A 57,671-nucleotide genomic window follows, 5' to 3' on the forward strand; every position below is an offset into this window, starting at 1 on the left:
ACCGGCCGCCTCCTGCTGCGCACGGTCGGCCCGCAGGACGCGGAGGCCGTGTACGCCGCCTGCCAGAACCCCGCCATCCAGCGCTGGACCACGATCCCGTCGCCGTACCTGCGTGAACACGCGCGGCTCCTCACCGAGCGGCTGGCCCCCGACGGCTGGGCGAACGGCTCGGTGTTCACCTTCGGCGCGTTCCTGCCCCGCGGGGAACTGGCGGCCGTGCTCAGCGTGACCATGCACCCCCCGGGCGCGGGGGAGATCGGTTTCTGGGGGGTCCGGGAGCACCGCGGCCACGGTTACGTCACCGAGGGCGTCCGCGCCGTCTGCCACTGGGCGTTCACCCGTCTGGCGATCGACCGGGTGGAATGGCGCGCCGAGGCCGGCAACACCGCCTCCCGCGCGGTGGCGCGCCGGGCCGGTTTCACCCTGGAGGGCACCCTGCGCTCCGCGATCGACAACAAGGGCGTACGCCGGGACTGCTGGGTGGGCTCCCTGCTGCCCTGCGACCTCGGCCTGCCGTCGACGGTGCCCTACGTGCCCGTGCGTTCCCGGTGACCGCGGGCGGTGCCACCGCCCCCCTGCCGAACGCGCCCCCGCTGTCAGTCCCACCCTCTAATGTGCGAAGGCATGACGACCCCGCGCCCCACCGCAGAGCTCTCCGCAGACGAGGCCCGCCGCATCGCCCTGCGGGCCCAAGGCCTCCTCGGTGCCCCCGACCGACGCTCGGGCGTCCGCGGCGTCCTGCGCCGGCTGGGCGCGGTCCAGCTCGACACCATCTCGGTCCTCGCCCGCTCCCACGAGCTCGTCCCGTACGCCCGTCTGGGCGCGGTGGGCCGCGGGACCGTCGAGGACGCCTACTGGAAGGACACGCACGCCTTCGAGTACTGGTCGCACGCCGCGTGCGTCCTGCCCATCGAGGAGTGGCCGCACTTCGCCTTCCGCCGCCGCGCCTACCGGAACCGCCCGCACTGGAACCACGAGCTCCCGGAGGGCGCCTACGACCAGGTCGTCAAGCAGCTGCGCGCCGAAGGGCCGCTCACGGCGACCGAGTTGGGCGGCGCCAAGCGGACCAGCGAGTGGTGGGACTGGTCCGTCTCCAAGATCGCCGTCGAACGCGCCCTGATGTACGGCGAGGTGGTGTGCGTCGAACGCCGCGGCTGGAAGCGGGTGTACGACCTCGCCGAACGCGCGGTTCCGGAGCACTTGCTGCACGACGAGCTGGACGACGCCGAGTGCCTGCGCCGGCTGGTCCGGCTGGCCGGACAGGCCCTGGGCGTCGGCACCCGTGCCGACATCGCGGACTATCACCGGCTCAAGGGGGAGCAGGTCGACGCGGTGATCGCCGACTCGGGGCTGGTCCCGGTCACGGTGGAGGGCTGGGGCAGACCGGCCTGGGCCGACCCCGCGGCCCTGGCGTCTTCCCCGCGCGGCCGGCACCGCACGACGCTGCTGTCGCCGTTCGACTCCCTCGTGTGGGAGCGGGCGCGCACGGAACGCCTCTTCGGGTTCACCCACCGTCTGGAGGCCTACGTCCCCAAGCCCAAGCGGGTGTACGGCTACTTCGCGATGCCGGTCCTCGCCGGTGGCCGTCTCGTCGGCCGGGTGGACCCGGCCCGCGAGGGGCGCACCCTGGTGGCCAGGCAGGTGACGCTGGACGGCCCGAAGGCGGCCCGGGCGGTGGCGCAGGCCCTGGTCGAGGCGGCGGGCTGGGTGGGCTGCGCGAACGTCCGTGTGGAGCGGGTCGACGCTCCGGAGCTGCGTGATTCCCTGGTGCGGGAACTGGCCCGCCTCCTGGCCTGAGTCGCCCGGAGCACCCGGGCCACCCGGATCAGCGGATCTCGAGGATCTTCTCCCGCATCGCGTACACGACGGCCTCCATCCTGGAGTGCAGCTGCAGTTTCTCCAGGATGTTGCGCACGTGGTTCTTGACGGTGTTCTCGGAGATGAACAGCTCCTTGGCGATGTCCCGGTTGTTCTTCCCCGTGGCCACCAGCTTCAGGACCTCCAGCTCGCGGTCGGTCAGCCGCGGGGCGGGCACCAGCCGTCGCTCGTCGGTCCGCTGGATCATCGACTTGAACTCGGTGAGCAGCTTCGACGCCATCGAGGGGCTGATCTGCGACTGCCCGTCGGCCACCGCGCGAATGGCGGTGGCCACCTCGTCGGTGGAGATCTCCTTGAGGAGGTAGCCGGTCGCGCCCGCCTTGATCGCGTCGTAGAGGTCGGCCTCCTCGTCGCTGATCGTCAGCATGATGATCCTGGCGCTGGGGGCCACCTCCTTGATGGAGGTGCAGGCCTCGATCCCGCCCCGCTTCGGCATCCGCACGTCCATCAGCACGATGTCGGGCAGCAGGTCGGCGGCCTTCTCGACGGCCTCGGCTCCGTCGCCGGCCTCACCGACGACCTGGATGTCCTCCTCGGCCGCGAGCACGATCTCCAGGCCACGGCGGAACAGGGCGTGGTCGTCGACGACCAGGACCCTGATCGGCTCCTCGCGCGCAGAGCCCGCCTCCGGGCCCATGCCGACGACACCTTCGCCCGTGTCCTCGTCCCGCATCGGTCCGAAGCTGTCCGCCATGGTTCCTCCCCCTGAAGGCTGTGGCCTGTGGTCATGAGCCATCGCCAACGCAAGGCAACGACCCACCGGTTGAGCCGTTGCGGCCATGATTTCATGCCCGGACGGCACCGGGGTGACGCAGCAGTGTGCGACGGGGGCGCACGCGGGTGCCCCTGGGGGCGCACACGCTCTCCAGGGGCACCGGTCCTCGTGTCACCCGGCGCGGTCAGCCGCCGAGCACTCCGCCCGCCTCGGGAGAGGGCGCCTGGGTGACCATCGTGTCCGTCCTGAGGTGGATCACGCCGTAGTCGTACGCGTGCCGCCGGTAGACGACGCTGGGCTCCTTGGTCTCGGAGTCGACGAACAGATAGAAGTCGTGCCCGACCAGCTCCATCTCGTAGAGCGCCTGGTCGAGGGTCATCGGCGCGGCCACGTGGGTCTTCTCGCGGACGACGAGGGGGCCTTCGCCCTGGACCTCCAGCGAGCCGATCCTCTTGGTGGGCACGCCGCCCTGGTCCTCCTGCGGGACGACGGCGCCCGTTCCGTCGAGCGTCGCCGCGTCCGGGACGTGGTCGGCGACCTCGGCCGCCGGGATCCGGCGCGCGCCGCGCCGCGAGAAACGCTTGTCGTGCTGCTTGCGCAGCCGCGCGTCCAGCTTCTCCGCCGCCAGGTCGAGCGCCGCGTACGGATCGCTCGCCGCCGCCTCCGCCCGGATCACCGGACCGCGGGAGCGGAGGGTGATCTCCACCCGGTCGCAGCGGTCGGCCTGTCGGGGGTTGGGCTCCTTGGACACCTCGACGTCGAGGCTGATCACCTTGCCATCGAGCTTCTGGATCTTGTCCAGCTTCAGCTTGTCGGCCACGTGCTTCCGGAACCGCTCGGGCACCTCGGTCTTGCGGCCCTTGACGACGATGTCCACGCAGAACTCCGTTCCCGGATCACTCCGCTCCGACGGCGGAGCATCTCCCTTTTGCACCAGGTCCCGATGAGCCCCGGGACCTCGGACTCGATGACTTCCGCCTCCTCCCCCGTAGGCAAGATCTGCATTCCACCGGTGCGGGTGATAATGAGGAATTCCCACGGCCGGCATTCCGATATGAGGGGTGTGGCCTGCGGCTTTCCCTCTCACCGAACATATCTCGCCCGGACGGATGTCGTCACCCTCTTCTTCGCCGTACCTCCGTTCAGGTGAATTCAATCCGTCATTACCTGCAACGAAAACGCCGGTCGATCAGTTCCAGTTCATTTCGAAAGGGTTCGGTGACGACGCGACCACAGCCGCGCACGTGACACGGCGGACCGCCTCGCCGACCCCGTCCACGCCCGCCCTCTCCGGTGCGGCGGGCCACCGGTTCGTCCTTTCTTCCGGCGCCATGTCCCTCCGTTCCCCTCTGCCTTCCCCCATCGCTCGCGAATACACGGCCGCCGGCCCCGCCGGGTGCGGGTCCGGTCCCGCGGTCCGTTCCCACGGGGCCGCGTCCTGTCCCGCCGTCCCCTCCGGCCCGCCCGCCGACGCCCGCACGGCACGCGCCGCCTCCGCCAGGGAGGCCCCGGTCGTCATCAGGTCGTCCACGAGCACGACGGCACCGGCACCGCGCAGCAGCCGGCCGGCACCCGGCGCCACCACGAGGGCGCCCGCGAGGTTGTCCCGCCGCCGCCTGGAGTCGAGCCCCGACTGATCGGCCACGGCACGCCGCTGCCGCAGCGCCGTGAGCACCCGGGCGGGCGTCCCCGACCTCCGCAGCTCCCCCGCCGCGGCGAGGGCGATCCGCCGCGCCGGGTCGTGCCCTCGCGCCCGCACCGCCCGCCGGGCGGAGGGCACGGGAACGAGCAGCACGGCCCCCGCGCCGGCCCCCGCCTCCCGGCGTCCGGCGCTCCCGGCCCCGTACGCCCGTTCCCGCACCGTGTCCCCCGCCCCGTACGCCCGTTCCCGCGCCGTGTCCCGCAGCCCGGCGCGCACGGCCCCCGCCAGCGCCGCGCCGAGCGGCCCCGCGAGCGCCAGCACGCCCCGCTCCTTGTGGGCGAGCAACACCGCCCGCACCTCGTCCGCGTACCGGGCCGCCGCGTACACCGCCGGCAGCCCGGGCGGCTCCGGCACCGGCCGCACCCGGCGCGGCGCGGCCCCGCTCAGAGCGGCACGGCACCGCGGGCAGAGCACCGCGCGCGCCCTGCCGCAGCCTCCGCACTCGGCCGGCAGCACCAGATCGGCCAGGTCACGCCACCACCCCCGCATGCCCACCACTGTGCCGACACCGGCACCGCCCGGCCAGCCCTGTGGAAAACCGGCGGCCATCGCCCGTCACCACCTGTGGAAAACCGGACGCCTCGGCAGCCCCGGCGGTCCTGGACGCCCCGGACACCCCGGCAGCCGGGAAGCCCGGCCGGCGCCGGCCACGGCCCTCATCCCGGATAGACCGGCGCCGTCCCGTCCGTCACCTTCTGCCACTGCGTCCCGGACGGCAGCCGCACGATCCCGTCCTCCGAGTACGCCACCAGCGGCAACCGCTCGTCCTCGGACGCGGCGATCTCCTGCACGCCGGTGAGGGCCGCGGGCGCCTGCGCCTCCGGCGTGGACCCGTCGACCTGGACGTACCCGATCTGCTGCACGCCCCCGCGCTCGCGCCCCACCACCACGAGCCGGCTGTCCCCGGCCCAGGACATCGCCGTGACCTCCTCCAGCCCCGGCGTCGCGGAGCGCAGCTCGCGAACGGTGACCGCCGGCCGTCCCCCCGCCTTCCCGTCGCGTTCGATCCGCCCGATGAGCAGCGAGCGCTGCCCGTCCTCGTCGCGCACGACGAGCGCGATGCGCACCCCGTCGGCGGCCACCCGCACGTCCTGGACCCGGCCGTCCAGCCCCGGTGTCCGCACCGTCACCGGCTCGCCCCCGCCCCCCTCCAGCACCAGCAGCCGGGGGCGGGCCGGGTCGCGGTCGACGACCCACAGGTCCCCCTGCGCGTCCCAGCTGGGCGTCGACAGCCGCTCCTGCTCCGTCCGGCCCCGGCTGACCAGCACCGGCTCCCCGAGCGAACCGCCCGAGACCAGCGGGGCGACATACAGCGCGCTGCCGTCCGGACCGACCCCGGCCGCGCTGTGCTCGTCACGCGCCACGGCCGCCGACCTCAGCCCGGTCCCGCCGGCGCCCAGCGCCCCGGGCACGGGCTCGGCCCGGGTGGCGCTGCTGCCGGCGGGAAGCCGCACCAGACGTCCCTCGCCGTCGATGAAGTACAGGTAGTCGGGGTGCTGCGCCGAGCCGCGCGCCGCGACCATCGCGGCCCGGCCCTCGGTGAGCGAGCACATCCGCTCGCCGCCCGCCCGCAGATCGACCTCGTCCACCGCGGGGGTGAGGGTGCGCAGCGTGAACAGCAGTTGGGCCGCCATCTCCTCGCACGTGTCCGAACCGGCCCGGGCGGCCCTGTCGTTCAGCGGCACCGTCAGCCGGTTGCGGTCGTCGGGCGTCAGCGAGGAGACGCCCTTCGCCAGCGCCGTACCGCTGGGGAAGCTGGATCTGACCACGGGGCCCAGCAGCCGCGTCGGCCCGCTGAGCAGGGAGCGCACCGCCTGCGTCAAGGGGTCCACGCGCTTGCGCACGTAGACGGGGTCGGCGACGGCCATCGGCTGCCCGCCCGCCCCGCTCCCGGTGCCCGAGGTGTGGTTCGAGGCGAAGTAGTACTTGTTGACGGACATGTAGTTGCGCTGGAAGTCCGACTTGCCCATCACGACGCCCTGCGGCACCGTGTCGATCCGCCACTGGCCGCTCTTGCCGTCCCGCGTCAGATGCACCGGCGCCCGGTACTGTCCGTCGGCGGGCGTGTACGACTGCTGCGCGTCGACCGTGGCGACCTTGGTGCCGGTCAGGGTGAGCGAGTAGGCGTCGGCGTCCACCCGGTCGCCCGCGTGGCCCGGCTCGGTGCCCGGCCCGTCGGCGAGCACCGTCGTGGCCAGCTCGGGCCGCCACGTCTTGCGCGCCGCCTCCGTCAGGTATTCCCGCGCCGTCTCGTAGTGGGGGTCGTCGCTGGTGAGCGCCTCCAGGAAGCCCTGCACGATCTCCGAGGGCGGAGCGTCCTCGGCCGGCGGCATGGCGAACACCCGCACCTGTGTGTCCTGGCGGGGCGTGGACTCCACGCCCCGCAGATCCCCGCTGTCGGGCATGCTGGCGCACCCCGCCAGCAGGACGGCCCCGCCGACGGCGTACGCCACCGCGCGCGCCGGCGCCCGCCGGCGGCTCCCCTCGCGGTCAGCGGCCACGACATGCCTCCCCTTGGCTGTTCGGTTCCTCCTCCGGCCTGCCGGCCGGGTGTCCGTCGCGTCCGTCGCTGCCCGCGGTGACCGGTCCGTCGGCGGCCGGGCCGCCCTGGTGCGGGGTCACCGGCACCGGCCGCGGCACCACGCGCGCGCCGCTGCCGGGCAGCGCCGTCGGGTCCGCCGCGGGCGCCGCGGCCGGCCTCGGCGGGATCGTGTCCCGGGCCGGCCCGGCGGACGTCCGGCCGGCCGTCGGCTGCGCCGGAACGGTGACGGCCTGCGCCCCGCCGCACGTCACCGCGGTCTCGTCCGTCCCGCCGCGGCGCCGCGAGTCCGCGGGCTCCAGCGGTATCGGGGAGCCCCGCAGCGGCTCGTCCGCGGTCCTCGGCAGCGTCAGCCGGAACTGCGAGCCGCCGCCCGGCTCGCCCCACGCCTGCAGCCAGCCCCCGTGCAGCCGGGCGTCCTCCAGGGCGATCGACAGCCCCAGGCCCGTGCCGCCGGTGGTCCGCGCGCGTGCCGGGTCGGCCCGCCAGAAACGGCTGAAGACCCGGGTCGCCTCGCCGGGCTTGAGCCCGACGCCGTAGTCGCGCACCGCGACCGCGACCGCGCCGCCCGCCGCGGCCAGCCTGACCACGACGTCCTTGCCCTCGCCGTGCTCGACGGCGTTGACGACGAGGTTGCGCAGGATGCGCTCCACACGCCGGGCGTCGGCCTCGGCGACCACGGGCTGCCGGTCGCCGACGACGCGTATCCGCGTGCCCTTGCGCTCGGCGAGCGGCTCGGCGCCGCCGACGACGCGCCGGACGACCTCCCTGAGGTCGATCGGCTCCGCCTCCAGCGCCGCCGCGCCCGCGTCGAACCGGCTGATCTCCAGCAGGTCCGCCAGCAGCGACTCGAACCGGTCCAGCTGGTCGGCGAGCAGCTCCGCCGACCGGGCGGTGACCGGGTCGAAGTCCTCGCGCGCCTCGTGGATGACGTCGGCGGCCATCCGCACGGTCGTCAGCGGCGTCCGCAGCTCGTGGGAGACGTCGGAGACGAACCGCCGCTGCATCCGCGACAGGTCCTCCAGCTGACTGATCTTCAGCTGAAGGTTCTGCGCCATCTTGTTGAAGGCCTCGCCGAGCCGCGCGATGTCGTCCTCGCCGGTGACCTTCATCCGCTCCTGCAGCCGCCCGGCGGACAGCCGCTCGGCGACCCCCGCCGCCATCCGCACCGGCGTGACGACCTGCCGCACGACCAGCCACGCGATCGCCCCGAACAGGACGACGACGAAGAGCCCGGCCGTCGCCAGCGTCCCCTTGACCAGGCTGAGCGACTTCTCCTCCTGCGTCAGCGGGAAGAGGTAGTACAGCTGGTACGGATCGCCGTTGGGGTCGTTGACCCGCTTGCCGATGACCAGCGCCGGCTGGGACTCCTCGGAGGAGTTGTAGAAGATGCGGGTGTAGCTCTGGGCCGCGGTCGTACTGCTGTCGACCCGCTCCCGCAGGCTCTCGGGGATGCTGGCCGACGGGGCGACGTCACCGGAGGAGCGCGGGCCGCGTCCGCCGCCGCTGTCGCCGCCCACGGGGAGGGTGACCACGTCGAACGCGCCCTGGCCGCCGCTGGAGAGCGAGTAGACCAGGTCGCTCATCCACTGGATGACGTTCTGCGAGGGACGGTCGCCGACCGGCGTGCCGGGGTCGCCGGCCGCGGTCGCCGCCTCGTCGGCGCGCTGCTTGGCCGCCGCGAAACCACCCGTGGCCTGGCTCTGCGACGCCTTCACCTTGGCGTCCAGCAGGCCGTTGCGGACCTGCCCGATCACGACGAAGCCCAGCAGCAGCACCACGCCCAGCGACATCAGCAGCGTGGTGACGACGACCTTGAGCTGGAGGTTGCGCCGCCACAGCCGTATGACGGGCAGCAGCGGGCGGCGCACCCAGCGCGTGAACAGACGGAGCACCAGGCTGCCCCGCATCCCGCCGTGCAACAGGCTGCCCCCCAGGAGACGGCCCCGGCGGGAACCGGGCCCCTTCCGGCCGACAGGCCGCCCGGCGCGGGTCCCGGACCGGGCGGGCACCGGAGCGGCACTGTCCCCGGACACGTCAGCTCGGCCCGGCCTTGTAACCGACGCCACGGACGGTCACCACGATCTCCGGCTTCTCCGGGTCCTTCTCGACCTTGGAGCGCAGCCGCTGCACATGGACGTTGACCAGCCGCGTGTCGGCCGCGTGCCGGTAACCCCACACCTGCTCGAGCAGCACCTCGCGCGTGAACACCTGCCACGGCTTGCGCGCCAGCGCCACCAGCAGGTCGAACTCCAGCGGCGTCAGCGCGATCGACTGCCCGTCCCGCTTCACGGAGTGCCCGGCCACGTCGATGACCAGGTCGCCGATGGCGAGCTGCTCCGGCGCCGGCTCCTCCGACCTGCGCAGCCGCGCCCGGATGCGGGCCACCAGCTCCTTCGGCTTGAACGGCTTCACGATGTAGTCGTCGGCGCCCGACTCCAGGCCCACGACGACGTCGACGGTGTCGCTCTTGGCCGTCAGCATCACGATCGGCACCCCGGACTCCGCCCTGATCAGGCGGCACACCTCGATGCCGTCCCGGCCGGGCAGCATCAGGTCGAGCAGCACCAGATCCGGCTTGGCCTCACGAAAGGCGGCCAGCGCCTTGTCGCCGTCGGCTACGAAAGACGGCTCAAAACCCTCACCACGCAGCACAATGCCGAGCATCTCGGCCAGTGCGGTGTCGTCGTCGACGACAAGGACTCGTCCCTTCATAAACGACATCATCCCATTAGCTAAATCGTTACCTGGCGTGACCTGGCACACAGCGCGGCGAGCGCCTCGCCCGTCACGGGCGAGACGATCCCCTCCTCGGTGACGATCGCCGTCACCAGCTCCGGCGGTGTCACGTCGAACGCCGGGTTGTACGCCTGGGTCCCCAGGGGCGCCACCGGTATCCCGCCCCCCGCACCCGCCACCGGCACCTGCGGTGCCATGACCTCCGTCACCTCGTGCCCGGCGCGCTGCTCCACCTCGATGGAGGCCCCGTCGGGCGTGTCCGCGTCCACCGTCGTCACCGGCGCCACCACGATGAACGGCACGTGGTGGTACCGCGCGAGCACCGCCAGCGGGTAACTCCCCACCTTGTTCGCCACCGAACCGTCGGCCGCGATGCGGTCCGCCCCGATCAGCACCGCGTCCACCTCCCCGGCCGCGAACAGCGAACCCGCCGCGCTGTCGGTGAGCAGCGTGTACGCCATGCCGCTGCGGGCCGCCTCGTACGCCGTCAGACGAGCACCCTGCAGCAGCGGACGCGTTTCGTCCACCCACAGGCGCCTGAGCCGTCCCGCCCGGTGCGCCGCCAGCGCCACCGCGAACGCCGTCCCCTCGCCGCCGGACACCAGCGCACCGGTGTTGCAGTGGGTGAGGATCCGGTGCCCGCCGCCGGGCAGCAGCTCGTCCAGCAGGGCCAGCCCGTGCTCCGCCATACGGGCGCTGGCCTCGGCGTCCTCCCGGTGCAGCGTCCGCGCCGCGGCCAGCGCGGCCTCGGCGGCCCGCCGCCCGTCACCGCCCCCGGCGAGCGCGGCCCGGTACGCGGACCGGGCACGGCGCACACCGACGGCGAGGTTCACCGCGGTGGGCCGGGCCCCCGCCAGGGCCGTCGCGGCCTCGTCCACGTCGAAGCCCCGCGCGGCGGCGAGCGCGACGCCGTACGCTCCCGCGATGCCGAGCAGCGGCGCCCCGCGCACAGCGAGCGAGCGGATCGCCTCCACCAGTGCCGACGCGTCCGTACAGACCAGTTCCACCTCCTCGGCCGGCAGCCTGGTCTGGTCCAGCAGGACCAGCACCGGTCCTTCGGGGGGTTCCTCCCAGCGGATCGCCGGGGTCTCGGTCGGCCGCTTGTCCTCGCCGCTGTGCGCGTACTGATCAGCCATGCCGTCAGTCTGCCCGCTGTCCCGCGGACAATTGAAGGTGCACAGCCCCTGCCTCGGTCGATCCACACCGAACCACCCCATGGCACGATGGCTGCCAACCTGCCGCCGCGACCGCGGACGGGCATCGTGAAGGAGCGACGATGAACGACACTCCGGGCTGGGCCTCGCCCGGATCCACCCCGTCCGACGGACGGGACCCCGGCGCGTCCGCACCCGCCGACCGGCCCGGTTCCGGTCGGCCGGACGAGCAGCCGACGGGTCCGGGCGCCAAGTGGTCCGCGCAGCAGCCGCCACCGGGCCAGTGGTCCGCGCCCGCCGGCCCGGCCGCCCCGAACCAGTCCCCGCCGCCCGGCCCCGGCTGGGGCACCCCGCCCCCCGGCGGCCCCGCGGGCGGACACGGCGCTCCCGGAGGCGGCCACCCCGGCCCCGGCGGATACGGCCCGCCCGGCGGCGGATACGGCGCCCCCGGCCCGTACGGCGGCTGGGGCGGCCCCCCGCCCGCGGCCAAGCCCGGCGTGATCCCGCTCCGCCCGCTCGGCGTCGGCGAGATCCTCGACGGCGCCGTCTCCACCATGCGCACCTACTGGCGCACCGTCCTCGGCATCGCCCTGGCCGTCGCCGTCGTCACCGAGATCGCCGTCGTGCTCCTCCAGGGCCTGGTCCTGGAGGACACCCGCGCCCGGACCCTCGAGGACCCGAGCGCCACCTTCGACGAACTGGCGCGCGCCATGGCCGACATCATGCTCGGCACGGGCGTCGTGTACCTGATCAGCCTGATCGGCACGGTCGTGGCGACCGCCCTGCTCACGACCGTCACCAGCCGCGCCGTGCTCGGCAAGCCCGTGACCACCGGTGAGGCCTGGCGGGACGCCCGTCCCCGGATACCGAGACTGTTCGGCCTGATCCTGCTGCTGATGCTCATCACCGCCGGCATCGTCGCCGTCGGCGCCCTGCCCGGCATCCTCGTGAGCGTCACGGCGGGCAGCGCACCGGGCCTCGCCCTCTCCTTCCTGGGCATACTCGGCGCCGTCGTGCTCTGCGTGTGGCTGATGGTCCGCTTCTCCCTCGCCTCGCCTGCGCTGATGCTGGAGAAGCAGGGCGTCAAGAAGGCGCTGAGCCGCTCCGTCAAACTGGTGCGGGGATCCTGGTGGCGCGTCTTCGGCATCCAGCTGCTCGCGGTGGTCGTCACGAACATCGTCGCGTCGATCATCGTCGTGCCCTTCACCCTCCTCGCCGCCACCCTCGACGGCGAGGGGCTCTCCGGATTCGTCGACGGCACCGGCACCTACAGCTGGACGTTCCTCGTCATCACCGGCGTCGGCGCGGTGATCGGCTCCGTGATCACCATGCCGATCACGGCCGGCGTCACCGTGCTCCTCTACATCGACCAGCGCATCCGCCGCGAGGCACTCGACCTCGAACTGACCCGCGCCGCCGGTGTCCAGGGCCGCGGCTCCGGCACCCCCGGCGCCACCCCGGGAGGCTGATGCGGTGACCTGGACGGGGGGAGTTCTCACCGAGGCGCCGGCGCGCACCGCCGTACGGACGTCGCTGCGCGCCGGCGACACCGCCGTACGAGCGCTGCCGCGCTCCGGCGACGAGCCGCCGCTGACGATCCCGCGCGACCCCGCGCGGGAGGCGGCGCGACGCGAGCTGTCCAAGCGCATGTACCACGAGAACGACCCCGGCTGGTTCCAGCGGGCCCTCGACCTCTTCTGGGACTGGGTCGGCGACCTGTTCCGCGCCGCCTCCGGCGCGACCCCTGGGGGAGCACTCGGCCTGGTCGTCGTCGTCCTGGCCGTCGTGGCGGTGCTGGGCGCCCTGTGGTGGCGCCTGGGCACCCCCCGCCGCCGGCCCGCCACCTCCGCCGCCGTCTTCGGCGACCGTCCCCGCAGCGCCGCCGAACACCGCGCCGCCGCCGAGGCACACGCCGCCCAGGGCCACTGGAACCAGGCCGTCCAGGAACGCATGCGGGCCGTCGTCCGCGCCTTGGAGGAACGCGCCCTCCTCGACGTCCGCCCCGGTCGCACCGCCGACGAGGCGGCCACGGAAGCCGGCCGCGCCCTGCCCGCCCATACCGACGGGCTGCGCACCGCCGCCCGCGCCTTCGACGACGTGACGTACGGCGGCCGGACGGCGACGGAGCAGTCGTACCGGCACCTCGCCGCCCTCGACCGCGACCTGGAACGCACCAAACCCCAGCTCACCGGCGCCGGCCCCCGCGGCGCGGACCACCACACCCGCCAGGGAGCCGCCGGATGACCATCGAGGCCGCGCTCCCGTCCACCTCGGCCTCGCCCACCGCGCGCCAGGTGTGGACCAGCGTGCGAGGCGTCGTCCTCGCCCTCCTTCTGCTGCTCGCCGGGGCCGTCGCGATCGCTGTGGTCCGCTCCGACGCCCGGCACGGCGAGCTCGACCCGCGCTCCGCCGACCCCCGCGGCAGCCGCGCCGTCGCCGAACTCCTCGCCGACCGCGGTGTCACCACCCGTGTGGTCACCACGCTCGCCGAGGCCCGCACCGCGACCGGCCGCGACACCACCCTCCTGGTCGCCGTCCCCGATCTCCTGACCGAACGCCGGCAGAACGAGCTGCGCTCCGCGACCACCGGCTCCGGCGGCCGCACCGTCCTGGTCGCCCCCGGCAGCCCGTCCGTCGAACGGCTCGCCCCCGGTGTCACCGCCGACCCCGCGACCAGCCCCGACTCGACGCTCTCCCCGGACTGCGACCTGCCCGCCGCCCGCCGCGCCGGCCCCGCCGACACCGGCGGCATCCGCTACACCACCACCCACCTCGACGCCGACTCCTGCTACCCCAGCCAGCGCCTGGCCACCCTGCTGCGCCTCCCCGACGCCTCCGGAAGCGGCGACACCATCGTCCTCGGCGCGCCCGACATCCTCCTCAACGACCGCCTCGACGAGCAGGGCAACGCCTCGCTCGCCCTCCAGCTCCTCGGCTCCCGCCCCCATCTGGTCTGGTACCTCCCCTCCCCCTCCGACACGTCGGCCGTCACCCCCGACGACGAGCGCGGCTTCTTCGACCTGCTCCCCCCGGGCTGGCTCTGGGGCACCCTGCAACTCTTCGTCGCGGCAGCTCTGGCCGCCCTGTGGAGGGCACGCCGACTGGGTCCCCTGGTGCCCGAGAGGCTCCCCGTCGCGATCCGCGCCTCGGAAACCACCGAGGGCCGCGCCCGCCTCTACCGCGCCGCCGACGCCCGCGACCGCGCCGCCGACGCCCTCCGCTCCGCCACCCGCACACGCCTCGCCCCCCTTGTAGGCATCCCCGCGTCCCAGGCGCACACGCCCGAGGTCCTGCTCCCCGCCCTGTCCGCCCGGCTCCGCACCGCACCCGGCGACCACGGCGACGGACGGTCCCCGCGCACCCTCCTCTTCGGCCCGCCGCCCGGCGACGACGCGGCCCTGATCACCCTCGCCGACCGACTCGACGCCCTCGAAAGTGAGGTACGCCGTCCATGATGGACCCGACCACTGACAACGCCGGGCCGACCGGGGACGCGGGCACCGCCCGCGCCGCTCTGGAAGCCCTGCGCGCCGAGATCGCCAAGGCCGTGGTCGGTCAGGACCCCGCGGTGACGGGCCTCGTCGTCGCCCTGCTCTGCCGCGGCCACGTCCTCCTCGAAGGCGTCCCCGGCGTCGCCAAGACCCTCCTCGTCCGCGCTCTCGCCTCCGCCCTCGAACTCGACACCAAACGCGTCCAGTTCACCCCCGACCTCATGCCGAGCGACGTGACGGGCTCCCTCGTCTACGACGCCCGCACCGCCGAGTTCTCCTTCCAGCCCGGCCCGGTCTTCACCAACCTCCTCCTCGCCGACGAGATCAACCGCACGCCCCCCAAGACCCAGTCGTCCCTCCTCGAAGCCATGGAGGAGCGCCAGGTCACGGTCGACGGCACCCCGCGCCCCCTCCCCGACCCGTTCCTGGTCGCGGCCACCCAGAACCCGGTCGAGTACGAGGGCACCTACCCCCTCCCGGAAGCCCAGCTGGACCGCTTCCTCCTCAAGCTCACCGTCCCCCTCCCCTCCCGCCAGGACGAGATCGACGTCCTCACCCGCCACGCCGCCGGCTTCGACCCGCGCGACCTGCGCGCCGCCGGCGTACGCCCGGTGGCGAACGCCGCCGACCTGGAGGCGGCCCGCACCGCGATCGCCAGGACCACGGTCTCCCCGGAGATCACCGCCTACGTCGTCGACATCTGCCGCGCCACCCGCGAATCCCCCTCCCTCGCCCTCGGTGTCTCCCCCCGCGGCGCGACCGCCCTCCTGTCCACGTCCCGTGCCTGGGCCTGGCTCACCGGCCGTGACTACGTCACCCCCGACGACGTCAAAGCCCTCGCCCTGCCGACCCTGCGCCACCGCGTCCAGCTCCGCCCGGAAGCCGAGATGGAGGGCGTGACGGCCGACTCCGTCATCGACGCGATCCTGACCCACGTCCCGGTTCCCCGCTGATGGCGCTCACCGGACGCACCGCACTCCTCGCGGCCCTGGGCTCGCTCCCCGTCGGCATCTGGGAGCCCGGCTGGACGGGCCTCCTCGCGGTCAACGCCCCCCTGGCCTTGGCCTGCGCCTGCGACTACGCCTTGGCCGCCCCCGTACGGCGCCTGCGTCTGACTCGTTCCGGCGACACCTCCGTCCGCCTGGGCGACACCGCCGATGTCACCCTCACGGTCGCCAACCCGTCCCGCCGCCCGCTCCGTGCCCACCTCCGCGACGCCTGGCCCCCCAGCAGTTGGCAGCCCGGCACGGAAGCGGCGGCCTCCCGCCACCGCGTGACGATCGCTCCCGGCGAGCGCCGCCGCCTCACCACCCGGCTGCATCCCACCCGCCGCGGCGACCGCCGGGCCGACCGCGTCACCATCCGCTCCTACGGCCCCCTGGGCCTGGTCTTCCGTCAGGGCACCCACCGGGTCCCTTGGACACTGCGTGTCCTGCCCCCCTTCACCAGCCGCAAGCATCTCCCCTCCAAGCTGGCCCGCCTCCGTGAACTCGACGGCCGCACGAGCGTCCTGTCCCGCGGGGAGGGAACGGAGTTCGACAGCTTGCGCGAGTACGTCCCGGGTGACGACACCCGTTCCATCGACTGGCGCGCCACGGCCCGCCACTCCGCGGTCGCGGTACGCACCTGGCGCCCCGAACGCGACCGCCGCATCCTGCTGGTCCTCGACACCGGCCGGACTTCCGCCGGCCGCGTGGGCGACGCGCCCCGCCTGGACGCATCGATGGATGCGGCCCTGCTGCTGGCGGCTCTGGCCTCCCGCGCCGGCGACCGCGTCGATCTCCTCGCCTACGACCGCCGCGTCCGCGCCCTCGTCCAGGGCCGCGCGGCGGATGAGGTCCTCCCCTCCCTGGTCAACGCGATGGCGGCGCTGGAACCGGAGCTGGTCGAAACGGATGCCCGGGGTCTCACCGCCACGGCCCTGCGCACAGCGCCCCGCCGCTCGCTGATCGTCCTTCTCACCGCACTCGACGCGGCTCCGATCGAAGAGGGCCTCCTGCCCGTCCTCGCCCAGCTCACGCAGCGCCATACGGTTCTTCTGGCATCCGTGGCGGACCCGCACATCGCGACCATGTCCAAAGCCCGGGGAAGCACAGAGGCGGTGTACGAGGCCGCGGCTGCCGCCCACGCCCAAGCGGAGCGGCACCGCACCGCTGAGCAACTCCGTCGCCACGGTGTCACGGTCGTCGATGCCCTGCCGGACGACCTGGCTCCGGCACTGTCCGACGTCTACCTGGCTCTGAAGGCGGCAGGCCGCCTATGACCTGAAGGAACCGAGGCCTCAAGGCCTCATTCCCTCTGATTTCCCTGCAAAAAAAGAAAACCCCGCATCGTATGATGCGGGGTTTTCCTCAATGATTGTTCGGCGGCGTCCTACTCTCCCACAGGGTCCCCCCTGCAGTACCATCGGCGCTGTAGAGCTTAGCTTCCGGGTTCGGAATGTAACCGGGCGTTTCCCCTACGCTATAACCACCGAAACACTATGAAACAAACAACAACCAGCAAAATGGCCGTTCGTGGTTTCAGAACCAACACAGTGGACGCGAGCAACTGAGGACAAGCCCTCGGCCTATTAGTACCGGTCACCTCCACACCTCACGGTGCTTCCAGATCCGGCCTATCAACCCAGTCGTCTACTGGGAGCCTTACCCCATCAAGTGGGTGGGAGTCCTCATCTCGAAGCAGGCTTCCCGCTTAGATGCTTTCAGCGGTTATCCCTCCCGAACGTAGCCAACCAGCCATGCCCTTGGCAGAACAACTGGCACACCAGAGGTTCGTCCGTCCCGGTCCTCTCGTACTAGGGACAGCCCTTCTCAAGACTCCTACGCGCACAGCGGATAGGGACCGAACTGTCTCACGACGTTCTAAACCCAGCTCGCGTACCGCTTTAATGGGCGAACAGCCCAACCCTTGGGACCGACTCCAGCCCCAGGATGCGACGAGCCGACATCGAGGTGCCAAACCATCCCGTCGATATGGACTCTTGGGGAAGATCAGCCTGTTATCCCCGGGGTACCTTTTATCCGTTGAGCGACGGCGCTTCCACAAGCCACCGCCGGATCACTAGTCCCGACTTTCGTCCCTGCTCGACCCGTCGGTCTCACAGTCAAGCTCCCTTGTGCACTTACACTCAACACCTGATTACCAACCAGGCTGAGGGAACCTTTGGGCGCCTCCGTTACCCTTTAGGAGGCAACCGCCCCAGTTAAACTACCCATCAGACACTGTCCCTGATCCGGATCACGGACCCAGGTTAGACATCCAGCACGACCAGACTGGTATTTCAACGACGACTCCACCCCAACTGGCGTTGGAACTTCACAGTCTCCCAGCTATCCTACACAAGCCGAACCGAACACCAATATCAAACTGTAGTAAAGGTCCCGGGGTCTTTCCGTCCTGCTGCGCGAAACGAGCATCTTTACTCGTAGTGCAATTTCACCGGGCCTATGGTTGAGACAGTCGAGAAGTCGTTACGCCATTCGTGCAGGTCGGAACTTACCCGACAAGGAATTTCGCTACCTTAGGATGGTTATAGTTACCACCGCCGTTTACTGGCGCTTAAGTTCTCAGCTTCGCCTGGACGAATCCAAGCTAACCGGTCCCCTTAACGTTCCAGCACCGGGCAGGCGTCAGTCCGTATACATCGCCTTACGGCTTCGCACGGACCTGTGTTTTTAGTAAACAGTCGCTTCTCGCTGGTCTCTGCGGCCACACCCAGCTCCGGCAGCACGTGCCTTCACCAGACGTGGCCCCCCTTCTCCCGAAGTTACGGGGGCATTTTGCCGAGTTCCTTAACCATAGTTCACCCGAACGCCTCGGTATTCTCTACCTGACCACCTGAGTCGGTTTAGGGTACGGGCCGCCATGAAACTCGCTAGAGGCTTTTCTCGACAGCATAGGATCATCCACTTCACCACAATCGGCTCGGCATCAGGTCTCAGACTGTATGCCAGGCGGATTTACCTACCTGACGTCCTACACCCTTACCCCGGGACAACCACCGCCCGGGATGGACTACCTTCCTGCGTCACCCCATCACTCACCTACTACCAGCTCGGGCCACCGGCTCCACCACTCCGACCTCGTCCGAAGACTCGGCCGGCGGCTTCACGGGCTTAGCATCACTGGATTCGATGTTTGACGCTTCACAGCGGGTACCGGAATATCAACCGGTTATCCATCGACTACGCCTGTCGGCCTCGCCTTAGGTCCCGACTTACCCTGGGCAGATCAGCTTGACCCAGGAACCCTTAGTCAATCGGCGCACACGTTTCTCACGTGTGAATCGCTACTCATGCCTGCATTCTCACTCGTCAACCGTCCACAACTACCTTCCGGTGCTGCTTCACCCGGCAGACGACGCTCCCCTACCCATCACGATCCCCGTTGGGGGTACATATCGCAATGACACGACTTCGGCGGTGCGCTTGAGCCCCGCTACATTGTCGGCGCGGAATCACTAGACCAGTGAGCTATTACGCACTCTTTCAAGGGTGGCTGCTTCTAAGCCAACCTCCTGGTTGTCTCTGCGACTCCACATCCTTTCCCACTTAGCGTACGCTTAGGGGCCTTAGTCGATGCTCTGGGCTGTTTCCCTCTCGACCATGGAGCTTATCCCCCACAGTCTCACTGCCGCGCTCTCACTTACCGGCATTCGGAGTTTGGCTAAGGTCAGTAACCCGGTAGGGCCCATCGCCTATCCAGTGCTCTACCTCCGGCAAGAAACACACGACGCTGCACCTAAATGCATTTCGGGGAGAACCAGCTATCACGGAGTTTGATTGGCCTTTCACCCCTAACCACAGGTCATCCCCCAGGTTTTCAACCCTGGTGGGTTCGGTCCTCCACGAAGTCTTACCTCCGCTTCAACCTGCCCATGGCTAGATCACTCCGCTTCGGGTCTTGAGCGTGCTACTCCACCGCCCTATTCGGACTCGCTTTCGCTACGGCTACCCCACCCGGGTTAACCTCGCAACACACCGCAAACTCGCAGGCTCATTCTTCAAAAGGCACGCAGTCACGAGAGTGAAGCAAGCTCCACTCCGACGCTCCCACGGCTTGTAGGCACACGGTTTCAGGTACTATTTCACTCCCCTCCCGGGGTACTTTTCACCATTCCCTCACGGTACTATCCGCTATCGGTCACCAGGGAATATTTAGGCTTAGCGGGTGGTCCCGCCAGATTCACACGGGATTTCTCGGGCCCCGTGCTACTTGGGTGTCTCTCAAACGAGCCGCTGACGTTTCGACTACGGGGGTCTTACCCTCTACGCCGGACCTTTCGCATGTCCTTCGCCTACATCAACGGTTTCTCACTCGTCTCACGGCCGGCAGACCGTGAAAGAGAGATCCCACAACCCCGCATACGCAACCCCTGCCGGGTCTCACACGCATACGGTTTGGCCTCATCCGGTTTCGCTCGCCACTACTCCCGGAATCACGGTTGTTTTCTCTTCCTGCGGGTACTGAGATGTTTCACTTCCCCGCGTTCCCTCCACACTGCCTATGTGTTCAGCAGCGGGTGACAGCCCATGACGACTGCCGGGTTTCCCCATTCGGACACCCCCGGATCAAAGCCTGGTTGACGACTCCCCGGGGCCTATCGCGGCCTCCCACGTCCTTCATCGGTTCCTGGTGCCAAGGCATCCACCGTGCGCCCTTAAAAACTTGGCCACAGATGCTCGCGTCCACTGTGCAGTTCTCAAACAACGACCAGCCACCCGTCACAACCCGCCGAAGCAGACCTTTACCGGGGCCGGCGACTGAAGGCGACCTTGCGGCCGAACCCTCAGACACCCAACAGCGTGCCCGACACCCCTCGCTGACAAGAACCACGTTCCACGCCGAAGCAGTACTAGCGCTCTCATCATCCGAAGTGTGCCGAGTAGTCAACGTTCCACCCATGAGCAACCAGTGCGAGACGTTCGCTCGCATGCTGGCCTCTGACCCGGACAAGTCCGAGTAAGAAGTGCTCCTTAGAAAGGAGGTGATCCAGCCGCACCTTCCGGTACGGCTACCTTGTTACGACTTCGTCCCAATCGCCAGTCCCACCTTCGACAGCTCCCTCCCACAAGGGGTTGGGCCACCGGCTTCGGGTGTTACCGACTTTCGTGACGTGACGGGCGGTGTGTACAAGGCCCGGGAACGTATTCACCGCAGCAATGCTGATCTGCGATTACTAGCGACTCCGACTTCATGGGGTCGAGTTGCAGACCCCAATCCGAACTGAGACCGGCTTTTTGAGATTCGCTCCACCTCACGGTATCGCAGCTCATTGTACCGGCCATTGTAGCACGTGTGCAGCCCAAGACATAAGGGGCATGATGACTTGACGTCGTCCCCACCTTCCTCCGAGTTGACCCCGGCGGTCTCCCGTGAGTCCCCAGCACCACAAGGGCCTGCTGGCAACACGGGACAAGGGTTGCGCTCGTTGCGGGACTTAACCCAACATCTCACGACACGAGCTGACGACAGCCATGCACCACCTGTACACCGACCACAAGGGGGACCCTGTCTCCAGGGTTTTCCGGTGTATGTCAAGCCTTGGTAAGGTTCTTCGCGTTGCGTCGAATTAAGCCACATGCTCCGCCGCTTGTGCGGGCCCCCGTCAATTCCTTTGAGTTTTAGCCTTGCGGCCGTACTCCCCAGGCGGGGCACTTAATGCGTTAGCTGCGGCACGGACGACGTGGAATGTCGCCCACACCTAGTGCCCACCGTTTACGGCGTGGACTACCAGGGTATCTAATCCTGTTCGCTCCCCACGCTTTCGCTCCTCAGCGTCAGTATCGGCCCAGAGATCCGCCTTCGCCACCGGTGTTCCTCCTGATATCTGCGCATTTCACCGCTACACCAGGAATTCCGATCTCCCCTACCGAACTCTAGCCTGCCCGTATCGACTGCAGACCCGGGGTTAAGCCCCGGGCTTTCACAACCGACGCGACAAGCCGCCTACGAGCTCTTTACGCCCAATAATTCCGGACAACGCTCGCGCCCTACGTATTACCGCGGCTGCTGGCACGTAGTTAGCCGGCGCTTCTTCTGCAGGTACCGTCACTTGCGCTTCTTCCCTGCTGAAAGAGGTTTACAACCCGAAGGCCGTCATCCCTCACGCGGCGTCGCTGCATCAGGCTTGCGCCCATTGTGCAATATTCCCCACTGCTGCCTCCCGTAGGAGTCTGGGCCGTGTCTCAGTCCCAGTGTGGCCGGTCGCCCTCTCAGGCCGGCTACCCGTCGTCGCCTTGGTGAGCCATTACCTCACCAACAAGCTGATAGGCCGCGGGCTCATCCTGCACCGCCGGAGCTTTCCAGCCTCACGGATGCCCGTGAAACTCGTATCCGGTATTAGACCCCGTTTCCAGGGCTTGTCCCAGAGTGCAGGGCAGATTGCCCACGTGTTACTCACCCGTTCGCCACTAATCCACCCCCGAAGGGGCTTCATCGTTCGACTTGCATGTGTTAAGCACGCCGCCAGCGTTCGTCCTGAGCCAGGATCAAACTCTCCGTGAATGCTTCCCCGTACTCGGGGCGACACACACGAGAGCGGTGCGAGAGGAGGAATAATCCTCCCGCACACAGCATCCTCGCTGTGATTTTTCAAAGGAACCTCGACCATCGGCAGAAAACCGACGGACGGGGCATCAACATATCTGGCGTTGACTTTTGGCACGCTGTTGAGTTCTCAAGGAACGGACGCTTCCTTCGTACTCACCCTCTCGGGCTTTCCTCCGGGCGCTTCCCTTCGGTGTCTCCGACTCTATCAGATCGTTTCCCGATCCGATTTCCTCGGTGCTTTCCAGGTTCCCGCTTCCGCGTTTCCCTTTCCGGCGATCCCGACTTTATCAGATTTCCGGGGCGGCCTTATCGGCCTTCCGTTTCCGATTCATCGGGGGCTTCTGTGGAATCAATGTTCCGAGAAGCGAGTAGACACTCGCTGTCACCTGCGGAGCGGAGCCCCTGCCCAGGCAACTGTTTGAATCTACCTCCCCACGCGCTCCGTGTCAACGGCTCTTGTGGGGCGAAGAGGAGATTAGCAGCTCGGCAGGGGTGTCCGCACATCAGGCGGCTGTCGGGACCGTGGCGCTGCGCTCGGCCGCCTCGACGTCGCCTGTCCCTCCGGAACGGGCAGCGCGGCCGCCCACCACGTAGACGTACGCGAGGAAGGCCAGTTCCGCGGCGACCCCGATGCCGATGCGGGCCCAGGTGGGCAGGCCGGAAGGCGTGACGAACCCTTCGATGGCACCCGAGACGAAAAGAACCAGGGCGAGGCCGATCGCCATGCCGATGGCTGCACGGCCCTCCTCGGCGAGCGCCGCACGCCGGGTGCGCGGGCCCGGGTCGATGAGGGTCCAGCCGAGGCGCAGGCCGGTGCCGGCCGCCACGAAGACGGCGGTGAGTTCCAGCAGGCCGTGCGGGAGGACGAGACCGAGGAACGTGTCGAGGCGGCCGACCGAGGACATCAGGCCGACGCCGACGCCGAGGTTGAGCATGTTCTGGAAGAGGATCCACACGACCGGGAGCCCCAGGAAGACTCCCAGGATCAGGCAGAGCGCGGCGGCCCAGGCGTTGTTCGTCCAGACCTGGGCGGCGAAGGAGGCCGCGGGGTGGCTCGAGTAGTACGTCTCGTACTGGCCCCCGGGGCGGGTGAGCTCGCGCAGTTCGCCGGGGGCCGCGATGGACGACTGGACTTCGGGGTGGGTGCCGATCCACCAGCCCAGGAGGGCCGCTACCGCGGTCGACAGGAGAGCGGTGGGGACCCACCAGTGACGCGCCCGGTAGACGGCGGCGGGGAAACCGTGGGCGAGGAAGCGTGTGACGTCGCGCCAGGACGCGCGTCGGGTGCCCGTCACGGCTCCGCGCGCGCGTGCCACCAGTTGGCTGAGCCGGCCGGTCAGCTGCGGGTCCGGGGCGCTGGACTGGATCAGGGAGAGGTGGGTGGCGGTGCGCTGGTAGAGGGTGACGAGTTCGTCGGCCTCGGCACCGTCGAGGCGGCGCCGGCGGCGGAGCAGGGCGTCCAGGCGGTCCCACTCGGCTCGGTGGGCGGAGACGAAGACGTCGAGGTCCATCGGGGTGCCTGCTCCTGGGCTGTCGTCGGCGGCTCGGCGTGGATCGGCTTGTCGTACCACTGCGGCGCGATGCGCCCCAGCTTGGCAGACTGGCGGTGTCGGGGGCAGGTCAGGGGAAGGGCGGCAGGCGTGAGTGAGCTGGTGACGGGCGAGGCCGTGGCGTTGGAGCTGCGCCCCGCGAGGCTGCCCAGCAGGGCGCTGGCCGTGCTGCTCGATCTGGTGGTGGTCGTGACCGTGTACATCGCGGTGACCATCGCGCTGGTGGTTTCCACGGCCTCCTTGGACGAGGCGGCGCAGACGGCGCTGTCGATCGCCGCGTTCGTTCTGCTGCTGGTGGGCGGGCCCGTCATGGTCGAGACGCTCACTCACGGGCGGTCGCTCGGAAAGATGGCGTGCGGGCTGCGGGTGGTGCGGGACGACGGTGGGCCGATCCGGTTCCGGCACGCGCTGGTGCGGGGCTTGATCGGCGTGATCGAGATCCTCATGACGTTCGGGGTCGTCGCGTGCATCGCGTCGTTGGTCTCGGCGCGGGGGCGGCGGCTCGGTGACGTGTTCGCGGGGACCCTGGTCGTACGGGAACGGGTGCCCGTCGCTCCGGTGGCGTTCGTGCCTCCGCCTCCGCCGTGGCTGGCCGGGCGGTTCTCGGGGCTGGACCTGTCGGCGGTCCCGGATGATCTGTGGCTCGCCGTGCGCCGGTGCCTGACGCGGATGCGGGAGCTGGACCCGCAGGTCGGTTCGGCCATGGCGGAGCGGCTCGCCGCCGAGGTCGCGGCCCGTACGGGGGCTCCGGCGCCGGAGGGCGTCCCGCCGGCGGCGTATCTGGCGGCGGTGGTGCAGGAACGGCAGGTTCGTGAGGCCCGGCGGGCTTTCGGGGACGGTGCCGCGCCGGGGGGCGGCAGGGCGGCGGAAGCCGCACCGGGCCATGCGGCGCCGGGTTCCGCGCCGGTGCGCTCGGCGCCGGTTCCCGGGGCGCCGTCCGGAGAGGTGCCCGCGGGGCCGGCCGTCCCCGGCGCCGGCCGCGGCACGGTGGCGGAGGAGGCTGCGGCGGGCGGGGCCGGGCCCGCGGTGCCGCGGGACCGGCAGCCGGCCGACCGGCCCGCATCCGGTTTCGTACCGCCGGCGTAGGGCGGCGGCCGGGTGCCCGGGCCGGCGGTCGGCCCGGGCGGACCGGTCACGTGAACGCCGACGGCGGCGACTCGAGGTCCTCCAGCTCGACGCCCGGAGCCGCGAGCACCACGTCGCCGGCGATGTGCACGGCGTGCTGTTCGCCCGTGTCCAGGGCGGTGACCTGGTACTCGTCCACGGTGAGGGGGCCGTTGTCAGTGGCGTGTGTTTCGCTGTTCGCCAAGGTCCAGGACTGGTCCACGGTGCGGGGGGCGAGGACCGGGTCCGTGAAGGCGACGAGGCGTACGCGGGTGGCCGCCGCGGAGGGGGTGAGGCGCAGGAGACGGGCGGTGGCGACGAGGAAGGCCGGGGAGGTGCCGGTGAAGGCATGGGCGCGCACATTGCCTTCCGTGGCCTGGGTCCCGGTGGGGTCGGTGCGGACCCAGGTGACGCCGTCGAGGGCGGCGCCGCGCACCTGCCAGTGGGCGGCGTGGAGTTCGAGGCGGAGGGGGCGGCCGAGTTCGTCGAGGGTGAGGTCGACGGAGCCGCGGTGGTCGCCCGCGGGGGTGGTCAGCCGGGAGACGTAGCGCCAGCCGGTGGGACCGGTGGCGCACTGGAAGTGCTCTTCCGCGAGGGGGGTGTGATCGTGCGGGTCGTGGAGCGAATAACGGCCGCGGGGCATGGGCGTCCTGGGTCGTACCGGGTCGGGTCGTGACGGGCTGGGCCGGGTCGCTGGTCCGCCAACGGGGCAGGCCCCCGGCACGGGGGTGCGGGGGCCTGCCTCGGAGGACCTGCCGCGGCGGGCGCGTCCGTGCGCGGACGCGCCCGCCGCGGACCGCGGCGCGGTCTCAGCGGTGGTCAGTAGCGGTAGTGGTCCGGCTTGTACGGGCCCTCGACCTCGACGCCGATGTACTCGGCCTGCTCGGGGCGGAGCGTGGTCAGCTTCACGCCGAGCGCGTCGAGGTGGAGGCGGGCGACCTTCTCGTCGAGGTGCTTGGGCAGCACGTAGACACCGGTCGGGTACGCGTCGGGCTTGGTGAACAGCTCGATCTGGGCCAGGGTCTGGTCCGCGAAGGAGTTGGACATCACGAACGAGGGGTGACCGGTGGCGTTGCCCAGGTTCAGCAGGCGGCCCTCGGACAGCACGATGATCTTCTTGCCGTCGGGGAAGGTCCAGGTGTGGACCTGCGGCTTGATCTCGTCCTTGACGATGCCGGGGATCCTGGCGAGGCCGGCCATGTCGATCTCGTTGTCGAAGTGGCCGATGTTCCCGACGATCGCCTGGTGCTTCATCCTGGCCATGTCCGAGGCCATGATGATGTCCCGGTTTCCGGTCGTGGTGATGAAGATGTCGGCCGTCTCCACGACCTCGTCCAGGGTGGTGACCTGGTAGCCGTCCATCGCCGCCTGCAGCGCGCAGATCGGGTCGATCTCGGTGACGATCACGCGGGCGCCCTGCCCGCGCAGGGACTCCGCGCAGCCCTTGCCCACGTCCCCGTAGCCGCACACGACGGCGGTCTTGCCGCCGATCAGGGTGTCGGTGGCGCGGTTGATGCCGTCGATCAGGGAGTGGCGGCAGCCGTACTTGTTGTCGAACTTCGACTTGGTGACGGCGTCGTTGACGTTGATCGCCGGGAACAGGAGGGTGCCCTCGCGCTGCATCTCGTACAGGCGGTGGACACCGGTCGTGGTCTCCTCGGTGACGCCGCGGATCTCGGACGCCAGCTGGGTCCACTTCTGCGGGTTCTCGCTGAGCGTGCGGGTCAGCAGTTCGAGGATGACGCGGTGCTCGTCGGACTCGGCGGTGTCGGGCGAGGGGACCTTGCCGTCCTTCTCGTACTCGACGCCCTTGTGGACGAGGAGGGTGGCGTCACCGCCGTCGTCGAGGATCATGTTCGGACCGCCGGTGGGGCTGTCCGGCCAGGTCAGGGCCTGCTCGGTGCACCACCAGTACTCATCCAGCGTCTCGCCCTTCCAGGCGAAGACCGGGACGCCCTGCGGGTTGTCGGGCGTGCCGTTCGGGCCGACGGCGATGGCGGCCGCGGCGTGGTCCTGGGTGGAGAAGATGTTGCAGGAGGCCCAGCGGACCCGGGCGCCGAGGGCGACCAGGGTCTCGATGAGCACGGCGGTCTGCACGGTCATGTGCAGGGAGCCGGTGATGCGGGCGCCCTTGAGGGGCTGTGCCTCGGCGTACTCCTCGCGGATCGCCATCAGGCCCGGCATCTCGTGCTCGGCGAGGGTGATCTCCTTGCGGCCGAACTCGGCCAGGGAAAGGTCGGCGACCTTGAAGTCCTGCCGGTTGTCGACGGTCGTCATTGCGGGCTGCTCCTCGGATTGGGTCGAGGTGGGTACGGCTGATCTGCGCGGCGGCGGACACAGGGGTGCCCGGAGAAGGCACAGGCATGCCCGCGTGCGCGCAGCGCAGTCCGTCGGAGGCCCTCTCTCCCTCGGCCGGCCCGTCGTGGGTCCGCCCGACCGCCATCAGCAGCGACGTCTGGCTCCGTTCCAAGCTACACCGGTCGGGCCGAAGGTCCCCAGTCCGCCTCCGGACACTTCGCGTCCCCCGGGCCGTGCCCGGACGTCCGGGCGGGAGCGGCGGCCCTGTCCGGGACGGGCGCGGCCGCGGCGCGCGGTCCGCGGTGGCGGCCGGACGCCCGCACGGAGCCGTGGCCGACGCGCCCGTGGGGCCGCGGGGCCCGTCACCAGCCGACAGGGCCCGCCGGGACGTGCCGGGCGGGCCCTGTGGAGGAGTGCGGGGAGTGCGCGGGGATCAGTGGCCGGAGCCCTGCGGGGCCGGGCCGCCGGGGGCGGCCTCGCGGTCGGGGCCCTTGGCGGCCTCGGTCTCGCTGTAGACGTCCGGTTCCAGGTAGATGACGCGGGCGATCGGGACGGCCTCGCGGATGCGGGCCTCGGCCGCGTCGATGGCGCCGGCGATCTCGCGGGCCGTGCCGTCGTGCCGTACGGCGATCTTGGCGGCGACGAGCAGCTCCTCGGGACCGAGGTGGAGCGTGCGCATGTGGATGATGCCGGTGACCGTGGTGCCGTCGACGACGGCGGCCTCGATCCTCCGGACCTCCTCGGCGCCGGCGGACTCGCCCAGCAGCAGCGACTTGGTCTCCACGGCGAGGACCAGCGCGATCAGGATGAGCAGCACGCCGATGCACAGGGTGCCGATGCCGTCCCAGACGCCGTTGCCGGTGAGCAGGGCGAGCAGGACGCCGAAGAGGGCGAGGACCAGGCCGACGAGGGCGCCGAGGTCCTCCAGGAGGACGACGGGCAGCTCGGGCGCCTTGGAGTGACGGACGAACTCCTTCCAGGACTTGCGGCCGCGCAGGGCGTTGGACTCCTTGATGGCCGTGCGGAAGGAGAAGGACTCGGCGATGATCGCGAAGACCAGGACGCCGACCGGCCAGTACCAGTGCTCCAGTTCGTGCGGGTGCTTGATCTTCTCGTAGCCCTCGTAGAGGGCGAACATGCCGCCGACCGAGAACAGCACGATGGAGACGAGGAAGGCGTAGATGTAGCGCTCGCGGCCGTAGCCGAAGGGGTGCTGCGGGGTGGCGGCGCGCTGCGCGCGCTTGCCGCCGACCAGCAGCAGGGCCTGGTTGCCGGAGTCGGCGAGCGAGTGCACGGACTCGGCGAGCATCGACGACGAGCCGCTGAAGAGGAACGCCACGAACTTCGCTGCCGCGATCGCGAGGTTGGCGGCGAGTGCCGCCACGATCGCCTTGGTACCGCCTGACGCGCTCATCTGTCGCGTTGTCCCTTCGCCTTCGTCGTGCATGTGTACGCCGTTCGGGGCTCGGCCGCTCCCCGGCTTTGCCCGCCCGTTGCGGTGGGTCATTGTTGCAGCCCGCCGCGGCCGTGGCGCGCCGAACTGCCCGCCGTGTCCGTGTCAGACGCGCACGGTGGCCCGGAACACCGTCCCGTCCCCGGACACTTCGGCCTTTTCACCCGCCGGTACGAACACGGATCGACCCGGCGTCAGCCGGTGCTCGCCCGCGCGGACGGTGCCCGCCGTGCAGAGCAGGATCTGCGGGGCGGGCAGGGTGAGGTCGCGGGCGGCGGTGCCCTCGGGCAGGACGTACCGGGACAGGCGGAACTCGTCGATGGGGGTCTCGTAGACCTCCTCTCCGTCGCCGGACGCCTCCGGCCGCAGCACGCCGGGGTCACCGGCCTCGAAGCGGACCACGCGCAGGAGTTCGGGGACGTCGACGTGTTTGGGGGTCAGGCCGCAGCGCAGGACGTTGTCGGAGTTGGCCATGATCTCGACGCCGAGGCCGCCGAGGTAGGCGTGCGGGACGCCGGCGCCGAGGTAGAGGGCCTCGCCGGGCTGGAGCCGGACGTGGTTGAGGAGCAGGGCGGCGAGCACGCCGGGGTCGCCCGGGTAGTGGCGGGCGATGCCGGCGTAGGGGGCGTAGGCGCCGCCGAGGCGCTCGCAGGCGGCCGCGGCCTCCGCGACCGTGCGGGACATCTCCTCGGGGTCGGCGGTGAGGATCGCCGTGAGGACCTCGCGCAGGGCCGCGTCCTCGGGGTGGGCTCGCAGCAGGTCGGCGTACGGCTTGAGGGAGGCGACGCCGAGGCCGTCGAAGAGGCCGGCGGTCTCGGCCGGGGGGCGGAAACCGCACAGGCCGTCGAAGTCGGTGAGGGCGCAGATCAGTTCCGGCTTGTGGTTGGCGTCCCTGTAGTTGCGGTGCGGGGCGTCGAGGGGGACGCCGCGGCGCTCCTCGTCCTCGTAGCCCTCCCTGGCCTGCTCCAGGTCGGGGTGGACCTGGAGGGAGAGGGGGGCGCCGGCGGCGAGGAGCTTGAGGAGGAAGGGCAGGCGCGGGCCGAACCTCTCGACGGTCCGGGCGCCCAGCTCGCGTTCGGGAGCGGCCCCGATGACCTCCGGCAGGGTGCCGCGTGCGGTGCGCGAGGGCGCTCCGGGGTGGGCGCCCATCCACATCTCGGCCTGCGGTTCGCCGCTCGGCTCGACGCCGAGCAGTTCGGGGATGGCGGTGGGGGAACCCCAGGCGTAGGGGCGGATGGTGTTGTCGAGGCGGTCCATGCGGTGTCTTCGTCTCCGTACGTGCGCGGTGCGGCGGGCGCGGGTCACAGGGCGGCGGCCGGGCGGCTCCCGCGCCGGTCCGGCTCCCGCACCTCGTCGGGCGGCGGCGCCGGGTGGCCGGTCGGGCGGGCGCACGGCCGCACGGAGTCAGGATGAGGGCTTCGAGGCGAGCGCCAGGTAAACGGCGGCGAAATCCGTCATGGCGATCAGTTCCGCGAGGGTCTCCAGTTCGCCGCCCGCCTCCGGTTCGAGCTCGCTGATCGGTGTGTCGTGGTCGAGGGCCACGTCGCGGGCGGCCGGGGCCGCGGTGAGGCTGCCGATGGGGCGGTCGCGCAGCAGCACCACGCGCGCGTGCAGGGCGGGCGGTTCCTCGACGCGGTCGCGGAAGAAGTCGCCGGGGTCGGCTCCGGCGGCGAGCGGACCGGCGAGCAGGGCGCTGTGCGCGGCGAGTGCCTCGGGCAGCTCGGCGACGACCGCGGGCACGCCGGACAGCTCGGCCAGCGCGGCGGCGAAGCGCCGGCCGGCGGGACCGGCCGAGGTGCCCTCGGTCCACACGACGGGGAGGGCGTCGGCGAGTTCGGCGGCCAGTGTCTTGGCCGGGTTGCCGTAGGTGGCGATGGCGGGGCCGCAGCGTTCGGCGACCTGGTCGAGGCGGTCGGCGACCTTCTCCAGGGCCTCGGGCGGGGCGGTGAGCAGGCCGGTGCGGTCCAGCAGCGCCAGGAGCGGGGTGAGCAGGGCCCACAGGACACCGGGGGCGGACGCGGCCAGGGGCTCCTCGACGTCGTAGGGGGCGGTCGCCATCGGGACGAACAGGCCGTGGGAGGCGCTCACCGCGTCGGCGAGCGGGGAGGGGGCGGGTGCCACGCCGACGACCGCGCAGCCGCGCCGGTAAGCCTGTTCGGCGAGCAGGGACAGGCCCGGCTCGGTGCCGTCGGGGGTGGCGATGAGCAGCAGGTCGACGGAGCCGGCCCAGCCGGGCAGCTCCCAGCGCAGGGCGCCGGGCGCGGGGGCGACGCCGGTGGGCGTCAGCCGGGTGACCGGGCCGCCGGCGCCGGCGAGGGTGCCGAGGAGGTCGGCGGTGTGGGTGGCGGCGGCTCCCGGACCGGCGATGAGGACGGCGCGGGGGCGGCCGTCCGGCATGAGGCCGGGGACGCCGGCCTCGGCGGCGTGCCGGGCGGCGGTGCGCACCCGGGCACCGGCCTCGGCGGCACCGCGGAGCAGGCCGCGGCGATCGGCTCCGGCGAGCCCTTCCGGGTTGTCGAGCAGCGCTTCGTCGAGCATGGCGGCAGTTCTCCGATCGCCGGGTTCTGTGACGCGGGCGGCGGGTTCTCGCGCGACCGTGTCGCACCGGAGCACGCAAGCGCGGGACCGCGGGGCCGTGGGCGACCGGGCGGAACCGCCGGCACCCGCCGGCCCGTGTGACCCGTGTGGCGGGGTCCCTTGGTTCCTGCCCGTCCCGCGCGCGGATACGCCGCTACGCCGGGCGGCGCGCCTCGTCGACGAGCAGGACCGGGATGCCGTCCCGCACGGGGTAGGCCAGTCCGCAGTCCTGGCCGGTGCAGATCAGCTCGGCGTCCTGCTCCTTGAGGGGCGCGTGGCAGGCCGGGCAGGCGAGGATCTCCAGGAGGCCGGCTTCGAGCGGCATGGGGGTTCCCTTCGGGCGGGTGTGTGCGGATGTGCTGGTCAGCGTACCGCCGGTGGGGGCGGGGCGCCGGGTCGGAAACGTCGCGGTTCCCTTCCGTCGCCTTGCGGCTTCCCGGCGTCGGACGGCGACCGCGCGGCGGGGCGGCGTCAGGCCCGGATGATGGCCAGGGCCTCGTCCCGCACCGCGGCCATCGTCGCCTCGTCGCGCGCCTCGGCGTTCAGGCGCAGCAGCGGTTCGGTGTTGGAGGGGCGGACGTTGAACCACCAGTCGGCGGCGGTGACGGTCAGGCCGTCCAGCTCGTCGAGGCGGACGCCGGGGCGGCCCTCGTACGCGGCCCTGATCGCGGCGAGGCGGCCCGCCTGGTCGTCGACGGTGGAGTTGATCTCGCCGGAGCCGGCGTAGCGGTCGTACTCGGCGACCAGGGCCGACAGGGGCTCCCGCTGGCCGCCGAGGGCCGCCAGGACGTGCAGGGCGGCCAGCATGCCCGTGTCGGCGTTCCAGAACTCGCGGAAGTAGTAGTGCGCGGAGTGCTCGCCGCCGAAGATCGCGCCGGTGCGGGCCATCTCGGCCTTGATGAAGGAGTGGCCCACGCGCGTGCGCACCGGGGTGCCGCCGTGCTCCCGCACGACCTCCGGCACGGACCGGGAGGTGATGAGGTTGTGGATGACCGTGCCCTTGCCGCCGTTGCGGGCGAGCTCGCGGCGGGCGACCAGGGCCGTGATCGCCGACGGGGAGACCGGGTCGCCGTTCTCGTCGACGACGAAGCAGCGGTCGGCGTCGCCGTCGAAGGCGAGGCCGAGGTCGGCGTCCTCCTCGCGGACCCTCTTCCGCAGGTCGACGAGGTTGGCCGGGTCGAGGGGGTTGGCCTCGTGGTTCGGGAAGGTGCCGTCCAGTTCGAAGTACATCGGGACGAGGTCGACGGGCAGTCCGGCGAGGACCGTGGGGACCGTGTGCCCGCCCATGCCGTTGCCCGCGTCGACGACGACCTTCAGGGGGCGGATGGAGGTCAGGTCGACGAGGGAGCGCAGGTGGGCGGCGTAGTCGGCGAGGGTGTCCCGCTGCGTGACCGTGCCCGGCGCGGCCGCGGGCGCGGGGGCGCCGGACTCGCTCCACCGCTCGACGAGGGCGCGGATGTCGGCGAGCCCCGAGTCCTGCCCGACGGGGGCGGCCCCCGCGCGGCACATCTTGATGCCGTTGTACCGCGCCGGGTTGTGGGAGGCCGTGAACATGGCGCCCGGCAGGTCGAGTGCGCCCGAGGCGTAGTACAGCTGGTCGGTGGAGCACAGGCCGATCCCGGTGACGTCGGCGCCGCGTGCCGCCGCCCCGCGCGCGAAGGCGCGCGCCAGACCGGGCGAGGAGGGCCGCATGTCGTGCCCGGTGACGACGGCGCTCGCGCCGGTCACCTCGACGAAGGCGGCGCCGAACAGTTCGGCCAGCGCCTCGTCCCACTGGTCCGGGACCACCCCGCGTACGTCGTACGCCTTCACGATCTGCGACAGATCAGCAGCCACGGCCAACCCTTCTGAAAGTCCTATCGGCGTCCTCAAACTACCCGCACCCGCCGGCGGGGGACCGCCCGGACACCCGGCCGCCGCCCCGGGTCAGGGCAGCGTCCAGTCCAGCACCGGCGAGGACTGCCCGACCACGATCAGGCACATCACCAGCAGCAGGCCCAGGCTCCAGGGCAGCACCTTGCGCAGCAGGTCCCCCTCGCGGCCCGCGAGGCCGACGGCCGCGCAGGCGATGGTGAGGTTCTGCGGCGAGATCATCTTGCCGAGCACGCCGCCCGAGCTGTTGGCGGCGGCCAGCAGCCCGGGCGACAGCCCCGACTCCCGCGCGGCGGTCACCTGCAGGGCGCCGAAGAGCGCGTTGGCGGAGGTGTCCGAGCCGGTGACGGCGACGCCGAACCAGCCCAGCACCGGCGACAGGAAGGCCAGTCCGGCGCCGGCCGCGGCGACGAAGTGGCCGATGGTGGCGGCCTGCCCGGAGAGGTTCATGACGTAGGCGAGGGCCAGCACGGAGGTGACCGTCAGGATCGCGGACCGCAGTTCGCGCACGGTGGCGAGCCACTCCCTGACCGCCACGCGCGCGTGCACCCCGAGCACGGCCGCCGCGCACACCCCGGCGATCAGCACGAGCGTGCCGCCGGTGGACGCGATCGGCCAGCCGAAGGCGTTGGCGCCGACCGGCTGCCCGTCCGGGCCGGCCACGTCCAGGAAGGGCCAGTCGTACGTCTGCGTGGCCCGGGCCAGCCGGTCCTCGACCGCCGGGATCTGCGCGACGGAGAAGACCGCGACGATCAGCGCGTACGGCGCGTAGGCCCGCAGCACCTCCCCGCGCGGGTCGTCCGCGTCCGGTTCCCCGCTCCGCGCGCCGGTCGGCACGCGGGCGCGTACGGCGCCGGCGGCGGGCACGCGCGCGTGCGCCGCGGCGGCCAGGGCGCCCGCGCCGGCGAGGGCGGCGCCGATGTCGGCGAGTTGGGCGGAGACGTGGTTGGAGGCGGCGAACTGGGCGAGGGCGAAGGCGGCCCCGCACGCCACCGCGGGCACCCAGGTCTCGCGCAGTCCGCGCCGCCCGTCCACCAGTGCGACCAGCACCAGCGGCACCACGAGGGCCAGCAGGGGCGTCTGGCGCCCCACCACGGAGGCGACGTGGTCCAGCGGCAGCCCGGTCACCTGGGCCAGCGTCACCACCGGGGTGCCCATGGCGCCGAAGGCGACCGGCGCGGTGTTGGCGACCAGCGACACGACCGCCGCGCGTACCGGGTCGAAGCCCAGCGCGACGAGCATCACCGAACAGATCGCCACGGGCGCGCCGAACCCGGCGAGGGCCTCCAGCAGGGCGCCGAAGCAGAAGGCGATCACCAGGGCCTGGATGCGCGGGTCGTCGGAGAGGCGGCCGAAGGAGCGGCGCAGGACGTCGAAGTGCCGGGTGCGGACGGTCATCCGGTACACCCACAGGGCGTTGACGACGATCCACAGGATGGGGAAGAGCCCGAAGGCGGCTCCCTGGGCGGCGCTGGAGAGCGTCTGCTCCAGCGGCATGCCGTAGACCGGCCAGGCGACGAGAACGGCCGCCACGAGCCCGGCCAGGCCCGCCAGGTGCGCTTTCATCCGCACGCCGCCGAGCAGGACGAGGACGATCACGAGGGGCAGGGCCGCCACGAGGGCGGACAGGCCCGGCGAGCCGGCGACGGGTTCCAGTTCCTGGACGTACACGGGCGCCTCCCCGGTTTCCGCCATGCGGAAGTGATTTCCCACCGTCCCGGGAATGGTCGTGTCCGCGCCAAGCCGACGTCAATGGCCGTGCGTCACCCGGCGCGCGGGGGCTCAGTTGTCGGGCGACCGCAGAACCCGCAGATGCCCGCGGCGCGCGACCTCCATCGGATCGGCCGCGCGTGCCCCGCCACCGGCTCCGGCGGCGCGCTCCTGCGGGCGGGCCGCCTCGCGCACCGCGTTGGCAAGCGCTTCCAGGTCGTCCCCGCTGGGCCGCGCCGGAGCGGAACCGTCGAGCAGCCGGACGACCTCCCAGCCGCGGGGCGCGGTCAGGCGCTCGGAGTGCTCGGCGCACAGGTCGTAGCAGTGGGGTTCGGCGTAGGTGGCGAGCGGGCCGAGGACCGCCGTCGAGTCGGCGTAGACGTACGTCAGCGTCGCGACGGCAGGACGGCCGCAGGCGGTGCGCGAACAGCGACGTACAGGGCTCACGATGTTGGACGGTACCGCACTCTTGAGCGGGCCGCGACGACTCCGCGCCGGGTCACACCACCGTGTCGGGGTGTGAAACGCCACACACCCCTTTTTCGACACGCCCCGCTGACCTGCGCGAACACCGCTTTCCACGCTGCCGGGGCCACCACGGGCCGGGCACGACCCGGTACAAATACCGTGATTCGCCGCGAGGTGATCGCGCTCCGAAAGATATGAAATCGAACCCGGCCTTGGCCGGAACGGCCGTCCGGCGGCACCCGCCGGCATTCGCCGGCATCCGGTACGGCCGTGTCGCGGTGCCCCGCGGGACCGGGCGCGCGGCCCCGCCGAGGACTACTCTTCACCAGTGATGGACAACCCTGTGACCCCCCGTGCCGCCGGCCCGGGCCCCCGCCGCCGTGATCGCCACGGCCGGGGCATGCGCGGCCCGATCGCTCCGCCGCAGGTCCCTCTCGCCGCGAGCCGCGCCGAGGCGTTCGCGGACCTCGTGCAGGACTCCGTGGACCGCCTGGAACGGCGGTGGCCGCAACTCGCCGACATCGACTTCCTCGTCCTGGACGTGCCCCATCCGGGCGGGCTCGGGCAGGGGTGGACCGACGAGGTGGTACCGCTGGGCGGCACGATCCCCGCGCGGGACGGGCAGCGGGCGCGGGTGGTCGTCTACCGGCGGCCGGTCGAGATCCGCGCCAAGGGCCGCGAGGAGCGGGCCGCGCTGGTGCACGAGATCGTCGTCGAGCAGGTCGCCGAGTTGCTGGGGCTGACGCCGGAGACGGTGGACCCGCGATACGACGAGGACTGAGCCGGCGCCGCCGGGGCGCCTGCCCGAGCTCTTCGGGCGGCGCCCCCGCGCTCACTCCTGCAGGACCGTCAGGTCCTCGTCCGCCACCGGCACCGCCACCATCCCCCGGTCGTCCGGCAGCGTCTGGATCGTGAAGCCGGGAGTGCCGTCCTCCGTCACCGTCAGGGTCCGGGCCGCGTACACGGGGCCGCCCGACAGGGGCTCCACCGTGAGGGCGTACGTGCCCCGCAAACCACCGGGGACCGGCGCCTCGACGTCCTGGGTCGTGCCCCCCTTGAGCGTGAACGTCTTCGACACGGCCGTGCCGCCCTCGCTGCCCGCCGACGCCGTGACCTTGACCTTCGCACCGCCCTCGGGGGCCGTCAGGGACAGGGTCGTGCCACCGGCCCGGTTGTCCACCGCCGTCGCCCGCTCCCCCACCGGCCTGGCGGCGGGGATGAACGCCGTCTCCTGCTTGGCGTCCTTGCCCCGCACCACTCGTACCGCCGCCACCACCGGCACCGACTGTCCCGCCGGTGTCAGCACCAGCGACCCGGCCTCGCCCCGCGTGACGTCCCCGAGCTCGATCGTCGTCGTCGTGCCCGCCTTCACGTGCACGGTCTCGTGCCCGGCCGGAGTGATCGCCCCGGAGCGCGAGGCCAGCCGCAGCCTGAGGTCGGCGTCGATGTCGCCGGGGGTGAACAGCACCAGCCGCACGGCGGTGGCGTCCTTCGGGATGCCCGGCAGCACCAGCGTGCCCGCGGGGTCCGCGGACGCGGCGAGCCAGTCACCGCCGAGCGTGTCGTCCAGGGCCTGCACGGCGGCCCCGACCCGCCCGCTGCGGACGTTGACGCGCACGGTGAGGTCGTTCTGCGGCGTGTCGCCGAGCGTGGAGAGGAGGACCGGCTCACTGGTGTGCGGCTGCACCGTGATGCCCTCCCCCACCGTCGACTTCAGGGCCCCGTCCTTGCCGTACAGCTCGATGTCCACGACGGCGGCCGAGTCGTCGGGGTTGGTCAGGTGCACGTAGTCGGTCCGGTCGGACGCCGTGCTGGCACCCGGGAACCAGAAGTCGGTGTCCGCCTCCGCGCAGGTGATCCCCTGCAGCCCCCGCCCGGTGCCCGCGGCGACCGCGGTGGTCTGCTGCACGGTCCAGCCCGGCGCGAACCTCCCCTCCGCGGTTCCCACGAGCGCGGGCACGCCGGCCCCGGAGGTCTCCCCGGTCACCGGCGTGCCGGGCGCCTTCGGCTCCACCGCCGGCACGTCGGCGTCCTTGTCGGTCCTCGCTCCCGCGTCGCCCGGCTCCTCCGGCGCGGCCCGCAGCTCGGCCTTGCCGCCGCTGCCAGCCGCGCCCTCGGTGACGGGGGTGAACGACGTGTAGGTCGTCTCGGCGATGTCGGACGTGCTCGGCGCCGGGCACACCAGGCTCGTGCGTTCCACGGGCAGCCGGGCGGCCGCCCCGGTGGTGGTGCCGCCGGAGGCGTCCGGCGCGTCGAGCACGGCGAACCCGGTGACGGCGGCGAGCGCCGCCGTACCGGCGATGAGGGACAGGGTGGTGCGGTTCACTGCTGACTCCCGTCGGGACGCTCACTGCCCGTGCCGTGGGGACGCCGGGACTGCGCCGGGTCGTGGCCCTGCGGATACTCCTGGTCGTACGTCCCCGCCGGGGACGAGCCGTCGTACGCGTACGGGTCGTACTGGCCGCCCTGGTACGCCTCCGCCGGGTACGTGCCTGCCTGGTACGCCTCCGCCGGATACGCACCGGCCTGGTACGTCTCCGCCGGGTACGGATGCGCCTGGTACGGATCCGCCGGGTAGGCGTCCGCTCGCTGCTGGCCGGCCTGGTACGGCTGCCCGTACCCGTCCTGCCCGTAGGGCGTCCCTCCCTGGTACTGCGGCTGCCCGCCGTCCCCCTGATAGGGCTCCGCGCCGTACGCGCCGTACCCGGCCCCCGCGTCCCACTCGCCGTGGGCGGACTGCTGCGGCACCACCGCCGGCGGCGGCGCCTGCTCGGCGGCTCCCGCCGCGCCCCCGGCCCCGGCCGCCTCGGCCTGCGCCCGCAGCCGCCGCGCCCGGCGGCCCTCGCCGGTGGCCGACGGTGCCGGGACGACCGGCTCCTCGGGCAGGTCGTCGTCGATGTCGCGCCGCCGGCCGGGCAGCGCGAGCACGACGAGGACGACGGCGAGCAGGCCCTGCGCCCACAGCCAGGCGGTGTGGGCGAACGGGTCGTCGTAGGTGACGTCCAGCCTGCCGCCGGTGGAGGGGAGTTCGAAGCCCTGGGCCCAGCCGTCGACCGTGGTGCGGGCGAGCGGCTTGCCGTTCAGGGTCGCCGTCCAGCCCTCGTCGGCGGCGTCGGCCAGGCGCAGCACCCGGCCGCCGGCCCCGGAGGGGATCGCGGTGTGGATCTCGACGGGTCCCGCCGCGACGGGCTGCGGCGCGCCGGAACCCGTACCGGACACGATGGTGGCCCGCGCCACCTCCTGGTCCACCCGCCACAGCGCGCTGCCGTTCTGCTCGCTGAGCCGGCTCAGGCCGGGGGTGGCGTCGAGGACGCGCGCGACCTCGCGGGGCGCGCCCTTGTGGACGAGGACGTACCGCACGGCGAAGCCGCCGAGCTGGTCGGCCTGGTCGGCGCCGGAGCCGGCGACGAGGTTGGCCACGGCCTTGTCGAGCCTGCCGCCGCCCCCGACGGCGGCGGCGAACTCGGCGTCGCCGAGGCGGGCGCCGGCGCCGCGGACCAGCATGTAGCGCACGTGGGCCGCGGAGTCGCTGTCGATGACGAGCGTGCGGGCCTGGTCGCGGGTGCCGCTCTCCTCGGCGACGAACGCGGGCACCTGCACGGGGTCCCGTCGTTCCAGCGGCCCGTCGGCGCCGCGCATCATCCAGCCGGCGGCGATCAGGAGGGGCCCCGCGGCGGCGGCGAGGGCGATCAGCGCGGCGACGGGCTGGCGCCAGCCGAAGCTCTGCTCGGCCACGCGCGCGCGTGCCCCGTCGGCCCCCAGGGCGGCGGCGCCGAGGAGGGCGATGCCGTGGACGAGGGTGGCCGGACCGGCCCAGGCGGAGCCGTTGGACAGCACCGAGAAGACGAAGCCCACCAGGGCGACGGCCCAGGCCGTCAGGATGCCCGTGCGGCGCTCGGAGCGCAGCAGGGCGGCCAGCGCGGCCAGCACGATGCCGGCGAGCATCAGCCCGTGGACGGTGCCGGGCCCGCCCGGACTGGCGCCGAGCAGGTCGAGGGCGGAGGCGGCCGAGGGGCCGTACGCCAGGCCGGCCTCCTGGAAGAAGCCGAACGGCAGCAGCGACAGCGACCAGGGGGCCAGGACCAGCAGGGGCGTGCCGAGCTGGGCGAGGAAGCGCGGCCCGTACGCCGTGATGTCGCCCCGCCGCAGGACGAGCAGCCCGGCGCCCAGGACGAGGGCGATGGGCCAGACGACCGGCGTGAAGGCGGTGGTGAGGGTCAGCAGCAGCGCGTACGCCCAGGTGGCCCGCCAGCTTCCCCGCGCGCCGGAGGGGTGGGCGAGTCCGCCGGCGGCGATGCCCGCGCGCGCCAGGAGCGGCAGCAGCACGGCCAGGACGGCGGTGCCGATGCGGCCGCCGGCCAGCGCGCCGGTGACGGCGGGCAGGAAGGCGTAGGCGGTGGCCGCCCACGCCCGCAGCAGCCGGGAGGTGACGAGCGGGCGGGAGGCGAAGTACGCGGTGAGGCCGGCCAGCGGGACGGAGCCGACGAGCAGGACGGTGACGGCGAGCCCGGTGGAGCCCAGCAGCACGGACGCGAGCGTGGCGACGATCGCGAGGTAGGGCGGTGCGGAGGAGGTGCCGCCGAGGCTCACGGCGTGCCACGAGTCGGCGTACCGGGACCACAGCTCGCCGGCGCCGTCCGGGGCGGGCAGCAGGGCGCCGCCCGCGAGGGCGCCGCCGCCGAGGAGGCCCCGGCAGGCGACGAGGGAGACGAGCAGCAGCGCCAGGAAGAGCACCGGGCCGGGGTTGCGGGCGACGCGCTTGAGGCGGGCGAACTGCTCGACCTGGAGGAAGTCGGCCTCGTCGCCGCCGGGTCCGGTCTCCAGGGCGCCGCCGTGCCGTCCGGCGCCCGCGGCCGACTCGGGGTCGGAGCGGCCGGCGAGGTTGCCCGCGATCTGTTCGACGGTGGCGCGGACGGTGGCGCCGGGCGGCGGGAACAGCGCCCGCAGCTCCTCCTTGTCGATCTGCGGGCGGCCCCTGACGCGCCGCCCGGCCAGGACGCGCTCCGGCCGCAGCAGGACGCCCAGCAGGCCGCGGATCTCGTCGACGGCCTGCCCGGGGACCTTGCCCACGAGGTAGGCGAGGGTGCGCAGCAGCGTGCCGAGGACGATGCGCAGCAGCACCCAGGGGAGAAGGGCCGCGCGGGTGTTGACGAGCAGGGTGTAGACGGCGCCGGCCTTGTCGACCTTGTGCGGGGAGGCGGTGGTGCGGCCGGCGCAGTCGACGGCGCGGCGCTCGCGGGAGGCCGCCTCGGCGTGCCGTACGACGGCCTCGGGGGCGACGAGCACCCGGTGGCCGGCGGCGTGGACGCGCCAGCACAGGTCGACGTCGTCGCGCATGAGGGGCAGTTGCCGGTCGAACCCGCCGAGCCGTTCGAAGACGTCACGCCGGATCAGCATGCCGGCGGTGGACACCGACAGCACGGACCGGACGTGGTCGTGCTGGCCCTGGTCCTGTTCGCGGCGGTCCAGGCCGGTCCAGCGGCGGCCGGAGTGGGCGATGGAGACGCCGACCTCCAGCAGTTGCCGGCGGTCGTACCAGCCGCGGAGCTTGGGGCCGACGACGGCGACGTCGTCGCGGCCGAGCTCGTGCTCGTTCTCCACGACGCGCAGCAACTGGGCGAGCGCGTCGGGTTCGGGGGCGCAGTCGTCGTGCAGCAGCCACAGCCAGTGCACCGGCTCGCCGTGCGGCAGCTCCGGCAGGTCGTAGGAGTCGTCGCGCCAGGTGCGCGTGACGGGGTCCCAGCCGCTGGGCCGCTTCAGGTAGGGCAGGTCGTCCGGGGTGAGGACCGGGACGGTGCGGCTCGCCTCCTCGACGGCCTGGCCGAAGCCGGTGCGCCGGGCGAGGTGGAGGACGCGGTCGTCGCCGAGGGCGTCGGCGACCAGCTGCGCGGAGGTGTCCGCGCTGCCGGTGTCGGCCGCGACGGCGTACTGGACGGGGCGCTCCTGGCCGAGCAGCGCGGCGAGCGCGTCGGGCAGCCAGCGGGCGCCGTCGTGGGAGACGAGGACCGCGGTCACCACATGACGCGGGAACTCAGGTGTGGCAGCGGTGTCTTGACGGGCTGCCGTGTGGCTGTGCACGGACATCGAGGTACGGGCCCCGGTTCGATGGACTGCGGTGGACGCCTGTGCCCCCTGGGGGTGGCGGGGCGTCTCGGACTAGCGACCACACTATCGGCTGGGCATCACGACGGCCCGCCGCCTGTGGACAACCCCTGGGCGACGGGCCGTTCGCACCGTATGACCGTATGCGCGCATGCCGTATGGCCATGTGACCGTGTGTGCGCGTGCGCGGGCGCACGCGGCTGCTCGCCGTAGGGCAGGCCCTCAGACGGCGGCCTTCTTCAGCCGGCGGCGCTCCCGCTCGGACAGGCCGCCCCAGATGCCGAAGCGCTCGTCGTTGGCGAGGGCGTACTCGAGGCACTCGGAGCGGACCTCGCAGGCGAGGCAGACCTTCTTGGCCTCGCGGGTGGAACCGCCCTTCTCCGGGAAGAAGGACTCGGGGTCGGTCTGGGCGCACAGCGCGCGCTCCTGCCAGCCGAGTTCCTCTTCCGCGTCGTCGACCAGCAGTTGCTGCACCAGCTCGGTCATGTGCGCCCCTCGTCCGTCTTTCGCGTCCCCGTGATGTAGCCGTTACCGATTGCGGCTGAACGACACGAGTGAAATTACAGGTGTGCTGCTCCGGGCGAGTCAAGCCGAGATCTGCTATTGGGCCCCTTATTCACCCTGCGGAACCAAGCCCGTACGGAAAGTGTTCAAATCGGCACAAACCTTGACACATGGGCGAGGCCCCGCGGAGGGCTGCGACCCCGTACGCACCCGTACGGGGAAGGACGCCCTGCGGTTCGATCCCGTTCCGGCACGCGCACCGAAGCGAACCGGATCACATCTGGATCACGGGATCGCAACGGGGCTCGTGCGCCCGGCTTGGACGCCATGTGTCCCCGAAGTCGCCTGCACAAACCTTTCACCGGCGAGATGGACCGGATGAGGTGAACCACATCCCCCCTAGGGGGTCGGAAGTTGACAGTGGGAGTGTGAGCCGCTCTCCTTGAGGGCATGCTCGCGAACTTGGCGCTCACCACGACCCGCACCGCCGGGTCCCATGGTGCTGCCCGCGCTCGCTGTAGCTGTTGTCGTCCCAGCTGTTGAGCCGAGCCCGCTCCGGCTGCCGGCCGAGTCCACGCGTCCCGGCCCGCCCGTCGCCCCGCCCCCACCCGGGCACACCCGTCCCCCCGTGACCCGGGCGGACGATCCGCGACCCCGGCGCCGCCGGCCCTCCTCCCGCGCGGGGCCCCGCCGCCCCACCCGCCCGTCACCCGGGCCGCCCGTCTTCCCCTCCGCCCCCTCCCGCCGAGGAACCACCCCATCATGAACAGCGACAGCGACCTCCAGATCGCCGGCGACATCCTCGAAGTCCCGCACCTGCTCCAGCCCCCGCGCGAGCACCCGGCCACCGTCGCCGAGTTCGCCGGGCTGGCCCGGTCCATCACCGCCGACCGGGCCCGGTGGGAGCCCCTCGTCCGGTACGACGCCACCACCCGCTGGTACCACCGGCTGCGCACCGGCCCCGGCTACGAGGTGTGGCTGCTGTCCTGGGTGCCCGGCCAGGGCAGCGGACCGCACGACCACGGCCCCTCCTCCGGCGTGCTGACCGTGCTGGACGGCGCCCTGACCGAGCACACGCGGCGCGGCACGCGCGTGCTGCGGCCGGGAGCCCAGCACGTGTTCGCGCCGGGGTACGCGCACGAGGTGGTCAACGACAGCCTGGAGCCGGCGGTCAGCCTGCACGTCTACTTCCCGGGGCTGACGCAGATGACCCCGCACTCCGCCCGGTGCGCGGCCCGCGCGCCGCACGACGCCGTGCCGGCCGCCTGACGCCGCTCCGGCACCCGTCCCCGTACCGGCCGGCCGGACCGGACCGCCCGTCACCGGGCCGGCCCCGCGGCTGCCACACTGTCGTAATGCGCATTGTGGTTCTGGCAGGCGGCATCGGCGGTGCCCGGTTCCTGCGCGGTCTGAAGCGGGCCGTGCCGGACGCGGACATCACGGTCATCGGCAACACCGGGGACGACATCCACCTCTTCGGGCTGAAGGTCTGCCCGGACCTCGACACGGTGATGTACACGCTCGGTGGCGGCATCAACGAGGAGCAGGGCTGGGGACGGGCCGACGAGACCTTCCACCTCAAGGAGGAACTCGCGGCCTACGGCGCCGGACCGGAGTGGTTCGGCCTGGGCGACCGGGACTTCGCCACGCACATCGTGCGGACGCAGATGATCGGGGCCGGCTATCCGCTCAGCGCGGTCACCGAGGCCCTGTGCGACCGCTGGAAGCCCGGCGTGCGCCTCATCCCCATGACCGACGACCGCGTCGAGACCCATGTCGCCGTGGAGATCGACGGCGAACGCAAGGCGGTCCACTTCCAGGAGTACTGGGTCCGGCTGCGGGCCTCGGTCCCCGCCGAGGCCGTCGTCCCGGTCGGCGCCGAGCAGGCCAAGCCCGCGCCCGGCGTGCTGGAGGCGATCGCCGAGGCGGACGTGATCCTCTTCCCGCCGTCCAACCCGGTCGTCTCCGTCGGCACGATCCTCGCCGTACCGGGCATCCGGGAGGCGATCGCCGACGCCGGGGTGCCGGTGGTGGGCCTGTCCCCCATCGTCGGGGACGCGCCGGTGCGCGGCATGGCCGACAAGGTGCTCGCGGCGGTCGGCGTGGAGTCCACGGCGGCGGCGGTCGCCGAGCACTACGGCTCGGGCCTGCTCGACGGCTGGCTCGTCGACACCGTCGACGCGGCCTCGGTCGGGCGGGTGGAGGCGGCCGGCATCCGCTGCAGGGCCGTACCGCTGATGATGACCGACGTGGACGCCGCCGCGCGGATGGCGCGGGAGGCGCTGGCGCTGGCGGAGGAGGTGCGGGCCGCGTGAGCGGTGCACTCGCGGACGGCTACCGGGTCTGGGCCGTCCCCGGCATCCCGGAGGTGCGCCGGGGCGACGACCTGGCCAAGCTGATCGCGGCGGCCGAGCCCGGGCTGGCCGACGGGGACGTGCTGCTCGTCACCTCCAAGATCGTTTCCAAGGCGGAGGGGCGGCTGGTCCGGGCCGACGACCGCGAGGCGGCCATCGACCGGGAGACCGTGCGCGTGGTCGCCCGGCGCGGCACGCTCCGCATCGTCGAGAACCGCCAGGGCCTGGTGATGGCGGCCGCCGGCGTGGACGCCTCCAACACCCCCGCCGGCACCGTCCTGCTGCTTCCCGAGGACCCCGACGCGTCCGCCCGGACGATCCGTGACGGCCTGCGGGACGCCCTCGGCGTCACGGTCGGCGTCGTGATCACCGACACCTCCGGCCGCCCCTGGCGCGCGGGCCTGACGGACGTGGCGATCGGCGCGGCCGGCGTCCGCGTCCTGGACGACCTGCGCGGCGGCACGGACGCGCACGGCAACCCGCTCAGCGCCACCGTCGTCGCCACGGCGGACGAACTCGCCGCCGCCGGCGACCTGGTGAAGGGGAAGGCCGCCGGCCTGCCGGTGGCCGTCGTACGCGGCCTGCCGCACACCCTCGCCCGCGACGACGGTCCCGGAGCGCGGGCCATGGTGCGCGGCGCCCGTGACGACATGTTCCGCCTGGGCACGTCGGAGGCGGTACGGCTGGCGGTGACCCAGCGGCGCACCGTCCGCTCCTTCACCGACGAGCCGGTCGACCCTGGGGCGGTGCGCCGGGCGGTCGCCGCGGCCGTGACGGCGCCGGCCCCGCACCACACCACGCCGTGGCGCTTCGTCCTCCTCGAATCCGCCGGGGCCCGGACCCGCCTGCTCGACGCGATGCGGGACGCCTGGATCGCGGACCTGCGGCGGGACGGCAGGAGCGAGGAGTCCATCGCCAAGCGGATCCGCCGCGGCGACGTCCTGCGCAACGCGCCCTACCTGGTCGTGCCCTGCCTGGTCATGGACGGGTCCCACACCTACGGGGACGCGCGGCGCGACGGGGCCGAGCGGGAGATGTTCGTGGTCGCCGCCGGTGCCGGGGTGCAGAACTTCCTCGTCGCCCTGGCCGGGGAACGGCTGGGGTCGGCGTGGGTGTCGTCGACGATGTTCTGCCGGGACGTCGTACGGGAGGTCCTGGACCTGCCGGACGACTGGGACCCCATGGGCGCCGTCGCCGTCGGCCACCCGGCCGAGGAGCCCCGGCCGCGCCCGGAACGGGACGCGGCGGCCTTCGTCACCGTGCGCTGAGGGCGGGCGCGAGCGCCTACCCTCGTAGGACACCTCTCGCTTCCCAGGGACTTCACTCGTGGCAGGACGCTTCGCCCCCAGGCCCGTACGCGGCGCCCCCGCCGCCGTGCCGCGCCGGGCCGCGGCACCGGCGCGGGTCCGCACCTGGACGCCGGACGGCCCGCTCGACCTCGCCCTGGTCCTCAGCCCCCTGCGCCGGGGTCCGGGCGACCCCACCTTCCGGGCCCTGCCGGACGGATCGGTCTGGCGGGCCAGCCGGACACCCGCCGGGCCGGGAACGCTGCGGGTGAGCGCGTGCGGCGCGCGGGTGCGGGGCGAGGCGTGGGGCCCCGGCGCCGAGTGGCTCCTCCACCACCTGCCGCGGCTGCTGGGCGCCGACGACGACCCGTCCGCGTTCGCACCGCGGCACCGGCTGCTGGCACTGGCCCGGCACCGGCGGCCGGGGCTGCGGCTGGGGCGGACCGGACTGGTGCTGGAGTCGCTGATCCCCTCGGTGCTGGAGCAGAAGGTCACGACGGACGAGGCGTACCGGGCGTGGCGGCTGCTCGTCCGGAGGTACGGGGACCCGGCGCCGGGTCCCGTGCCGGACCGGATGTACGTGATGCCGGCGCCGCGGACGTGGGCGCTCGTCCCCTCCTGGGAGTGGCACCGGGCGGGCGTCGACGACAAGCGGGCGTCCACCGTCCTGCGCGCCGTACGGGTGGCCGCGCGGCTGGAGGAGGCCGCGGGGATGGAGCCGGCGGCGGCGCGGGCGCGGTTGCAGGCCGTGCCGGGGATCGGGCCGTGGACGTCGGCGGAGACCGTGCAGCGCAGTCACGGGGCGCCGGACGCGGTGACCGTCGGGGACCTGCACCTGCCGGGGATCGTGGGGTGGGCGCTGGCCGGGAACCGGTACGCGGACGACGCGGAGATGCTGCGGCTGCTGGAGCCGTACGCCGGGCAGCGGCATCGGGCGGCCCGGCTGATCCTGCTGAGCGGGAGGGTGCCGCCGCGGAGGGCTCCGCGGATGCCGGTGGGGGACATCGGGCGGTTGTGACGCGGTGCCGGGCGGGCGGCGTCCGCCCGGCACCCGGCGCCGGGGTGACCGCCGCCGGTCGCACGGCCCGGCGCTGCCGGGGTGCCGTCCGGCCCCTTCGGGCAGGAAACGCCCGTGCCCCCGCGCCGTCCGGCACCGGGGAGGCGCGGCCGCCCGGTGCCGGACGGCGCCCCGCTCACTGGTCGGAGGAGAACCGCACCGCCCCCGCCGGGATCCGCGCGTCGCACCACACGCGGACGCCTTCGCGGAGTTCGTTGTCGGGCCCGACGACCGCCCCGTCGCCGACGACCGTCCCGGTGAGGACGGACCGTTCGCCCACGCGGGCCCGGGAGCCGATGAGGGAGTCGGTGACGACGGCGCCGGGCTCGATGACGGCCCCCGGCAGGATCGTGCTGCCGAACACCCGGGCGCCCTCCGCCACGAACGCCCCCTCCCCCACCACGGTCCCGCCCGCCAGCTTGGCGTCGGGCGCGACCCTCGCCGTCGGCAGTATGAGGCGGTCCCCGCAGCGGCCGGGCACGGCCGGGGACGGCGCCCGCCCCAGCACCAGGTCCGCCGACCCCCGGACGAAGGCCGCCGGCGTCCCCAGGTCCAGCCAGTACGTGGAGTCCACCATGCCCTGCAGGTGCGCCCCGGCCGCCAGCAACCGGGGAAACGTTTCGCGTTCCACCGACACCGGCCGGTCCGCCGGGATCGTGTCGATCACCGAGCGGCGGAAGACGTACGCCCCCGCGTTGATCTGGTCGGTGACGATCTCCTCCGGCGTCTGCGGCTTCTCCAGGAACGCCAGCACCCGGCCCGTCCCGTCCGTGGGCACCAGGCCGTACGCGCGGGGGTCCGTCACCTTCGTCAGGTGCAGGGACACGTCCGCGCCCGTCGCCTCGTGGGTCCGCACCAGGGCCCGGATGTCCAGGCCGGTCAGGATGTCGCCGTTGAAGACCAGCACCGGGTCGTCGGGCCCCGAGCGCAGGCGGGACGCCACGTTGCGGATCGCGCCGCCCGTGCCGAGCGGCTCCTCCTCCGTCACGTACTCGATGTGGAGACCCAGCGACGAGCCGTCGCCGAAGTACGGCTCGAAGACCTCCGCCAGATAGGACGTCGCGAGCACGACGTGCTCGACCCCCGCCGCCCTCGCCCGCGCCAGCTGATGCGTGAGGAACGGCACTCCCGCCGCCCTGACCATGGGCTTCGGTGTGCGCACCGTGAGCGGGCGCAACCGGGTGCCCTTGCCGCCGACCAGGAGGATCGCTTCTGTCACCTGTCGTCTCTGCTTCCTGCCGGGACCGGCCGAACTGTCTTTCGGCCGGCCAGTGTATGCAGACCGTCCCCGGCGCCGTCGACGGCCGTGAGGTGTCCCGCCCCATGCCCCCGATGGCGGTTCAAGTCCCGTCGAGCCCCCCCGAGTCCCCCCTCGCCCCGTCCCCCGCTCCCCGGCCGGTCCTCCCCCTCAGCGGCCCTGGTACCGCGCCGCGGCCGACCGGGCCGTCCCGAGCTTGCCGTACAGCTTCCGCCCGGGGCAGTCCGTGACGAAACCGTCCCGGTGGCCGGAGATGACGTGCAGTCGTACGTTCCTTCCTTTTCGGTAGAGATTGCCACCGGCGGACTTCAGGTATGTCTTGCCGCGCGGATTCATCCCGTACAGCCCGAGCTTCCACGCGGTCAGCCGTGCGACGGCCTTGACGGCGGAGGAGGAGGGGCCGGTGGAGCCGTACGTGCCGAGAACGGCGACGCCCATGCTGTTGCGGTTGAACCCCAGGGTGTGCGCGCCCAGGACCGGCTTCGCCACGCCGCCGGCGCGACCCTCGTAGATCTTCCCGCACTTGTCGACGAGGAAGTTGTAGCCGATGTCCCGCCAGCCCATGCTCCGGACGTGGTAGCGGTAGATACTGCGGATGACGGACGGGGCCTGCGAGCAGCGGTAGTTGTTGCCGGACGCCGTGTGGTGCACGAACGCCGCCTTGACCTTCTTCGTGTAGGCGAACTTCTTCCCCCGCAGCTTCTCGTCGGCCCCCCAGCCGCGGCGCGTCACGATACGCGGACGCGGCCCGATGTACGGCTTGGCCCTCTGCTGCTGCCCGGCCGGGGAACCGGCCCCCAGGGCGAGCAGCTCGCTCTCGGTCCGGGCACGGCTGAGCGCCGGAATCTCGGTGGCGCCGAGCGGGGCGAGACCGGCGTTGGCCGCGGCGGCGGTGACGGATCCGGCCGACTGGGCGCCGGGGGCACCGGGGCGGGAGCCGTCCGCCGTGCCGTCCCGCGGCGGGGTGGCCGTCTCCCGGCCGGGGTCGACGAGTTCGAGGCGCAGTCCGGAGGGCAGGCTCCCGGCGGCCGGGGCGCCCGCCGCCCGGGTCCCGGTCCCGCTCGCGCCCTCCGCCCGCACCCGCGCCTCGACGCCGTCCGACTCGCCCACCCACAACGGCGCGGTGGCCCCGCGCACACGGCCGGACCCGCGCTCGGCCGTGCCGGGGTCGGCCCCGTGGTCGGCGTGGTGCGTCTCGAGGTCCTGCCAGGCGGACCAGGTGCCGGTGCCGGCGGCGCGGGTGCGGACCTGGACGCGGCCGTGCAGCTCGGTGCCGGGTTCGTCCCAGACGACGCCGACGAGCGAGAAGGGCCGCACGTCGCGGCGGGCCAGGCCCTGTTCGGCGGCGCCGGGAGCGCGGTCGCGGGGCAGGGGTTCGAGGGGGAGCGACTGGGTGCCGCCGGGGACGGACGAGGACCGGCCGGTTCCGGTCGGGGTCGCGGGGGCTTCCGCGGTCGGCACCGGTCTCGCGGCCGTCCCGGCCGCGGGCGGGGCGAGGGGGAGGGCGAGGGCTGCCGCACAGGTGACGCCGATGGAGGAAGCAAGGAATCCGCGCATGCCCCTGATCTTGGACATGAAGTGACAAGTCTGTCCATACGGGAATTGACGATCTGTCGGTCATATTCCCCCGAACCGGTAACACCGCGGCGACGGCACGGGGGTCCGTCCGCTCGGCGCCCGGCTTCCCGCCCGCGTACGCTTGCACAGGTGAACGCGAGCGACCGTACCCCTGCCGACCTGCTGAGTTCCGCGCTCGCCGCGGATCCCGGGCGCCCCCTGGTGACCTTCTACGACGACGCGACGGGCGAGCGCGTCGAACTGTCCGTGGCCACCTTCGCCAATTGGGTGGCCAAGACCGCCAACCTCCTCCAGGACGAACTGTCCGCCGAACCCGGCGACCGGGTCGCGCTGCTGCTGCCCGCGCACTGGCAGACGGCGGTGTGGCTGCTGGCGTGCGCGTCGGTGGGCGTCGTGGCCGACGTCGCCGGCGACCCGGCCGCGGCCGACGTGGTGGTGAGCGGACCGGAGACGCTCCAGGCGGCGCGGGCGTGTTCCGGTGCCCGGATCGCGCTGGCGTTGCGGCCGCTCGGGGGGCGCTTCCCGCAGCCGCCGGAGGGTTTCGCCGACTACGCCGTGGAGGTGCCGGGGCAGGGGGACCGGTTCGTCCCGTACGCGCCGGTCGACCCGGAGGCGCCCGCGCTGATCGTGGCCGGGCGGGAGTTCAGCGGGGCGGAAGTGGTCGAGCGGGCGCGGGCGGAGGCGCCGGGGCTCGGCCTGACGGGGCCGGGGTCGCGGATCCTGTCCGGGCTGCCGTACGACACCTGGGAGGGGCTCAACGCGGGCTTGTACGCGCCGCTGGCCACCGGCGGTTCGGTGGTGCTGTGCCGGCATCTGGGACGGCTGGGGGCGGAGGCGCTGGACAAGCGGATCGAGACGGAACGGGTGACGGCCACGGCGCGGTAGCGCCCTCCCTCCTCCGCCCTCCCCTCCCCCGTCCCCCTCCGCCCCCTCCGTCCGTTCCTTCCCTCCCCCATTCGGCCCTCCCCGCCCCTCCCCCGCCGCCCATCCGCGCCATCGTCGTAGGAGCGGCAGCGGCGAGACCCCGCGCATCCGGCGGTGGCGGGCCCGCGGCACGCAGGACACGCCCGTACGGCACGAGGGGTGGAGCCAGAGGTGAGTGACGCCGCAGACGCGCCCGACGGGACCGGGGCCGCAGGGACCCCGGGTCCGGGAGCGGGCGCGTCCGCGACCGGGGCGGGGCTGAAGCGCCGCCGGCGGCGGCGCCGGCGACGGGGAGCGGCGCTCGCGGCGTGCGGGGCCGTCGCCGTCGCCGTGGGGGCGGGATGGGCGCTGTACGCGAAGCTGGACGGCAACATCACACCGGACGAGGCCGCCGCGGCCGAGCTCGCCCGCTACGAGAGGGAGCGGCCCACCGCGCTGGTCCGCGGCGCGCGGAACATCCTGCTGATCGGGTCCGACACCCGCTCCGGCGACGACAACGCCCGCTACGGGCGGGACTCGGGCACCGCGCGGTCCGACACCACGATCCTGCTGCACCTGGCCGCGGGCCGGCACAGCGCCACCGCGGTCTCGGTGCCGCGCGACCTGATGGTGGAGGTGCCCGGCTGCCGCCGGGCGGACGGGTCCCGGACCGAACCGGTGTTCACGATGCTCAACCACGCTTTCGAGGCGGGTGGTTCGGCCTGCGCGGTCCGGACCGTGGAGAACCTGACGGGCGTCCGGATCGACCACCACGTCGTCGTCGACTTCCACGGCTTCAAGGAGATGGTCGACGCGGTCGGCGGCGTCGAGGTGTGCCTGAGCGAACCGATCGACGACAGGGCGGCCGGGCTGAAGCTGCCCGCGGGCCGGGTGACGCTGGACGGGGAGCGGGCACTCGGTTACGTCCGTGTCCGCAAGACGCTCGGGAACGGCAGCGACACCGGCCGCATGGAACGGCAGCAGCGCTTCCTGGGCGCGCTGGTCGAGAAGGTCCGGAGCAATGACGTCCTGCTGAATCCCGTGAAGCTGTATCCGGTCCTGGACGCGGCGACCTCGGCCCTGACCACCGACCCGGGCCTGGCGAGTCTGCGCGGTTTGTACGAACTCGCACGCGGCCTGCGCGACATCCCCACCGAACGCGTGCAGTTCCTGACCGTTCCGCGGGAGTCGTACGCGCGTGACGCCAACCGCGACCAGCTCGCGGAACCCGAGGCGGGAAGACTGTTCGAACGACTGCGCAGGGACGAACCGGTGGCGGTGGCACCGGCCGGCCACGGCGCGTACGGGCGCGACCACGGAAGGTTTCGAAAAGCGCGGACCGGGAAGCCCTCCGGCCCCGTCTCCCCGGCGCCGACGTTCCGCGGGAACACCGCCGCCGAGGACGATTGCGCGTAAAGCGCGTTCCAAGGGTTCTCACAGGAAACGGACTCCGCCCCCGAATATGGGCGGGATTGCCCGGGTGTAAAGGGCGTGGGATTTGTCACCGGCGTCGTACGGCGCTGAACTGGGCGATTAGTGTGAGCGATCCGGTGTGCCCGACCATGCGGTTCCGCCTGGGGTCGCGCACTGATCGACCGAGACCCGAGCGCCTTGGGGAAGGCGCCGCGTGGCCCCGACGGAGGATACGGACGACCGTGGACGCGCAAGGCCGTGGGCGGGCGGGAAACATCGACCCCGCAGACCAGTGGGTGCTCAATCCGAACACCGGCGAATACGAACTGCGACTGCCCCCTTCCGCACCGCAGTCGGAACCCCAGGCGGCACCCCAGCCGGCCCCCTGGCCGGAACCGCAGCCGACCGTGCCCGGCCCGCGCAGGGCGGCGCCCGGGGCGGCCGCTCCGGCGAGGGCGGCACGGGGCCGCGCGGCGCCCGCCCCCGAAGGCGAGGCACCCGGCCCGGAGAAGACCGAGAGGACCGACCCGGGCGGCGACGGCCTCGCCCCGGACCGAACGGCTCCGCCGCGGCGCCGGCGCCGCGGCGCGCCCGAGACGCCGGCCCCGGGGCGGCGGGGGCGGCGGCCGGCGAAGAAGAAGACGCGCAGCAGGCGGATCCTGCTGTGGACCGGCGGCTCGCTGGCGTTCGTCCTGGTCGCCACCGCGGGAGCCGCCTACTTCTACCTCCAGCACCTCAACGGCAACATCGACACCCTGCCCGACGACGGCGCGAGCACCGGCGGCTTCCGCAAGGACCAGCCGATCAACATCCTGCTCATCGGCACCGACAAGCGCACCGGCGCGGGCAACGAGGGCTACGGCGACACCGGCAGCAACGGGCACGCGGACACCACGATCCTGCTGCACGTCTCCAAGGACCGCTCCAACGCCACCGCGCTGAGCATCCCCCGCGACCTGATCGTCGACATCCCCGACTGCCCGACCACGCAGGAGGACGGGACCACGAAGGTCATCCCCGGCTCGCAGGGCGCCCGCTTCAACCAGAGCCTCGGCCAGGAAGGCCGTACGCCCAGCTGCACCATGCGGACCGTCACCGAGCTGACCGGGATCACGCCCGACAACTTCATGGTCGCCGACTTCAACGCGGTCAAGACGCTGACCACGGCGGTCGGCGGCGTCGAGGTCTGCCTGGCGAAGGACATCGACGACCCGGACTCGCACCTGAAGCTGTCGGCGGGCACGCACACCATCCAGGGCGAACAGGCCCTCGCCTTCGTGCGCACCCGGCACTCGGTCGGCTACGGCGGCGACCTGAGCCGCATCGAGATCCAGCAGCAGTTCCTCAGCTCGCTGATGCGCAAGCTGAAGTCCAACGACACGCTGACCAGCCCGACGAAGATGGTGAAGCTGGCCGAGGCGGGCACCAAGGCCCTCACCGTGGACTCGCAGCTCAAGAGCATCACCAAGCTGAAGGACCTGGGGATGGAGCTGGGCAAGCTCAACCCCAAGAACCTGACGTTCACCACCGTCCCGGTGGACGACAACCCCAACGAGACGGTCAAGGCGACGGTGGTCCTGAAGGAGGCGGAGGCCCTCCAGGTCTTCGAGGCGATCCGGAACGACGTCTCCTTCACCGAGGTCGAGCAGCAGAAGAAGCAGAAGAAGAAGGAGGAGGCGGACGCCGCCGCGGCCCGGCTGAAGGGCACCAAGTCCGACCCCTCCGAGGTCCGGGTCCGCATCCTCAACGGCGGCGCGAAGGACGGCGCCGCCGGGCAGACCCTCAGCTGGCTGCAGCTCGAACAGGGCGTGACCAAGTCGGAGAACGCCGGCGACGCGCCCGCGGAGGTGAGCAGGACCACGCTGGAGTACGCCCCGGACCAGGCCGACCAGGCCCGCCGCCTCGCCGACATCCTCGGCCTGTCGGGCGCGGCCATGAAGCCCGGCGAGAGCGTCACCAACGCCCAGGGCATGCCGACGATGACCCTGACCCTGGGCAAGGACTTCAAGGGCGCCGGAGTCAAGCTCAACGCGTCCCAGAAGGCACCCGACGTGAAGAAGTCCACGGCCGACAAGGTGCAGTGCGCCAAGTGACGCGGCACCGGCGCCCACGGGACCGCCGGTGCCGGAAATCGCCGTACAGCCCTCCGGCGGGTTCGTGCGTCCAACAAGGCGTGGACGTCAGCGGTGCCCCGCACCGGCGTACGGACCGGTGAGGACGGGACGGCGCAGGGCGCGGCGCGCTCCGTACGCGGCCGGGCACCCGCTTCACCGCGGGTGGCCACCCCGTCAAGGGAATGGGAGGAATTGCCCTGTTATAGGGACGTCGAATTTGTCACTGACGTCGTTCGGCGCTGAACTGGGCGGATAGTGTGAGCGATCCAGTGCTCCCCGCCGCGTGGCCGCCCTGGCGTCGTGCACTGTGCTGACCATCACCGAGCGCCTTTTCCGGAAGGTGCCGCGTGGCCCCGACGGAGGATACGGACGACCGTGGACGCGCAAGGCCGTGGGCGGGCGGACAACATCGACCCCGCAGACCAGTGGGTACTCAATCCGCGCACCGGCGAATACGAACTGCGACTGTCCCCTTCCGCACCGCAGTCGCCCGTGCCCGGACCGCGTGGCGCGGACGGCGGCGGGGCCCGCCGCCGTCCGGCTCCCGACCGCGAGGCGCCCGCCCCCGGGGCCCGGCGGGAGGTCCCGGCCCAGCGCAGGCGCCGCGACGCGCCCGACGAGCCGCCGCAGCGGCGCGGGCGCCGCCCGGCGCCGCAGGGCGGGAAGACGGCCCGGGGCCGCAAGGTCCTGCTGTGGACCGGCGGCACGATGGCGCTGGTGCTGCTCGCCGCCGGCACCGGGGGCTACCTCTACCTCAAGCACCTGGAGGGCAACGTCTCGACGACGGACATCGGCGACGCGGGCAAGAGCAGCTTCAGCAAGGACGAGGCCTTCAACATCCTCGTCATCGGCACCGACAAGCGCACCGGCGCGGGCAACGAGGGCTACGGCGACACCGGCAGCGTCGGGCACGCGGACACCACGATCCTGCTGCACGTCTCCAAGGACCGCTCCAACGCCACCGCGCTGAGCATCCCCCGCGACCTGATCGTCGACATCCCCGACTGCCCGACCACGCAGGAGGACGGGACCACGAAGGTCGTCCCCGGCCTGCAGGGCGTCCGCTTCAACCGGAGCCTCGGCGAGAGCGGCCGGGACCCGGGCTGCACCATGCGCACGGTGCGGGAGAACACCGGCATCCCGGTCGACCACTTCATGATGGCCGACTTCAACGCGGTCAAGACGCTGACCACGGCGGTCGGCGGCGTGGACGTCTGCCTGACGCGCGCCGTCAACGACAAGCAGTCCAAGCTGGACCTGCCCGCGGGCAAGTCCACGGTCCAGGGCGAGCGGGCCCTGGCCTTCGTCCGCACCCGGCACAGCTTCGGCAACCAGGGCGACCTGGACCGCATCAAGGTGCAGCAGCAGTTCCTGGGTTCGCTGATGCGGAAGATGTCCTCCAGCGACACCCTGACCAGCCCCACGAAGCTGATGAAGCTCGCCGAGGCCGCCACCGAGGCGCTCACCGTGGACTCCGCCATCGGCAAGGTCGGCACGCTCAAGGACATCGCCCTGGAGCTGAAGAAGGTGCCGCCGAAGAACATCTCCTTCACCACGGTGCCGGTGGACGACAATCCGGCCGAGGAGAAGCCGGTGACGGTGGTCCCGAGGGAGCCGGAGGCCACCCAGCTCTTCGACACGATCGCGAACGACGTCTCGCTCACCGCGGTGAAGGAGAAGAAGAAGGAGGAGGCCGCCGCCGTCGCCGCCCGGCTGGAGGGCACCAAGTCCGACCCCTCCGAGGTCCGGGTCCGCATCCTCAACGGCGGCGCCCCGGCCGGCAGCGCGCAGGAGACCCTGGCCTGGCTCCAGACCGAGCAGGGCGTGGACAAGTCCGAGAACCTGGGCAACGCGCCCGAGCAGCTGGGCAGGACCACGCTGGAGTACGCCCCGGACCAGGCCGACCAGGCCCGCCGCCTCGCCGACATCCTCGGCCTGTCGGGCGCGGCCATGAAGCCCGGCGAGAGCGTCGCCAACGCCCAGGGCATGCCGACGATGACCCTGACCCTGGGCAAGGACTTCAAGGGCGCCGGAGTCAAGCTCAACGCGCCGCGGAAGGCGCCCGCCGTGGAGAAGTCCACGGCCGACAAGGTGCAGTGCGCCGGCTGAGGCAGGAAGCGGACCTGAGGTGCCCGTCGCGCGTCCCGCGGGACGACGGGCGGGACCGTGCCCAGGGCACGAGGGTGGGGAGGACGGGAAATGACCCGGAACAGTGTGCAGGAGGAGGACGCGTCGCCTCCGCTCCGGCGGGTCCGGCAGCGGCCCCGGGGTGACGGCCGCCCACCCGCGAAGGTCCCGCAGGCACGCCCGGCCGGGGCTCCGTCTCGTGACGGCGGGGACGGCGGCGGGGGCGGCGGCGGGGATCACGCCCACGGCACCGAGCGCCGGCCGCCGCGGCGCAGGCACCGCGCACTGCGCTGGACCGCGCTCACCCTGGCGGTGCTGATACTCGGCACGGCCGGCGCCGGATACCTCTACTACCAGCACCTCAACGGAAACATCGAGAAGGTCCCCCTGAACCTGGGCGACAGCAAGGTCGCCGAGCCGACGCCGAACGCCGCCGGGCAGGTCCCGCTGAACATCCTGGTCATCGGCTCCGACGCCCGGGACACCAAGGAGAACCAGGAACTGGGCGGCGCCCGGGAGACGTTCGGCGGCACGCCGCTGGCGGACGTGCAGATGCTGGTGCACCTGTCCGCCGACCGCAGCAACATGTCGGTGGTCAGCATGCCGCGCGACACTCTGGTGAAGATCCCCAAGTGCACCGACCCGGACACCGGGAAGGTCTATCCGGCCGGCTCCGGCCGGACGATGACGAACCAGAGCCTCGGCCACGGCGGCCCCGGCTGCACGGTGGCGACCTGGCAGGAGCTCACCGGCATCCACATCGACCACTTCATCATGGTCGACTTCGCGGGCGTGGTGTCGATGGCGGACGCCGTCGGCGGCGTACCGGTCTGCGTGGACGCCAACATCCACTCCCGCGACAGCAAGGGTCACGGCTCGGGCCTGAAGCTGCGCAAGGGCACCCACCCGGTCAAGGGCGAGCAGGCGCTGCAGTGGCTGCGCACCCGGTACGGCTTCGAGGACGGCAGTGACCTCGCCCGCGCCAAGGCACAGCACGTGTACATGAGTTCGATGATCCGTCAGCTCCGCGAGAACGCCACCCTGAGCAACCCGAACAAGCTGCGCCGCCTCGCCGAGGAGGCCACCGAGGCGCTCACCGTCGACCCGGGCCTGGACACCGTCAAGAAGCTGTACGACCTGAGCACCGAGCTGCGCAAGGTGAAGCCGGAGCGCATCACCATGACCACGATGCCCAACCGGTACGTGGGCGCCCGCGTGGAGCCGACCGAGGACGCCGAGCGGCTGTTCCGGCTGGTGCGGGAGGACATCCCGCTGGACGGCAAGGGCGTGCCGAAGAAGGCCCCGGAGAAGGGGTCGGGCGACCCGGCCGCCGCCGACGGGGAGATCGCGGTGCAGGTCCGCAACGGCACCCGTACCGACGTCCTGGCCCCGGTGGGCGAGCGCGCGGGCACGGTCGCCGGGCTGCTGGTGGACAAGGGGTTCACGCAGGCGGTCGCCGACCCCGCCGCCACCGCGGGCGAGGAGCGGACCGTCGTGCGCTACCCGAGCGCCGAACTGGAGGGCGACGCCCAGCGGGTCGCCAAGGCCCTGGGGATTCCGCTCGGTTCGGTGGAGCGGTCGACGGACGTCTCGGGCGTCACGCTCGTCGTGGGCGCGGACTGGCGGGAGGGCACGGAGTACCGGGCGCCCGAGAGCGACGACAAGACGCCCGAGACGGCTCAGGCCCTCAACGGCGCGGACGACAAGGCCTGCATGCACGTGAACCCGGCGTTCACCTGGTCCTGACGGCCGGACGCCTCCGGGCCGTCACCTCTTCCCGACGGCCGGACGCCTCCGGGCCCTCACCGCGAGCCGGGCCCTCACCGCGAGGCGGGCATCACCGCGAGGCGGCGTCCGCGTCCGCGTTCGCGTGGACCGCCGGGCGCCGGCTCGCGATCACCTTGCGGGCCAGCGACCGCGGGCTGGTCAGGAAGCCCCAGCCCCACGACATGTGCATGGTCGCCAGCGCGAGGGGGATCTGCGCCCGCGCCTTCAGCGGCAGCCCCTTGCCGGCCGGTACCGACCCGGCGACGATTGCCGCCAGGTAGCCGCCGGGGATCACGAAGCCCCACGGGGTGAGCGCCGCGCCCACCACGATCCCGGCCGCGATCGCGCACACCGCGGTCGGCGGGGCGAGGTAGCGCAGGTTGATGGAGCCGGCGTGGTAGCGG

The 57,671-nt window shown here is 72.5% G+C and carries 41 protein-coding genes and 3 rRNA genes (2 of these 44 cut by a window edge); 18 read left to right on the top strand and 26 right to left on the bottom strand.

Annotated elements, in window-relative coordinates; genetic code table 11:
- Positions 1 to 552, top strand: partial view of a GNAT family N-acetyltransferase gene (locus ACSU6Z_RS10935; RefSeq protein WP_437044767.1) — the 3' portion only. The gene continues 21 nt to the left of window position 1, outside the view; the window shows 552 of its 573 coding nt (coding positions 22–573); the start codon falls outside the window, past its left edge; the stop codon is at positions 550 to 552.
- Positions 553 to 624: 72 nt separating this feature from the next.
- On the top strand, positions 625 to 1,797 hold the full coding sequence (locus tag ACSU6Z_RS10940; RefSeq protein WP_437044768.1) for a winged helix-turn-helix domain-containing protein: 1,173 nt from the start codon (positions 625 to 627) through the stop codon (positions 1,795 to 1,797).
- Between the two features lie 28 nt (positions 1,798 to 1,825).
- On the opposite strand, the gene ACSU6Z_RS10945 is transcribed toward ACSU6Z_RS10940, so the two are convergent.
- From ACSU6Z_RS10945 to mtnA, 7 genes are all read right to left on the bottom strand, one after another.
- Positions 1,826 to 2,572 (bottom strand): response regulator, encoded by a 747-nt coding sequence (locus ACSU6Z_RS10945; protein WP_437044769.1) that lies wholly within the window; start codon positions 2,570 to 2,572, stop codon positions 1,826 to 1,828.
- A gap of 205 nt (positions 2,573 to 2,777) precedes the next feature.
- Positions 2,778 to 3,470 carry a ribosome hibernation-promoting factor, HPF/YfiA family gene (gene hpf / locus ACSU6Z_RS10950; RefSeq protein ID WP_437044770.1) on the bottom strand — a complete coding sequence of 231 codons (693 nt, stop codon included), beginning with the start codon at positions 3,468 to 3,470 and terminating at the stop codon, positions 2,778 to 2,780.
- Between the two features lie 312 nt (positions 3,471 to 3,782).
- The gene (locus ACSU6Z_RS10955) at positions 3,783 to 4,784 is read right to left on the bottom strand and encodes a ComF family protein (RefSeq protein ID WP_437044771.1); all 1,002 of its coding nucleotides are present in this window, start codon (positions 4,782 to 4,784) and stop codon (positions 3,783 to 3,785) included.
- Between the two features lie 167 nt (positions 4,785 to 4,951).
- Complete coding sequence (locus ACSU6Z_RS10960) at positions 4,952 to 6,796, bottom strand: LpqB family beta-propeller domain-containing protein (protein ID WP_437044772.1); 1,845 nt, start codon at positions 6,794 to 6,796, stop codon at positions 4,952 to 4,954.
- Complete coding sequence (mtrB, locus tag ACSU6Z_RS10965) at positions 6,786 to 8,870, bottom strand: MtrAB system histidine kinase MtrB (protein ID WP_437044773.1); 2,085 nt, start codon at positions 8,868 to 8,870, stop codon at positions 6,786 to 6,788. Before mtrB ends, ACSU6Z_RS10960 begins: the two co-directional genes overlap by 11 nt.
- Position 8,871: 1 nt before the next feature.
- Positions 8,872 to 9,561, bottom strand: coding sequence for a two-component system response regulator MtrA (gene mtrA / locus ACSU6Z_RS10970; protein WP_009188938.1), 690 nt, complete (start codon positions 9,559 to 9,561; stop codon positions 8,872 to 8,874).
- Between the two features lie 8 nt (positions 9,562 to 9,569).
- On the bottom strand, positions 9,570 to 10,709 hold the full coding sequence (gene mtnA, locus ACSU6Z_RS10975) for an S-methyl-5-thioribose-1-phosphate isomerase (protein WP_437044774.1): 1,140 nt from the start codon (positions 10,707 to 10,709) through the stop codon (positions 9,570 to 9,572).
- 140 nt (positions 10,710 to 10,849) lie between these two features.
- Here mtnA and ACSU6Z_RS10980 point away from each other — a divergent pair, with 140 nt between their 5' ends.
- Genes ACSU6Z_RS10980 through ACSU6Z_RS11000 form a run of 5 tightly spaced genes read left to right on the top strand, consistent with a single transcriptional unit; the run spans position 10,850 to position 16,481 of the window.
- On the top strand, positions 10,850 to 12,196 hold the full coding sequence (locus tag ACSU6Z_RS10980; RefSeq protein WP_437044775.1) for a glycerophosphoryl diester phosphodiesterase membrane domain-containing protein: 1,347 nt from the start codon (positions 10,850 to 10,852) through the stop codon (positions 12,194 to 12,196).
- Positions 12,197 to 12,200: 4 nt separating this feature from the next.
- Positions 12,201 to 12,971, top strand: a complete 771-nt coding sequence (locus ACSU6Z_RS10985) for a DUF4129 domain-containing protein (RefSeq protein ID WP_437044776.1) — start codon at positions 12,201 to 12,203, stop codon at positions 12,969 to 12,971.
- Positions 12,968 to 14,182 carry a DUF4350 domain-containing protein gene (locus tag ACSU6Z_RS10990; RefSeq protein ID WP_437044777.1) on the top strand — a complete coding sequence of 405 codons (1,215 nt, stop codon included), beginning with the start codon at positions 12,968 to 12,970 and terminating at the stop codon, positions 14,180 to 14,182. Before ACSU6Z_RS10985 ends, ACSU6Z_RS10990 begins: the two co-directional genes overlap by 4 nt.
- Positions 14,182 to 15,171: an AAA family ATPase gene (locus ACSU6Z_RS10995; protein ID WP_437044778.1), complete on the top strand. Its 990-nt coding sequence runs from the start codon at positions 14,182 to 14,184 to the stop codon at positions 15,169 to 15,171. Before ACSU6Z_RS10990 ends, ACSU6Z_RS10995 begins: the two co-directional genes overlap by 1 nt.
- Positions 15,171 to 16,481, top strand: coding sequence for a DUF58 domain-containing protein (locus ACSU6Z_RS11000; protein WP_437044779.1), 1,311 nt, complete (start codon positions 15,171 to 15,173; stop codon positions 16,479 to 16,481). The genes ACSU6Z_RS10995 and ACSU6Z_RS11000 overlap by 1 nt, the downstream gene beginning before the upstream one ends.
- A gap of 97 nt (positions 16,482 to 16,578) precedes the next feature.
- On the opposite strand, the gene rrf is transcribed toward ACSU6Z_RS11000, so the two are convergent.
- The 4 genes from rrf to ACSU6Z_RS11020 form a co-directional block, all read right to left on the bottom strand.
- A 5S ribosomal RNA gene (rrf, locus tag ACSU6Z_RS11005) occupies positions 16,579 to 16,695 on the bottom strand.
- Between the two features lie 75 nt (positions 16,696 to 16,770).
- Positions 16,771 to 19,894: ribosomal RNA gene (locus tag ACSU6Z_RS11010) — 23S ribosomal RNA — on the bottom strand.
- 306 nt (positions 19,895 to 20,200) lie between these two features.
- Positions 20,201 to 21,727 (bottom strand): 16S ribosomal RNA (locus tag ACSU6Z_RS11015).
- Together the 16S, 23S and 5S rRNA genes form the textbook arrangement of a ribosomal RNA operon.
- A gap of 548 nt (positions 21,728 to 22,275) precedes the next feature.
- Positions 22,276 to 23,283, bottom strand: a complete 1,008-nt coding sequence (locus tag ACSU6Z_RS11020) for a stage II sporulation protein M (protein WP_437044780.1) — start codon at positions 23,281 to 23,283, stop codon at positions 22,276 to 22,278.
- Positions 23,284 to 23,412: 129 nt separating this feature from the next.
- Between ACSU6Z_RS11020 and ACSU6Z_RS11025 the strand changes: the two genes are divergently transcribed.
- Entirely contained in the window at positions 23,413 to 24,408 is a 996-nt protein-coding gene (locus ACSU6Z_RS11025) for an RDD family protein (RefSeq protein ID WP_437044781.1), read from the top strand.
- Between the two features lie 46 nt (positions 24,409 to 24,454).
- Here ACSU6Z_RS11025 and ACSU6Z_RS11030 read toward each other — a convergent pair whose 3' ends face one another.
- From ACSU6Z_RS11030 to ACSU6Z_RS11070, 9 genes are all read right to left on the bottom strand, one after another.
- Complete coding sequence (locus ACSU6Z_RS11030) at positions 24,455 to 25,069, bottom strand: hypothetical protein (protein ID WP_437044782.1); 615 nt, start codon at positions 25,067 to 25,069, stop codon at positions 24,455 to 24,457.
- A gap of 176 nt (positions 25,070 to 25,245) precedes the next feature.
- Complete coding sequence (gene ahcY, locus ACSU6Z_RS11035; protein WP_437044783.1) at positions 25,246 to 26,703, bottom strand: adenosylhomocysteinase; 1,458 nt, start codon at positions 26,701 to 26,703, stop codon at positions 25,246 to 25,248.
- Positions 26,704 to 27,157: 454 nt separating this feature from the next.
- The gene (locus ACSU6Z_RS11040; protein ID WP_437044784.1) at positions 27,158 to 28,138 is read right to left on the bottom strand and encodes a cation diffusion facilitator family transporter; all 981 of its coding nucleotides are present in this window, start codon (positions 28,136 to 28,138) and stop codon (positions 27,158 to 27,160) included.
- A gap of 144 nt (positions 28,139 to 28,282) precedes the next feature.
- Positions 28,283 to 29,434, bottom strand: coding sequence for a mannose-6-phosphate isomerase, class I (manA, locus tag ACSU6Z_RS11045; RefSeq protein WP_437044785.1), 1,152 nt, complete (start codon positions 29,432 to 29,434; stop codon positions 28,283 to 28,285).
- 147 nt (positions 29,435 to 29,581) lie between these two features.
- Positions 29,582 to 30,715 carry an SIS domain-containing protein gene (locus ACSU6Z_RS11050; protein ID WP_437044786.1) on the bottom strand — a complete coding sequence of 378 codons (1,134 nt, stop codon included), beginning with the start codon at positions 30,713 to 30,715 and terminating at the stop codon, positions 29,582 to 29,584.
- A 193-nt stretch (positions 30,716 to 30,908) separates the two neighbouring features.
- Complete coding sequence (locus ACSU6Z_RS11055; RefSeq protein WP_020940431.1) at positions 30,909 to 31,079, bottom strand: Trm112 family protein; 171 nt, start codon at positions 31,077 to 31,079, stop codon at positions 30,909 to 30,911.
- Between the two features lie 146 nt (positions 31,080 to 31,225).
- Entirely contained in the window at positions 31,226 to 32,590 is a 1,365-nt protein-coding gene (locus ACSU6Z_RS11060; protein WP_437044787.1) for a phosphomannomutase/phosphoglucomutase, read from the bottom strand.
- Positions 32,591 to 32,680: 90 nt separating this feature from the next.
- Entirely contained in the window at positions 32,681 to 34,297 is a 1,617-nt protein-coding gene (locus ACSU6Z_RS11065; RefSeq protein WP_437050264.1) for an L-lactate permease, read from the bottom strand.
- 111 nt (positions 34,298 to 34,408) lie between these two features.
- Positions 34,409 to 34,783: a DUF3499 domain-containing protein gene (locus ACSU6Z_RS11070; protein ID WP_029384352.1), complete on the bottom strand. Its 375-nt coding sequence runs from the start codon at positions 34,781 to 34,783 to the stop codon at positions 34,409 to 34,411.
- Between the two features lie 352 nt (positions 34,784 to 35,135).
- Between ACSU6Z_RS11070 and ACSU6Z_RS11075 the strand changes: the two genes are divergently transcribed.
- Entirely contained in the window at positions 35,136 to 35,585 is a 450-nt protein-coding gene (locus ACSU6Z_RS11075) for a metallopeptidase family protein (protein ID WP_437044788.1), read from the top strand.
- Between the two features lie 51 nt (positions 35,586 to 35,636).
- Here ACSU6Z_RS11075 and ACSU6Z_RS11080 read toward each other — a convergent pair whose 3' ends face one another.
- The 3 genes from ACSU6Z_RS11080 to ACSU6Z_RS11090 all read right to left on the bottom strand — a co-directional run bounded on the left by ACSU6Z_RS11080 (position 35,637) and on the right by ACSU6Z_RS11090 (position 41,392).
- Entirely contained in the window at positions 35,637 to 37,130 is a 1,494-nt protein-coding gene (locus tag ACSU6Z_RS11080; protein WP_437044789.1) for a DUF5719 family protein, read from the bottom strand.
- Positions 37,127 to 40,888, bottom strand: a complete 3,762-nt coding sequence (locus ACSU6Z_RS11085) for a glycosyltransferase family 2 protein (RefSeq protein WP_437044790.1) — start codon at positions 40,886 to 40,888, stop codon at positions 37,127 to 37,129. The genes ACSU6Z_RS11080 and ACSU6Z_RS11085 overlap by 4 nt, the downstream gene beginning before the upstream one ends.
- Before the next feature lie 240 nt (positions 40,889 to 41,128).
- Positions 41,129 to 41,392 carry a WhiB family transcriptional regulator gene (locus ACSU6Z_RS11090; protein ID WP_103542468.1) on the bottom strand — a complete coding sequence of 88 codons (264 nt, stop codon included), beginning with the start codon at positions 41,390 to 41,392 and terminating at the stop codon, positions 41,129 to 41,131.
- A gap of 780 nt (positions 41,393 to 42,172) precedes the next feature.
- Here ACSU6Z_RS11090 and ACSU6Z_RS11095 point away from each other — a divergent pair.
- The 4 genes from ACSU6Z_RS11095 (at position 42,173) to ACSU6Z_RS11110 (ending at position 46,068) form a co-directional block, all read left to right on the top strand.
- Complete coding sequence (locus ACSU6Z_RS11095; protein WP_437044791.1) at positions 42,173 to 42,679, top strand: cysteine dioxygenase; 507 nt, start codon at positions 42,173 to 42,175, stop codon at positions 42,677 to 42,679.
- An 86-nt stretch (positions 42,680 to 42,765) separates the two neighbouring features.
- Positions 42,766 to 43,725, top strand: a complete 960-nt coding sequence (gene cofD, locus ACSU6Z_RS11100; protein WP_437044792.1) for a 2-phospho-L-lactate transferase — start codon at positions 42,766 to 42,768, stop codon at positions 43,723 to 43,725.
- Complete coding sequence (locus ACSU6Z_RS11105) at positions 43,722 to 45,032, top strand: coenzyme F420-0:L-glutamate ligase (RefSeq protein WP_437044793.1); 1,311 nt, start codon at positions 43,722 to 43,724, stop codon at positions 45,030 to 45,032. The genes cofD and ACSU6Z_RS11105 overlap by 4 nt, the downstream gene beginning before the upstream one ends.
- A gap of 58 nt (positions 45,033 to 45,090) precedes the next feature.
- Positions 45,091 to 46,068, top strand: a complete 978-nt coding sequence (locus ACSU6Z_RS11110) for a DNA-3-methyladenine glycosylase family protein (RefSeq protein ID WP_437044794.1) — start codon at positions 45,091 to 45,093, stop codon at positions 46,066 to 46,068.
- A 175-nt stretch (positions 46,069 to 46,243) separates the two neighbouring features.
- Here the strand turns inward: ACSU6Z_RS11110 and ACSU6Z_RS11115 are convergent, their stop codons facing one another.
- A complete protein-coding gene (locus ACSU6Z_RS11115; RefSeq protein ID WP_437044795.1) occupies positions 46,244 to 47,326 on the bottom strand; it encodes a sugar phosphate nucleotidyltransferase in 1,083 nt (360 codons plus the stop codon).
- A 189-nt stretch (positions 47,327 to 47,515) separates the two neighbouring features.
- Positions 47,516 to 48,940: an N-acetylmuramoyl-L-alanine amidase gene (locus tag ACSU6Z_RS11120; protein ID WP_437044796.1), complete on the bottom strand. Its 1,425-nt coding sequence runs from the start codon at positions 48,938 to 48,940 to the stop codon at positions 47,516 to 47,518.
- A gap of 132 nt (positions 48,941 to 49,072) precedes the next feature.
- Here ACSU6Z_RS11120 and ACSU6Z_RS11125 point away from each other — a divergent pair, with 132 nt between their 5' ends.
- From ACSU6Z_RS11125 to ACSU6Z_RS11145, 5 genes are all read left to right on the top strand, one after another.
- Positions 49,073 to 49,828, top strand: a complete 756-nt coding sequence (locus tag ACSU6Z_RS11125; protein ID WP_437044797.1) for a TIGR03089 family protein — start codon at positions 49,073 to 49,075, stop codon at positions 49,826 to 49,828.
- A gap of 210 nt (positions 49,829 to 50,038) precedes the next feature.
- Complete coding sequence (locus tag ACSU6Z_RS11130) at positions 50,039 to 51,262, top strand: LCP family protein (RefSeq protein ID WP_437044798.1); 1,224 nt, start codon at positions 50,039 to 50,041, stop codon at positions 51,260 to 51,262.
- A gap of 239 nt (positions 51,263 to 51,501) precedes the next feature.
- Entirely contained in the window at positions 51,502 to 53,352 is a 1,851-nt protein-coding gene (locus tag ACSU6Z_RS11135) for an LCP family protein (RefSeq protein ID WP_437044800.1), read from the top strand.
- 396 nt (positions 53,353 to 53,748) lie between these two features.
- Positions 53,749 to 55,482, top strand: coding sequence for an LCP family glycopolymer transferase (locus tag ACSU6Z_RS11140; RefSeq protein WP_437044802.1), 1,734 nt, complete (start codon positions 53,749 to 53,751; stop codon positions 55,480 to 55,482).
- A 90-nt stretch (positions 55,483 to 55,572) separates the two neighbouring features.
- Positions 55,573 to 57,246 (top strand): LCP family protein, encoded by a 1,674-nt coding sequence (locus ACSU6Z_RS11145; protein ID WP_437044804.1) that lies wholly within the window; start codon positions 55,573 to 55,575, stop codon positions 57,244 to 57,246.
- Between the two features lie 91 nt (positions 57,247 to 57,337).
- Here the strand turns inward: ACSU6Z_RS11145 and ACSU6Z_RS11150 are convergent, their stop codons facing one another.
- Positions 57,338 to 57,671 carry the 3' portion of a glycosyltransferase family 2 protein gene (locus tag ACSU6Z_RS11150; RefSeq protein WP_437044805.1) on the bottom strand. It continues 716 nt past the right edge of the window, so only the last 334 of its 1,050 coding nucleotides appear in the window; its start codon lies off the right edge, out of view — the gene reads right to left on this strand; the stop codon is at positions 57,338 to 57,340.

The organism is Streptomyces sp. enrichment culture (assembly GCF_964273145.1).
Classification (GTDB): Bacteria; Actinomycetota; Actinomycetes; order Streptomycetales; family Streptomycetaceae; genus Streptomyces.

Excerpts from the sequence above, each read along its gene's own strand:
- ACSU6Z_RS10940 (WP_437044768.1), top strand. The coding sequence starts at position 625 with ATGACGACCCCGCGCCCCACCGCAGAGCTCTCCGCAGACGAGGCCCGC.
- ACSU6Z_RS10945 (WP_437044769.1), bottom strand. The coding sequence starts at position 2,572 with ATGGCGGACAGCTTCGGACCGATGCGGGACGAGGACACGGGCGAAGGT.
- ACSU6Z_RS10955 (WP_437044771.1), bottom strand. The coding sequence starts at position 4,784 with ATGCGGGGGTGGTGGCGTGACCTGGCCGATCTGGTGCTGCCGGCCGAG.
- mtrA (WP_009188938.1), bottom strand. The coding sequence starts at position 9,561 with ATGATGTCGTTTATGAAGGGACGAGTCCTTGTCGTCGACGACGACACC.
- mtnA (WP_437044774.1), bottom strand. The coding sequence starts at position 10,709 with ATGGCTGATCAGTACGCGCACAGCGGCGAGGACAAGCGGCCGACCGAG.
- ACSU6Z_RS10980 (WP_437044775.1), top strand. The coding sequence starts at position 10,850 with ATGAACGACACTCCGGGCTGGGCCTCGCCCGGATCCACCCCGTCCGAC.
- ACSU6Z_RS10990 (WP_437044777.1), top strand. The coding sequence starts at position 12,968 with ATGACCATCGAGGCCGCGCTCCCGTCCACCTCGGCCTCGCCCACCGCG.
- ACSU6Z_RS10995 (WP_437044778.1), top strand. The coding sequence starts at position 14,182 with ATGGACCCGACCACTGACAACGCCGGGCCGACCGGGGACGCGGGCACC.
- ACSU6Z_RS11000 (WP_437044779.1), top strand. The coding sequence starts at position 15,171 with ATGGCGCTCACCGGACGCACCGCACTCCTCGCGGCCCTGGGCTCGCTC.
- ACSU6Z_RS11020 (WP_437044780.1), bottom strand. The coding sequence starts at position 23,283 with ATGGACCTCGACGTCTTCGTCTCCGCCCACCGAGCCGAGTGGGACCGC.
- ACSU6Z_RS11030 (WP_437044782.1), bottom strand. The coding sequence starts at position 25,069 with ATGCCCCGCGGCCGTTATTCGCTCCACGACCCGCACGATCACACCCCC.
- ahcY (WP_437044783.1), bottom strand. The coding sequence starts at position 26,703 with ATGACGACCGTCGACAACCGGCAGGACTTCAAGGTCGCCGACCTTTCC.
- ACSU6Z_RS11040 (WP_437044784.1), bottom strand. The coding sequence starts at position 28,138 with ATGAGCGCGTCAGGCGGTACCAAGGCGATCGTGGCGGCACTCGCCGCC.
- manA (WP_437044785.1), bottom strand. The coding sequence starts at position 29,434 with ATGGACCGCCTCGACAACACCATCCGCCCCTACGCCTGGGGTTCCCCC.
- ACSU6Z_RS11050 (WP_437044786.1), bottom strand. The coding sequence starts at position 30,715 with ATGCTCGACGAAGCGCTGCTCGACAACCCGGAAGGGCTCGCCGGAGCC.
- ACSU6Z_RS11055 (WP_020940431.1), bottom strand. The coding sequence starts at position 31,079 with ATGCCGCTCGAAGCCGGCCTCCTGGAGATCCTCGCCTGCCCGGCCTGC.
- ACSU6Z_RS11075 (WP_437044788.1), top strand. The coding sequence starts at position 35,136 with ATGGACAACCCTGTGACCCCCCGTGCCGCCGGCCCGGGCCCCCGCCGC.
- ACSU6Z_RS11085 (WP_437044790.1), bottom strand. The coding sequence starts at position 40,888 with ATGTCCGTGCACAGCCACACGGCAGCCCGTCAAGACACCGCTGCCACA.
- ACSU6Z_RS11090 (WP_103542468.1), bottom strand. The coding sequence starts at position 41,392 with ATGACCGAGCTGGTGCAGCAACTGCTGGTCGACGACGCGGAAGAGGAA.
- ACSU6Z_RS11095 (WP_437044791.1), top strand. The coding sequence starts at position 42,173 with ATGAACAGCGACAGCGACCTCCAGATCGCCGGCGACATCCTCGAAGTC.
- cofD (WP_437044792.1), top strand. The coding sequence starts at position 42,766 with ATGCGCATTGTGGTTCTGGCAGGCGGCATCGGCGGTGCCCGGTTCCTG.
- ACSU6Z_RS11120 (WP_437044796.1), bottom strand. The coding sequence starts at position 48,940 with ATGTCCAAGATCAGGGGCATGCGCGGATTCCTTGCTTCCTCCATCGGC.
- ACSU6Z_RS11145 (WP_437044804.1), top strand. The coding sequence starts at position 55,573 with ATGACCCGGAACAGTGTGCAGGAGGAGGACGCGTCGCCTCCGCTCCGG.